The 57671-nt window shown below is 41.7% G+C and carries 46 protein-coding genes and 1 tRNA gene (1 of these 47 cut by a window edge); 12 read left to right on the top strand and 35 right to left on the bottom strand.

Features of this window, described 5'->3' with window-relative positions; all coding sequences use genetic code 11:
- Positions 1-101 precede the first annotated feature (101 nt).
- A complete protein-coding gene (locus J9537_RS18735) occupies positions 102-1598 on the top strand; it encodes a helix-turn-helix domain-containing protein (protein WP_060789629.1) in 1497 nt (498 codons plus the stop codon).
- Between the two features lie 145 nt (positions 1599-1743).
- Here J9537_RS18735 and J9537_RS18730 read toward each other — a convergent pair whose 3' ends face one another.
- Positions 1744-2961, bottom strand: a complete 1218-nt coding sequence (locus J9537_RS18730) for an MFS transporter (RefSeq protein ID WP_060789630.1) — start codon at positions 2959-2961, stop codon at positions 1744-1746.
- Between the two features lie 146 nt (positions 2962-3107).
- Positions 3108-5501: a DUF4982 domain-containing protein gene (locus J9537_RS18725; protein WP_060789631.1), complete on the bottom strand. Its 2394-nt coding sequence runs from the start codon at positions 5499-5501 to the stop codon at positions 3108-3110.
- Positions 5502-5616: 115 nt separating this feature from the next.
- On the opposite strand from J9537_RS18725, the gene J9537_RS18720 reads away from it, so the two are divergent.
- The gene (locus tag J9537_RS18720) at positions 5617-6579 is read left to right on the top strand and encodes an AraC family transcriptional regulator (RefSeq protein WP_060789632.1); all 963 of its coding nucleotides are present in this window, start codon (positions 5617-5619) and stop codon (positions 6577-6579) included.
- A gap of 16 nt (positions 6580-6595) precedes the next feature.
- Here the strand turns inward: J9537_RS18720 and J9537_RS18715 are convergent, their stop codons facing one another.
- Positions 6596-7612 (bottom strand): AraC family transcriptional regulator, encoded by a 1017-nt coding sequence (locus tag J9537_RS18715; RefSeq protein WP_218257439.1) that lies wholly within the window; start codon positions 7610-7612, stop codon positions 6596-6598.
- A 281-nt stretch (positions 7613-7893) separates the two neighbouring features.
- Here J9537_RS18715 and J9537_RS18710 point away from each other — a divergent pair, with 281 nt between their 5' ends.
- Genes J9537_RS18710 through J9537_RS18695 form a run of 4 tightly spaced genes read left to right on the top strand, consistent with a single transcriptional unit; the run spans position 7894 to position 14632 of the window.
- A complete protein-coding gene (locus J9537_RS18710) occupies positions 7894-9579 on the top strand; it encodes a glycoside hydrolase family 3 protein (RefSeq protein WP_218257438.1) in 1686 nt (561 codons plus the stop codon).
- Between the two features lie 18 nt (positions 9580-9597).
- Entirely contained in the window at positions 9598-12423 is a 2826-nt protein-coding gene (locus tag J9537_RS18705; protein WP_218257437.1) for an alpha-L-rhamnosidase, read from the top strand.
- On the top strand, positions 12416-13072 hold the full coding sequence (pgmB, locus tag J9537_RS18700) for a beta-phosphoglucomutase (protein ID WP_060789365.1): 657 nt from the start codon (positions 12416-12418) through the stop codon (positions 13070-13072). Before J9537_RS18705 ends, pgmB begins: the two co-directional genes overlap by 8 nt.
- Positions 13073-13087: 15 nt before the next feature.
- The gene (locus J9537_RS18695) at positions 13088-14632 is read left to right on the top strand and encodes a glycoside hydrolase family 43 protein (protein WP_060789366.1); all 1545 of its coding nucleotides are present in this window, start codon (positions 13088-13090) and stop codon (positions 14630-14632) included.
- Between the two features lie 43 nt (positions 14633-14675).
- Here J9537_RS18695 and J9537_RS18690 read toward each other — a convergent pair whose 3' ends face one another.
- Genes J9537_RS18690 through J9537_RS18665 form a run of 6 tightly spaced genes read right to left on the bottom strand, consistent with a single transcriptional unit; the run spans position 14676 to position 22407 of the window.
- Positions 14676-15539: an ROK family protein gene (locus J9537_RS18690; protein WP_028021020.1), complete on the bottom strand. Its 864-nt coding sequence runs from the start codon at positions 15537-15539 to the stop codon at positions 14676-14678.
- Between the two features lie 10 nt (positions 15540-15549).
- The gene (locus J9537_RS18685; protein WP_218257436.1) at positions 15550-16920 is read right to left on the bottom strand and encodes a glycoside hydrolase family 1 protein; all 1371 of its coding nucleotides are present in this window, start codon (positions 16918-16920) and stop codon (positions 15550-15552) included.
- A gap of 11 nt (positions 16921-16931) precedes the next feature.
- Positions 16932-17723, bottom strand: a complete 792-nt coding sequence (locus tag J9537_RS18680; RefSeq protein WP_010743966.1) for a MurR/RpiR family transcriptional regulator — start codon at positions 17721-17723, stop codon at positions 16932-16934.
- A gap of 11 nt (positions 17724-17734) precedes the next feature.
- Positions 17735-20356, bottom strand: a complete 2622-nt coding sequence (locus J9537_RS18675; RefSeq protein ID WP_218257435.1) for a glycoside hydrolase family 38 N-terminal domain-containing protein — start codon at positions 20354-20356, stop codon at positions 17735-17737.
- Between the two features lie 49 nt (positions 20357-20405).
- Positions 20406-20861: a PTS sugar transporter subunit IIA gene (locus tag J9537_RS18670; RefSeq protein ID WP_028021023.1), complete on the bottom strand. Its 456-nt coding sequence runs from the start codon at positions 20859-20861 to the stop codon at positions 20406-20408.
- 13 nt (positions 20862-20874) lie between these two features.
- Positions 20875-22407, bottom strand: a complete 1533-nt coding sequence (locus J9537_RS18665) for a PTS fructose transporter subunit IIC (protein ID WP_060789369.1) — start codon at positions 22405-22407, stop codon at positions 20875-20877.
- 280 nt (positions 22408-22687) lie between these two features.
- Here J9537_RS18665 and J9537_RS18660 point away from each other — a divergent pair, with 280 nt between their 5' ends.
- Entirely contained in the window at positions 22688-23635 is a 948-nt protein-coding gene (locus J9537_RS18660; RefSeq protein WP_028021025.1) for an alpha/beta hydrolase, read from the top strand.
- 55 nt (positions 23636-23690) lie between these two features.
- Here J9537_RS18660 and J9537_RS18655 read toward each other — a convergent pair whose 3' ends face one another.
- The 4 genes from J9537_RS18655 to chvE form a co-directional block, all read right to left on the bottom strand.
- The gene (locus J9537_RS18655) at positions 23691-24014 is read right to left on the bottom strand and encodes a PTS sugar transporter subunit IIB (protein ID WP_010743971.1); all 324 of its coding nucleotides are present in this window, start codon (positions 24012-24014) and stop codon (positions 23691-23693) included.
- Between the two features lie 11 nt (positions 24015-24025).
- Positions 24026-25231, bottom strand: coding sequence for a multiple monosaccharide ABC transporter permease (gene mmsB, locus J9537_RS18650; RefSeq protein ID WP_060789370.1), 1206 nt, complete (start codon positions 25229-25231; stop codon positions 24026-24028).
- Entirely contained in the window at positions 25231-26763 is a 1533-nt protein-coding gene (mmsA, locus tag J9537_RS18645) for a multiple monosaccharide ABC transporter ATP-binding protein (protein WP_010743973.1), read from the bottom strand. The genes mmsB and mmsA overlap by 1 nt, the downstream gene beginning before the upstream one ends.
- Before the next feature lie 69 nt (positions 26764-26832).
- Complete coding sequence (gene chvE, locus J9537_RS18640; RefSeq protein WP_218257434.1) at positions 26833-27924, bottom strand: multiple monosaccharide ABC transporter substrate-binding protein; 1092 nt, start codon at positions 27922-27924, stop codon at positions 26833-26835.
- A 223-nt stretch (positions 27925-28147) separates the two neighbouring features.
- Here chvE and J9537_RS18635 point away from each other — a divergent pair, with 223 nt between their 5' ends.
- The 3 genes from J9537_RS18635 to J9537_RS18625 are packed head-to-tail and all read left to right on the top strand — an operon-like array spanning position 28148 to position 32093.
- On the top strand, positions 28148-29113 hold the full coding sequence (locus J9537_RS18635) for an ABC transporter substrate-binding protein (RefSeq protein WP_060789372.1): 966 nt from the start codon (positions 28148-28150) through the stop codon (positions 29111-29113).
- Positions 29114-29122: 9 nt separating this feature from the next.
- Positions 29123-30568: a sensor histidine kinase gene (locus tag J9537_RS18630; protein ID WP_218257433.1), complete on the top strand. Its 1446-nt coding sequence runs from the start codon at positions 29123-29125 to the stop codon at positions 30566-30568.
- A complete protein-coding gene (locus J9537_RS18625) occupies positions 30561-32093 on the top strand; it encodes a response regulator (protein ID WP_218257432.1) in 1533 nt (510 codons plus the stop codon). The genes J9537_RS18630 and J9537_RS18625 overlap by 8 nt, the downstream gene beginning before the upstream one ends.
- Before the next feature lie 72 nt (positions 32094-32165).
- Here the strand turns inward: J9537_RS18625 and J9537_RS18620 are convergent, their stop codons facing one another.
- The 9 genes from J9537_RS18620 to J9537_RS18580 form a co-directional block, all read right to left on the bottom strand.
- Entirely contained in the window at positions 32166-34550 is a 2385-nt protein-coding gene (locus tag J9537_RS18620) for a phosphoketolase family protein (RefSeq protein ID WP_060789375.1), read from the bottom strand.
- A 163-nt stretch (positions 34551-34713) separates the two neighbouring features.
- Entirely contained in the window at positions 34714-36138 is a 1425-nt protein-coding gene (araA, locus tag J9537_RS18615; protein ID WP_060789376.1) for an L-arabinose isomerase, read from the bottom strand.
- Positions 36139-36166: 28 nt separating this feature from the next.
- Complete coding sequence (locus J9537_RS18610) at positions 36167-36865, bottom strand: L-ribulose-5-phosphate 4-epimerase (RefSeq protein ID WP_060789377.1); 699 nt, start codon at positions 36863-36865, stop codon at positions 36167-36169.
- Between the two features lie 12 nt (positions 36866-36877).
- A complete protein-coding gene (locus J9537_RS18605) occupies positions 36878-38467 on the bottom strand; it encodes a xylulokinase (protein WP_060789378.1) in 1590 nt (529 codons plus the stop codon).
- 164 nt (positions 38468-38631) lie between these two features.
- The gene (locus J9537_RS18600) at positions 38632-39717 is read right to left on the bottom strand and encodes a GntR family transcriptional regulator (protein ID WP_060789379.1); all 1086 of its coding nucleotides are present in this window, start codon (positions 39715-39717) and stop codon (positions 38632-38634) included.
- Positions 39718-39901: 184 nt separating this feature from the next.
- The gene (locus tag J9537_RS18595) at positions 39902-40186 is read right to left on the bottom strand and encodes a DUF1905 domain-containing protein (protein ID WP_060789380.1); all 285 of its coding nucleotides are present in this window, start codon (positions 40184-40186) and stop codon (positions 39902-39904) included.
- Between the two features lie 98 nt (positions 40187-40284).
- A tRNA-Sec gene (locus J9537_RS18590) sits at positions 40285-40381 on the bottom strand.
- A gap of 146 nt (positions 40382-40527) precedes the next feature.
- Complete coding sequence (locus J9537_RS18585) at positions 40528-40890, bottom strand: DUF1622 domain-containing protein (protein ID WP_010743984.1); 363 nt, start codon at positions 40888-40890, stop codon at positions 40528-40530.
- 486 nt (positions 40891-41376) lie between these two features.
- Positions 41377-43443 (bottom strand): LTA synthase family protein, encoded by a 2067-nt coding sequence (locus J9537_RS18580; protein WP_060789381.1) that lies wholly within the window; start codon positions 43441-43443, stop codon positions 41377-41379.
- Between the two features lie 429 nt (positions 43444-43872).
- Here J9537_RS18580 and J9537_RS18575 point away from each other — a divergent pair, with 429 nt between their 5' ends.
- Complete coding sequence (locus J9537_RS18575; protein ID WP_218257431.1) at positions 43873-44391, top strand: DUF2975 domain-containing protein; 519 nt, start codon at positions 43873-43875, stop codon at positions 44389-44391.
- 27 nt (positions 44392-44418) lie between these two features.
- Positions 44419-44622, top strand: a complete 204-nt coding sequence (locus J9537_RS18570; RefSeq protein WP_010743987.1) for a helix-turn-helix domain-containing protein — start codon at positions 44419-44421, stop codon at positions 44620-44622.
- A gap of 32 nt (positions 44623-44654) precedes the next feature.
- On the opposite strand, the gene J9537_RS18565 is transcribed toward J9537_RS18570, so the two are convergent.
- From J9537_RS18565 to J9537_RS18505, 13 genes are all read right to left on the bottom strand, one after another.
- Positions 44655-46457, bottom strand: coding sequence for an ABC transporter permease (locus tag J9537_RS18565; RefSeq protein WP_218257430.1), 1803 nt, complete (start codon positions 46455-46457; stop codon positions 44655-44657).
- An 11-nt stretch (positions 46458-46468) separates the two neighbouring features.
- The gene (locus J9537_RS18560) at positions 46469-47221 is read right to left on the bottom strand and encodes an ABC transporter ATP-binding protein (protein ID WP_060789383.1); all 753 of its coding nucleotides are present in this window, start codon (positions 47219-47221) and stop codon (positions 46469-46471) included.
- 48 nt (positions 47222-47269) lie between these two features.
- Positions 47270-47629, bottom strand: coding sequence for a YxeA family protein (locus J9537_RS18555; protein ID WP_028021041.1), 360 nt, complete (start codon positions 47627-47629; stop codon positions 47270-47272).
- Between the two features lie 203 nt (positions 47630-47832).
- Positions 47833-48378 carry a CD3073 family putative ECF transporter S component gene (locus J9537_RS18550; RefSeq protein WP_028021042.1) on the bottom strand — a complete coding sequence of 182 codons (546 nt, stop codon included), beginning with the start codon at positions 48376-48378 and terminating at the stop codon, positions 47833-47835.
- Positions 48368-48877, bottom strand: coding sequence for a CD3072 family TudS-related putative desulfidase (locus J9537_RS18545; RefSeq protein WP_169794377.1), 510 nt, complete (start codon positions 48875-48877; stop codon positions 48368-48370). Before J9537_RS18545 ends, J9537_RS18550 begins: the two co-directional genes overlap by 11 nt.
- A 12-nt stretch (positions 48878-48889) precedes the next feature.
- The gene (selA, locus tag J9537_RS18540) at positions 48890-50266 is read right to left on the bottom strand and encodes an L-seryl-tRNA(Sec) selenium transferase (RefSeq protein WP_028021044.1); all 1377 of its coding nucleotides are present in this window, start codon (positions 50264-50266) and stop codon (positions 48890-48892) included.
- Between the two features lie 15 nt (positions 50267-50281).
- Complete coding sequence (locus J9537_RS18535; protein WP_218257429.1) at positions 50282-51406, bottom strand: aminotransferase class V-fold PLP-dependent enzyme; 1125 nt, start codon at positions 51404-51406, stop codon at positions 50282-50284.
- Between the two features lie 53 nt (positions 51407-51459).
- Complete coding sequence (selB, locus tag J9537_RS18530; protein ID WP_028021046.1) at positions 51460-53340, bottom strand: selenocysteine-specific translation elongation factor; 1881 nt, start codon at positions 53338-53340, stop codon at positions 51460-51462.
- A gap of 4 nt (positions 53341-53344) precedes the next feature.
- On the bottom strand, positions 53345-53611 hold the full coding sequence (locus J9537_RS18525; protein ID WP_028021047.1) for a putative Se/S carrier protein: 267 nt from the start codon (positions 53609-53611) through the stop codon (positions 53345-53347).
- Between the two features lie 30 nt (positions 53612-53641).
- On the bottom strand, positions 53642-54232 hold the full coding sequence (gene yedF / locus J9537_RS18520; RefSeq protein ID WP_060789384.1) for a sulfurtransferase-like selenium metabolism protein YedF: 591 nt from the start codon (positions 54230-54232) through the stop codon (positions 53642-53644).
- Between the two features lie 14 nt (positions 54233-54246).
- Positions 54247-55269 carry a selenide, water dikinase SelD gene (gene selD / locus J9537_RS18515; RefSeq protein WP_060789391.1) on the bottom strand — a complete coding sequence of 341 codons (1023 nt, stop codon included), beginning with the start codon at positions 55267-55269 and terminating at the stop codon, positions 54247-54249.
- A 219-nt stretch (positions 55270-55488) separates the two neighbouring features.
- Positions 55489-57063 (bottom strand): hydantoinase/oxoprolinase N-terminal domain-containing protein, encoded by a 1575-nt coding sequence (locus tag J9537_RS18510; protein WP_060789385.1) that lies wholly within the window; start codon positions 57061-57063, stop codon positions 55489-55491.
- Positions 57051-57671 carry the 3' portion of an S-methyl thiohydantoin desulfurase family protein gene (locus J9537_RS18505; protein ID WP_060789386.1) on the bottom strand. The gene runs 477 nt beyond the window's last position, so the window shows 621 of its 1098 coding nt (coding positions 478-1098); its start codon lies off the right edge, out of view; its stop codon occupies positions 57051-57053. The genes J9537_RS18510 and J9537_RS18505 overlap by 13 nt, the downstream gene beginning before the upstream one ends.

The following is a 57671-nucleotide window of genomic DNA, read 5'->3' as shown; positions in this document are numbered from 1 at the left end:
TTTTTCTTTTTTTGGTCTGTTCTTTATGCCATTTAATAATAAAAACAACCAGTTTATCAGTGTTATCCTATAATATGAATAAAATAGAAACGAGGGAAACAATGGATTTTACATCATTATTAGATTATTCATTACAATGCGAGCTCAAAATTTTAGATACACTCTATCAAAATTCCGGCTGGATTACACTTTCCGATTTAGAATTCCAAACTAACTATAATAAGAAAACCATTAATAAGCATTTGAAACTGCTCTCTGAAAAAGAGGAGCTTTTAGAGACTGGAAAGCTTTTAATAAAAAAAGGCGCAGGAGTAAAACTTTGCCTGACAGAATTTGAATATAAATTGCTGCTAAATAGCGTTTTAAAGTCTTGTGTGCCCTTTACTCTCATTAAGTTGCTCACAGAACATGGTTCCGTCTCTCTCAACAAAATCAAAGCAGAAACCTTTTTAAGTGAATCATCGATTCAGCGACAGATGACAAAATTAAAAAAGCACCTTCACAAGTATGGCTTAACGTTGATCTATTCTAAAGGGCAGTATTTATTTTCGGGAGAAGAGCATACTTTACGATACTATCTTTATTCTATTTATTGGAGCGTTTATCGGGGGATTACTTGGCCCTTCTCCTCACAGTTATTCGATAAAATCTCTTCTGATGTTGAGGTCATGACTCAGTCTCTGTCAAAATCCCTCGCAACATCTACCTGCAGCCAGCTTTCACTTATTCTAGCTATTAATTTTTTTAGGTATAAATCAGGGAATTCAGTCGTTTTGAAAACGGAGTGGGCACTCTTAAAAAAAATAAATACGACCTACTTTGCACCGTTTAAGATGGTTCGCGCGTTACTTGTTCGCTCCTATCGTTTATCCGTGACAGAAGCACATTTCTTTGTCTTCTATTTGTTGACGAATGCAGATTTTTACTCCCAGAATATGGGCATACTAATTATGAAGGGACATGAGGAATTAGCGACAGAAATAGCCTCTAGTGTAACAGCCGTTTATCATCATTTAGAGCCGCTTGTTCGTGCTAGCTGCTCAAAAAGAAAAAAAGCACGGATAAAGGAAACCTTGTTCTCAGTCCATTACCACGCAACGCTCTTCCCACAATTTTCTTGCGACATAACGAACTACGACTTAAATTTATACATAAAAGATAACATCCCCTCACTTTATCAAAAAGGCCAAAAAATATATGAACAAGCGAAAAAAGAAGCAGCTTCTCCAATTTTTGACGCGAAAAACTATCTTGTCACTCATTATTCGATCATCTGTGCCTATTTGACTTATGAAACTTATTTTGAAGAACCCTTTGTCCTTTTTTTGGATACCGACTTTCCGGCGCTTGTAAACGAACTCATCAAAGAAAGCTTAAAAAATCATATCAAACGATATTTCAATATTGTATTTGCGGATTCTTTTTCTGATCCCATAGATATTTTACTCACTGTCCCTTTGAAAGATCGATCTACCTACAATGAACTAACCATCCCAAAAGTGTTCATTTCTCCCCAAATTAAACACAGTGAACTAAAACAAATTTATCTAAAAATCAGCGAACTGAATGAGCTGCGAAAACAAGAGTATAAGAGCTAAGCTTTTTTGCTCTTATACTTGATTACTAAGCAACGAATGAACACCGTATTAAAAAGTTTTTTCTGCTACGCATAGAAAAAGGCAAAAAGCAGGCTCATTCACATGGAATAGAGCCTGCTTTTTAGCTTGCGAACAAGCCTCTCCTTTATGCCTCTCGTACTCCTTCGGCTTTAGGAATTGCTGCCTGTTCAGACTTTTTTTCGATCCGACTTCCTAAGCGAGTAATCAACAAGACTACTGCCATAAGACCACTGATTACGATCCCTGCCAGATATGAATTGGTTCCCGCAGAAATTTTTGTTGCAGCAAGGAGCATCGGTGCTGCAAAACCGGCTAAAGAGGAAATCAAGGTGTTCATAGCAATGGCTACTGGAAATTGTTGATGATTCGCCAAAATCGATAGTTCAAACGGAATCGTCGCATTCACCATAACGATCCCCATCCCTGAAAACATATTACCAACGATATGCAAAGCAGGATTGTTGAAAAAGACAATACAGATATAGGACAATGCAAAGGCCACAAAGCCCCAAGCCATCGTGTCTGTTTTTGTAAGCTTACGAATGTACTTCAATCCGAAGGCGGTACAGATTCCCCCAACATTTCCTAAAGCAGTGACCATCGCGGTATAGGCGGTCCCATTTCCCTTTGAAGCCAATAAAATTGATTGATTCGCCATAAAGATCATTAGACAAAGAGAGGTAACAAAGGTAACGATCAGCATCACATATATATAGCCATTTAAACTTTTCACTGTTTTGCCAAAGCTGACTGAGTGTTGCTTGGATACTTCCTCTTCAGATAATTTTCGATCCTTAGGTACCAGGACTAACACCACCAACAAGATAACAATGGCTGCACCGTAGACCCAGAAAAGATTTTGCCAGTTTGTACTTCCTAAGACACCGCCAATAGCAGTAAAGCCCATCATTCCTAGGTTGTTAAAGCCCACTGCCCAACCCATGACAGTCGCTCGTTCTTCTCCTTCAAAATGCTCCTGAAGCAATACCGGACCAACATTACTGATCAAGCCAAGTCCAAAGCCTAAAGCGATCATGCAGGCTAGAATAATATTCAGGCTGCTGTTGTAAAAAATCGGCAATAATCCACTAATGGCGACAATGGCGACAGAGAGAACCCCGATATTCTTACGAGTTATTTTGTAAGTCAGCCAAGTAAATAGCAGCGTCGCTATTAATTGCCCCAACTGGGGAATTGAACTAAGCATTTGGACCTTTGAGATCGGTTCCTGTGGGAAAGATTTCGAAATAGCAGCAATCGCCGCTCCTACGACAGAACCGGACATCAGTAAAAGATTCATACTTAAGATACCTAAAGCTAGAGATAATTTTTTCTTATTCATAATAATTGCACTCCTTCATCTTTTTTGTTTCCGCTTTCAATTGGTACTCAAAGTATAGGCTAGAAAAAAACGCCTCGCCATATGCAAAATTCATGCGCTTTGTGGTCTTTTCATAGGTCGTTCTTTTCTGCCTACTACTTTGCATGTTAATCTTGTAGTATCGCTCTGATCTGACTATCCTTTTCTCCTGAACGAACAATCGCCAGGGCTTTTCCTTGAAATAAACGGATACTTTCCAAACTATACGCCGCTTGATTTATTGGATCTCCATTGGCCAGACCAACAACTTCTCCGTTTTCGACACAGATAGACAGATTGTTATCTGCTGTAGGAACCACTCGCTGTTGCTCATCTATTCCTTCTAACTGATAAAGACTGTATTCTTTTCCCGCAAAAATCCGTTCGCAGCGAACGGCTTGTATCGTACCGCTCGTTTCACGACTCACTTCAGCGATTCTTTCATCCTGTTCGTATGCTATTGCGGTTAATGTTCCTTCCTCATAAGAAACTTCCCAATCCGCGCGGCAATCCTTTACAGGTTTTCTACCATAGCTTTTTCCATTAACAAATATCTCAACCTCACTCACGTTGCTGAAGACACGAATAGCTACTTGCTCATCAGCAGTGCGTTCTAGCCCCTGACGATTCCAATGAGGCATCACATGCAGAACCGGTTCTTTACGCCAAAAGGCTTGATAGTAATAATAGTAATCCTTGGGAAAACCGCATAGATCAGCGATTCCAAATTGTGAAGAAATAGCCGGCCAGCTAAAAGGAGAAGGCTCGCCATAATAATCAAAGGCTGTCCAAAGAAATACGCCGCCCATATATTGATGTTCAGCTAAATATCTCATGACCTTTTCCGGCTTCGCTGTTCCTCCCGCTCCAGGGTCTTCCGGTCGTCGTTTTCCCGGTAAGACCATAGAAAACAGCGAACCAAAATTCGAACACTGACACTTCTCTTCATCGTCTTTATACACACCTCGAGTAGAAAAATAAGACGCACTTTCCGTACTCATCATCGGCAAGTCTGGATGTTTTTCTTTAATTTTAGTCGCTCCCGGCCCCATCACATCGGCTTCTGGATAATTGACGCCCAGGACATCATAATTGGCTAGATACTCTTCATTTACTAGCCCCGCGGGATTAAGCAATTCTGCTGAAACGACTAAGCTTTCATAGTTGTTGCTTTTAATACAATGTACCAGCTTTTTAGCAATCCGGCTGCCCATAGTTGTATTGCCGATAACTTCCTCATTCGCTACGGACCAAAAGGCTAGCGAGGCGTGCATCCGACTTTTCTTCACCATTTTTTCCAAATCGGCTATTCGCCAAGGCGTGCTTTCTAGTAGGCGATTTTCATTCATCAATAAAATTCCGAAACGATCACAGGCAGTTAACAGCTCCTCAGAGGCAAAATGATGGGCGCTGCGCCAAGCATTTACTCCCATTTCTTTCATTGTCTTTATCTTATAATCTACGATATCTTGGTTCAATGCGACCCCTACTCCGGCAAAATCTTGGTGTTCACATACTCCCCGCAGCTCATAGGTTTTTCCATTTAAATAAAAGCCTGCTGTGTCGTAATGAAAGGTACGAATACCAAATGATTTCCGGCATTCGTCTGTCTCCATTTGAAACACCGCTTCGTAAAGATGAGGATTTTCTGGGGTCCAAAGTGACGGTTCCGGCAATTGAAAGGTTTCTTTTAATAGCCGTTTTTCATAGGGCGCTAAGGTCTGGATACCTAGTTGAATCACCTGATCGTTGATTTTTATCACTGGCGAAACGGTCACGGTATCCGCTGACTCGTTCTCTACCAAGAGCTCTGCGCCTAACAATGCTTGCTTCTCTTGAATTTCTTTCGTGTAAATATAAACACTGTCATAGTCAAACGAGACCAACGGCAAGTATTCTACCCACACGTCACGATAAATCCCTGCCCCTTCGTACCACCAGCCTTCTGGGCCGGTCGTCGTGTCTACCCGCACCAGCAATACATTCGTGCCTTCTTCTCCGTATTTAGCCATCTCGGTGACATTAAAAGAAAAGCTCGTGTATCCGCTATCATTCTTTCCTAAATACGCGCCATTCAGCCAAACTTCCGCAGAACGCATCACACCCTCAAAATGAAGGACAACTCTACTAGTATTTAAAAGACTTGATGCTAGCTGGAAGGTCTTACGATAATATCCGATTCCCTCTTCCTTTGAGCCTGACATCAGCAGTTCTGGATCTTGTTTAAACGGCTGCCTCACTTTCCAATCATGAGGCAGTGTTATTGTTTGCCAGTTCTCATCAAGACCAGAAGTAAAATCAGTGCCAGCTAAATTTTTTAATCCTTGAAGGATATCCCCCTGCGCGATCAGCTTGAGAAAGTGCTCGCCTCCTGCGCCATAGGTCACCGCAGCTCCAGTTTCTCCAGCTAATGGCGCGGTTAGTCCGCCTAACGCATGGGCTTTTTTCGCTGTTCTTTTCGGGATTCCTACTTCCCCGTAATGAAATTGCCAATGCTGATTGATTTTTTTCTTTTCTCGCATCTTCGTTCCTCCTCTGATATCCCCCATTCTAGTTCGTCAAGCCCTGTGATATAATGAAAAATACCGACTTGAAGAAAGCGTTTCCTGCATTTTTCCGACCTTATGGAGGTGTCCGATGACAAACGATCCTTTTTCCGAGCTGCATTCCACGAATAGCGAGCTGCCTCAGATCAGTACCCGCTCTCCGATCGCGATTTTCTATAAGCAAAAAATTGGTGAGACGATTCTTTATACTAAGGTGCAGGATGGCGACATCACGGCCTTTGAAGATGAAGAATATCAAGCATTGCACAAAAACCAGAACTTTGAATTGATGTATGTCTTACAAGGCGAGCTGACTAATTTCATCGAGGACAAGGAATATCAATTTCACGCTGGCGAGGGCTGTTTGCTGAATACTCAAATTCTGCATCGAGAGATTCTTTCGGAAGGCTGCAACGTCGTCTTTTTAAATTTATCTCCCACGCTGCTTAGAGAGCTGCTGGCTATTGACTCTGGCGAGGGACCAATCTTTCAATTCCTGCAGCAAAATCTGCAATCCGATTCTCAGTGGAAGCGCAGCTATATTGAATTTTCTCCCTGCTTGCCTTATCAAAGCGAAGGCTTCCACGTTATCATAGATTCCCTGCAGTTAGAAGTTGCGACTTCCAAAATTGGCCGCGCTTATTTTCAACGAGGATTGATTTTACGCTTATTAGACGCTTTAGAGAACGCCAATCAGTTTTCTTTGCAGCAGGTGGATCTGGATTTGTCAAAGGAGGATTACCTCGTTAATCGTGTGATTCATCTAATTGAAAGCCGCTTTGGCAATATTTCCCGAAAAGAACTCGAAACAGCTCTCCATTATAATGCAGAATACTTGAACCGCTTATTAAAGCGCCAAACAAAAATGACCATTGTCGGATATGCGCAGAAGATCCGCACACAAAAGGCGCAGCAATTATTACAAACCACCGATCTGACGATTCAGCTCATCGCTGAGCGCTTGGGCTTTTCCAGTGAAGCTTATTTTTATCACTATTTTAAAAAGCAAACCGGACTTTCTCCCAATCAATACCGCCAAAAATTTACGCTCTAAAAAACCGATTGACGCATCAATCGGTTTTCTTCGTGTTAAAGGAGTATTTCTCTCGATATTCTGTTGGTAGGATTTTTAAATTTTTGCGAAACATCTTATAAAAGTAGGAGGGATTTTCATACCCCACTTTTAAAGCAATCTGTTCAATCGGGGCATTTGTATAAGTTAGATATTCAGCAGCTACATTGACCCGCTGCAGGTGAACCAATTTGATAAATGTAAGGCCTGTGTGTTTTTTTAAGTAAGAGGAGAGGTAATTGGGATTAAAGCCAAAATGCTGGGCCATCTCCTCCAAAGTTATCTGGGCGTAATTCTTTTCAATATACAACAGTAAGGACAATAGATTGACCGATCCATCCTCTTCTCCAGAGATGACCTCCTGTTCATTTGCGGCTGAACGAATCAGTCTAGCAAAGAGGGTCAATAATTCTAAACGAATGAGTTGATTCGATTGTGCGTCTGGATAGTAATATTCTTGAATGATGTCTTCCACCAGTCGATGAATCTTAGTTTCCTGATGCGTTCGAAACAAGCGATAAATATTTTCTCCCTGCGTCTCATTTGAGAGGAGGGAAAAGAGCAAGGAGGAAACTTTTTTCGTCACACGATCCTCATACATAAAATGATAATCATTCAACGTAAAGGCGGTATCCTTTAGGGTCAGATTAATTACAATACTGTCTGCTTTAATTGGCTCAACTCGATGGATCGTGTGGTTGCCAATGATAATCAAATCATTCTGTCGCAGATGCAGCTCATCATTTTTTGTAACGACTGTGCACTCGCCTACAATCGGAACGATGATCTCTACATAGTCATGGATATGATAGGGAATAAAAGATTTTACCGGCTGAACAGAAATAGCGATTGATTGCGGATTCACCTCCAACGAATCATCCAGCGTATGAAAAAATTCATACACCGGCTCGTTTTTCAACACACCTGCCTTTTTAGGCTTCATTTCCGGTCCTAACTCATCCCAGTTACGTGGCTGGTTTTTCTCCTGCAGAATGTTTAATACCGTTTCCTCCATAGTCTCCTCTCCTTTCAAAAAAACCGCTCATTTCCTGCACTAAGTTGAAAAATTACAGATTTGCTCTTCTTAAGTTGTTTTTTTCTATGACGTCGTCTTCTGACTTCGTCTAAACTATCTCATGAATGAATCCTTCAAGCAAGACACATTTTTCGATAAATGAAAGGAGCTGTGAAATGAACACATACCAGATGTTTTTTCGCAATGGTTGCCGTCTTTTTTCCAAGCTAGAATGAAAGCGTGAACACGTATAGATAAAAATAATGGGAGGCTCATCATTCATGGTAGATTTAACGAAAAAACCGTATTACTTAACAGAAGAACAGATTCAACTGCTGCAGCGCAAGCTTCAGGAGATGACTTTAGATGAAAAAATTGGTCAGCTCTTTTTCGTCATTGGTCAGGATGAAGACCAAGTAGACATTAAGGAATTTGTCCAAACCTATCGTCCTGGGGGCATGATGTATCGCCCCGCTTCAGCAGACAAGATCAAACGACAATTAGCCACGGCTCAGGAAGCCAGCGATATTCCATTATTCTTTTCCGCAAATTTGGAATCAGGTGGGAACGGGATTATTTCTGAGGGCACATGGTTCGGTATGCCTTTGCAAATTGCGGCTACTGATGAGCCAATACATGCCTACGAATTGGGAAATGTTGCCGGGAGCGAAGCCGCTCAGGTAGGCTGCAACATGTCATTTTCACCCATTGTTGATATTGATAAAAATTTCCGCAATCCAATCACCAACACTCGGACCTTTGGCAGCGATCAAGAGCGAGTCCTTCAAATGGCTGCGGCTCAAATCAAAGGACTCCAGGAGAATGACATTATCCCTGTCATTAAGCACTTCCCCGGCGACGGTGTCGACGAACGTGACCAGCACCTTTTAAGCACGGTCAATTCCTTGTCTGCCGATGACTGGATGGCTTCCTATGGTAAAATTTACCAAACATTTATTGATCAAGACATCACCAGTATCATGATCGGGCATATTCTGCAGCCAGCCTGGGAAAGAAAACTTTCACCAGAAATCACCGATGCAGAGCTGCGACCAGCCTCAGCCTCAAAACGATTGATTGACGGTCTGCTGCGGGATGTGCTTGGCTTTAACGGCTTAGCAATCACCGATGCTACACCAATGATCGGTTATAATGCCATTCTCCCTCGAGCAGAGCTGTTACCGGCCACAATCAATGCGGGCATAGACATGATTCTATTCAATAAAAATATCGACGAAGACTACGCCTTTATCAAAAAAGCAGTGGAAAACGGAACCTTGAAGCTGGCTCGAATCGAGGAAGCGGTGTTGCGGATCCTGGCTACTAAGCTGACTCATGGCCTATTCGAAGCAAAGCCCACAGAAAAAAGGACGGTGAACCTTATAGAGCATGCCGAAAAAGCAGCAGCGACAGCGAAAAAATCAGTGACTTTAGTCAAGGATCGTGATCAGCTGTTGCCAATGACGGTGGCGCGTTACCCTAGAATCCGACTAGTTGTTTTAGGGGATTCAGATGACGGCGGATTTAAAGAAGGCGGTAAGGTTTCCGATCACTTCCAAACCCAGCTGGAAGGACTTGGTTTCGAAGTGACCCTATATGACCACCAGCAGCTAGATTTTCACGAGATTTTTGAAGAAGGCGTGGCAGAAATGAAGGGAAAATTTGATTTGGCGCTTTATGTCGCGAACATCGAAACCGCCAGCAATCAAACAACGACTCGTTTGGATTGGGTTCATTTGATGGCGGCGGATGCACCCTGGTTTATGAAGTCCATTCCAACTATTTTTATCTCAACGGCCAACCCGTACCATCTATTCGATATTCCAGCCGTTTCTACTTATATCAATACCTATACTGGAAATAAAGCTAGCGTTGACGCAGTGATCAGAAAAATGACAGGGACGGAAGCCTTTGAAGGGATCAGTCCTGTTGACCCCTTCTGCGGAGATTTTTCTACAAAATTATAAGAAAAGAGGCGTGTAATTATGAACATTTCCACCATTTTAATCAATCACATGATCGAACCGATTGGGTTTCAGCTTGATTCGTTGCGAATCGACTTCACTGTGGAAGCAAATCAGTACACAGAAGTAACCAAACAGCTAATCATTTGGACAACCTCGTATGAACAGCCCATCTACAAAAGTGACAAGGAACGTTTTGAAACGAATTTCTTCGATGTATCATTGGACCTCACTCCTCGTACTCGTTACCACGTTGAGGTCTCCCTTTATGATTCAGACACGCTTCTTTGCGCAAAAGAAAGCTTTTTTGAAACTGGGAAAATGTCTGAGCCCTTTGAAGCTGAATGGATCGCACATCCAGATAAGAGCATTCAAAACACGCTTTTCAAAAAGGACGTTCGTGTTCCATCGAAAGTCACTAATGCCCGACTGTATGCTACTGGATTAGGTATTTATGAAACGTATATCAACGATGACAAGGTGGGCGATGAGTACCTATCTCCTGGAGTTACGGCTTATGATCAGTGGGTTCAAGTTCAAACCTATGATGTGACCGAAGCCTTTCAAAAATCAGATCAGATCAAACTAAGCTTTTCTACTGGAGATGGCTGGTATAAGGGAACTTTAGGCTTTGATGGCGGGAAAAAGAATATCTATGGGGATCAGCAGCAGGTTATCGCAGAATATCACCTTCGCTACGAGGACGGCAGCACAGAAATCATCTCTACCGATGCCACTTGGCTGACAACTAGCGGCAAGGTTACAAAATCGGAAATTTACTATGGCGAAGATCTAGACGATACAATTATCCCTGCTAATTGGCAGCCTGTGATCGTCTCAGAAAAAGACAAGGCACTTCTACAAGATCGGTTAAGCTTACCGGTAAAAATCATGGAACGCCTCCCTGTTCAAGAAATTCTTGAGACCCCTGCAGATGAGCAAGTCCTTGATTTTGGTCAAAATCACACCGGCTGGCTCGAGTTTTATAATCGCGAACCGAAGGGAACAAAGCTTGTTTTCCAAATGGGAGAAATTTTACAGGAAGATAATTTTTATCGAGAAAATTTACGACAAGCGCGAGCCGCCTTTGTCTATACTTCTGACGGAGAAGAGAAATGGGTGCGCCCTCACTTTACCTTTTACGGCTACCGCTATGTAAAGGTCGAAGGCAACACGCAACCACTGGAAAAAGCGGATTACCAAGCAGCGGTATTATACTCCGACATGACAACGACAGGTGCTATCAAAACAGCGAACAAAAAAGTCAACCGACTCTTCCAAAATATTTTGTGGGGACAAAAAAGTAATTTCCTAGACATTCCAACGGACTGCCCCCAAAGAGATGAACGCTTAGGTTGGACAGGCGATGCGGCAATGTTCTCTAAAACAGCGGCATTGAACATGAATGTCTTCTCTTTCTTCAAAAAATACGCGAAGGATATCGCCGTCGAACAAAAAAAATATGACGGCATGGTTCCTATGTATGCTCCCGCAATGGGAAATACGGATGGCGGTGCAGCGGTTTGGGGAGATGCCGCGACGATTATCCCTTGGACTATGTACCAAAGCTATGGCGTTCCAGCCATCCTGCAGCAAAATTTTTCCGCAATGAAGGATTGGGTAGAATGGATTGGCCGTAACAGCAAGAGCAACAATTTGTGGACAGGCACCTTCCAATTTGGTGATTGGCTTGCCTTAGATGGTGAAAATCCTGCCTTGCCTACGGGAAAAACCGAAGAAGATTTTATTGCCTCGGTTTATTATTTCTATTCCAGCAGTATCGTAGCCAAAACCGCAGAAATTTTACAGCGTTCTGAAGACGCCGTTTATTATCAAGAACAGACACAACGAATCTTGGAGACCATCAGAAAAGAATACATCACAGCGAACGGTCGATTGGCGATTGATACACAAACAGCCTATGCGCTTGCACTACAATTTGGACTAATCCCCGAATCACAGTGCTCACGTGTAGTGGCAGATTTAGTTGCTCGTTTGAAGAAGGACAATGATCATCTGAAAACAGGGTTTGTCGGTACCCCCTTCATTTGCCAGGTCTTATCTCAATATGGCTACCATAAGCTTGCCGCAAAGATTTTCCTTTTAGAGGATTTCCCAAGCTGGCTTTATGCGGTAAATCTCGGCGCTACTACGGTCTGGGAACGCTGGAACTCTGTCCTGCCTGACGGTTCCATGAATCCTGAGGGAATGAATTCTTTAAATCATTACAGTTTCGGCGCGATTATGGAATGGGCCTACAAGTATTTGTTAGGCATTCAAGCTGCGGCCCCAGGTTATCGTGAAATTACCTTCGCTCCGCAGTTTGATTATCGTTTAAAACAAGTGAGTGGACATTTTGACTCCCCTTATGGAAGAATCGCTGTCGATTATCAAATTGAAGCGGACAAAGAGCACACTATCAAAATCAACTTGACTGTTCCCTTTGGTGCTTCTGTAAAGGTCACGTTGCCTAGAGCTGAGACTACTTCGATCACGGTAAATGATCAATTAAAAGAAAACGACGGCTTCGTGTTAACCTGCGGTACCTATGCCATCAGCTATATTCCCACTGAAAGTTATGTGGAGCACTACAGCAGTGAAACACCTGCCGCGGAAATCATGGCGGATGATCTTTTGGTTAAAAAAATTGATGCGGTGGATCCTGTGCTACATTTCTTTAAAGCAGATCCTGAAGCGATCAAAGGTGGACTAGGTACGATGTCATTGACTAAATTAAATACACTGTTGCCTTTTATTCAAATCTCACCAGAAAATCTTGCAAAGATTAATGACATTTTGACCACTACCCCTATTCTCAGCGAACGGGAGGAAGTCTCTTTTGTTTAAAGGTGTTTTATTTGATTTAGATGGTGTCATTGCTGATACCTCCACGCTGCATTTTGACGCTTGGAAAAAACTCGTGAATAAATACTTTTCGGTGGCTCTTCCAGATTACATAGAGGAGAAAACAAAAGGAGTCAGTCGTACTGACTCCTTAAAGGTGATCTTAGAATCTCTCGATGTAGTTGTTTCCGACAGTATGTTTCAACAGCTGCTCCATGAGAAAAATGAACTGTATGGCGACTCACTGAATACCTTGTCTCCCAACAATATTTTACCTGGAATAGCACCGTTCATTTCCGAATTAAAGGAGCAGAAAATGAAGCTTGCCTTGGCCTCTGCTAGTCTGAATGGCCCTTTGATTTTAGAAAAATTGGCCTTAAGTACTACCTTTGACGCTGTCGCTGATCCGAGTAAAGTGGCCTGCGGAAAACCAGCTCCAGATATTTTTATTGCCGCGGCAAAAGCCCTAGGTTTAACTCCGGCAGTGTGTGTCGGTATTGAGGATTCTATTGCTGGTATCACCGCTATTAACAGCAGCGGCGCCTTTTCGGTTGCAGTCGGGAAAAATCCTCAATTGCAATCCGCTAATCTCATCCTTCCATCAACCGCGGAGTTATGCTTAGACACTCTTCGTATCGCTTATTCGAACTAAAAAGGAGTTTTTCATATGATCGAAAACTATCAAAATCCGATTCTAAGAGGAATGTACCCTGATCCAAGTATTGTTCTAGTCGAAGATACGTACTACATGGTTAACAGTACCTTTGAATATTATCCAGGCATTTCTCTCAGTAAAAGCACCGATTTATTAAACTGGACAAAGGTTCCAGGTATCGTTACAAAAAAAGAACAAGCAGATTTATCGAAAGCAAAATCAAATGAAGGCATCTTCGCTGTCTGTATTCGTTTTATCAATAATCATTTTTATGTCATTACAACAAATTTCGCGGAGTTCAAAAATTTTATCATCAAAGGCAGCCTTAATGATCGGGGCGAAATCATTTGGGAGGATCAGCGGATTGAGATCGACATTATGGGGATCGATCCTGACCTATACCACGAAGAAGACCGAACGTATGTCACCTTTACTGGCTTTATTGATGATAAGGGTACTAAGGCGATCCAACAAGTAGAAATCGATCTTTCTACTGGAAAAATTCTGCGAGGACCAGAAGTAATCAGCATGGGCACTGGCGGACGAGATGTGGAAGGTCCCCACATCCTCAAACGAAACGAGGCTTATTATCTTTTAGCAGCTGAAGGCGGAACGGGTGTTGGGCACATGATCACAATGTTCAAGTCTCCGAATCTTTGGGGACCCTTTGAAGATACGCCTGGCATCAATCCTCTTTTTACCAATCGTGATCGCGCAAACGAACCTTTGCAAAATATTGGTCATGCGGACTTGTTCCAAGACACTGAAGAAAATTGGTGGTTGACCTGTTTAGGCACGCGTCCATCAACCATTGGGTTTAAGCAAATAACGAATATGGGGCGTGAAACACTGCTCTACCCTGTCATCTGGGATAAGGAATGGCCGGAAATCAATCATGGACTGCCTAGCGAAATTGTGGATATGACCTCTTTTCCAAGCCATCAACGCGTTTTAGTAAACCAACAAAAGCTAACGTCCTTTTACGATAACTTTGAACAGGAAACGTTGCACCCCGAATGGCTCAGTCTGCGAGATACACTTGGCGAAGACGTATTATTAAAGAACAACACCTTAACGATAAAAGGGCGTCCCACAACCATCGAACAAGAAGCTACACCCGCATTTCTGGGCATTCGACAAACCGAAAGCGCGGAATCATTCACTGTCAATGTTGCTGAAGCAACAGCCATCAATGATGGGCAAATCGGCCTACTCAGTTTGATTAATGACACGCATTTTGCTGCTATTTTAGTGAAGCAGCAGGCGGATGGGTTCATCGTCTCTCGTTACCAAAAAGTGGAAGATTTAACCATTGAAGAAATACTTGGTACGCTTGATTCAACACCCACACAGTTCAAATTAATCAATCGTCCCGCAACTAAAACCTTCCTTGTAACGGATGGACAAAAAGAACAACGCTTTGAAACAAGCGCACTTCATTTTTCAAACGAAGCCATCGCCGCTTTGAACACCGGCGACATCCAAGGAATGTATGCCTTAGATAACGCTGAATTTGTCATTGAAAGTGTCCAACGACAGACAGTTGATAAAGAATAAAGCAAAAACCAAGGCATTGTCTTTGTCGACAGTGCCTTGGTTATTATTTATTCCTCTGCAGCTCAAAATTCAATGCGGCACCGATTAGATTCGCATTGTTTTGAAATCTGCAGCACTTGATCGTCGGCATGATTTCTTCGACGCCTTCTTTTTTCAACAGCTCAAACAGTCGATTGGATAGCTCCTCTGCCAATTCAGGACGCTTGGAGATACCGCCGCCTAAGAGAATTAGTTCAGGATCAAACATGACTTGTATATTGTAAAGATTATTGGTCATGATTTGATATATCTCGTCTAAAAGGGATGTAGCCAGCAGATCCTTCTTTTCTCTCAATACATAAAGTTCTTTTCCATCAACACAGGTATGTGTCTGTTCCGAATAAGCCTTAGCCGCTTTCACCAGTGTCCCATTTTGACTGAAGGTCTGTGTCTGTTGACTCTTCAGCAAGCCTATCTCACCGCCGAATAGGTGGCTTCCTTTATATAATTTCCGTTGAACAAAAAGCGCCCCGCCAACTCCTGTCCCTAAGACAACAAAGGCAATATTTTGCGCGTTCTTCCCCTCACCGAGTTCTACTTCAGCAATTCCAGCGCAATTTGCATCGTTTTCTATAGTTACCGGCAGATTAAAATACTGTTCCAGCTCATCAAAAATTGGCCGTTGGTGAATATAATCCACTGCGCTAATCCCCAGAATCTTTCTCTGCTCCTGATCAACTGCACCTGGGGCACTAATCGCGATACCTTCAAAGGTTTGATCGTATTTTTCAATTGCCAGCTGAAGATTTTCTAAAAACGCCTCAAAGGTATCTGGGGTGGAAAATGCGGAAACTTCACTTAACTTGTGCTTTTCCCAAACGCCATGCTTCACAGTAGTTCCACCAATATCAACTACAACTATACTCATCTGCACTCACCTAGAATCCATTATTTTCACTTACTTGTTGAATCCATCGACCACTTTTCTTTATAGAACGTTCATGTGTCGTTAAATCTAATCGATAGAATCCATACCGATTTCGATAGCCATTTAGCCACGACCAGCAATCTATGAATGTCCATGCATGGTATCCAAAGCAATGACTTCCTTCACTAATCCCCTTATGCAAGTAAGACAAATGTTCTTTCATAAAAGCGATACGATAGTCATCTTCAATTTCTCCAGCGTCATTCATAAAGCGTTCTTCGTTCGCTACGCCCATACCATTTTCACTAACATACCAAGGAATATTGTTGTACTTATCTTTCATCATCATAGCCACATCATAAAGCGCTTCAGGATAAATTTCCCATCCACGATAAGGATTCATTTTTTTATCTGGCCAATCATACGCCGCATAAAAATCTGAAGGCATTTTTGCGGGAACAGTTGGAAATTCAGGAGCTTGTACTCGTCTTGGCTGATAATAATTTAATCCGATAAAATCCACTAAATTTTCTCTAATTCGCTGGTCATCTTCCTCCTTCACCTCTGGCAACAGACCATTTTCTGATAATAACGTGACTAATTCCTCAGGGATTGTTCCTAATACTGACGGATCTAAAAAACTTCGAATATTCAATAAATCGGAACGAAAAGCCGCCAATTGATCTTCATCAGAGACACTTCTAGGATAGGTTGGAGAAATATTTAAAATAATGCCGATTTCTCCAGTTTCTATGACCTCTCTAAACACCTTTACCGCCGCTTTATGGGCGAGCAAGGTGTGATACCCCACTTGAATCGCACGCTTGAAATCAACAATTGCGGGATAATGATATTGATACAAATATCCGCACTCTATATGAACAAGCGGCTCATTGAAGGTCGTCCATTTCCCAACAAGATCACCAAACAACTCAAAACAAGTTTTTGCATAAAAGGCAAAGGCTTGAACAGATACTCGGTTTTCCCATCCCCCCTGTTTCATTAGCCACATGGGTAGATCAAAATGAAAGAGGTTAATAATTGGTTCGACACCATTTTCCAGCATCGTTGAAAAATAATTTCGATAAAATTGAACAGCTTTTTGATTAATCGCCTTTCCATCAGGGAGCAGACGCGCCCATGAAATGGATGTTCGAATGGAGTTCAAGCCAATCTCCTTCATTCGCTGACAGTCTTCTAGATACTGGTTATAGATATCAGAGGTGACCCCGGGTCCTTGATTCTCATAGAAGTTTTCAGGGGACACTCGAAACCAATAGTCCCACGTTGTCTCAGTTTTTCCAAAGCTCAAACTTTCCCCTTCTGTTTGAGGGGCTGACATCGCCGCACCCCACAAAAAATTCTTCGGAAATTTTTTCATGTTTACTCCTTTTATTTGTGCAATATTTGTTCAGACTCTAACCACTGGGAGATCGCATCTGAATATAAGTGAATATATCTTTCATAAACCATGTCCAGTTGGATAAGAATTGGGATTTGCGGAGAAATATTTCCCAACGCTTCTTCTCGCGTAAAGCTTGCGGCGATTAAAACAACATCCGCATGAGGAACTAGCTGAGAATAACGATTGGACGTGATCAATAAAATCGGGACCTTTCGATCTTTGGCAATCTTCATAGCCTCTAGTAGTTCTTCGTCATCACCTCGTAAACTCGAAACCACGATTAACTCATCCTTATTTGCAAAATGTGCGGACATCAAAATCGAATTTTCATCAGCAATCACTCGTACATATTTGCCAACCCTAGAGAATTTGAATTGAAAGTCAGCACCAGCATAAGAATTGAACCCTTTCCCAAAGAAATGAATAATTTTATGCTGATGGAGCACCTCACAGAAAGCGTCGACTACTTCTTGTGAATAATTACTATCGCTGCGAGTTGCCAGCGAATGATACGCTGCGGTTATTTTTGAAGAAACAGAGACGCCGGAAGCTTCATTATCTAACGACAGCTTGTAGAGAAAAATCAATTCTTTGTAATTATTCAATCCAATTTTTTTACAAAATCTTGTAATAGACGCTTTCGATACAGCTAAATGCTCGGATAACTTGTCGATCGTCATGGACGGCTGTTTACTTAGTAAATAATCAGCGATCACTTGCTCAACAGAAGTAAAATTCAAGCGACAGGATTCGATTAAAATAAAAATGTCTTCTTGCATAGAGATTCTCCTCAATCAACGATATGGATCGTTTTTATTTGGCCTGGTTTAAAGGTGCCTAGAGGAATAGTATCATTTTTTTCTGTTGAAGAAATAGCCTTTCCTTTAAGATCGACAAATGTGTAACTCATCTCATGCGTTCCTTTAATCGTTCCACCCTCAACTTCCAGACGAACATCCGGATTGTATACACGAACATCAAATCCCGCACCTTCTGTCGTCTTCGTCAAGGCACTAAACACAAGTGTGTCACTATCAATGGTGATCCCTTCCTTTGAAGTTACTTTGTTTTTTAACGGATTCGACACAAAATATTTCAGCGTCGTTGTAAAACGATTCAGTTCCTGCAGCTGATAATAAGGGCAGCTTATCGCATAATCTAAATACTCTTTAGCAAGCTTTGCCGGCTGATATTCCTTATTCAGCTGAAGAGAGAATTTGAAGGTCATTTTTTTCTGCAATTGGCTGTCAGGCGTCGGAATATATTTGAATTCATTTCCCGAAGCCACACCAGGACGTCTCAAGAGATCCGGTCGACCAAGATAACCGACAGAGCGGAATAAAGTCAGTGCTATGGTTTCAAATCGTTTTCCCACAAACTGGTATTCTTTAATCCCCTTGCTGAAAACTGTCCAGCTAGAGTTGGAATTATGACTGTTTACATACGTCAGCATAGGAAATATTGCTGTTGGTTCTTCTCGCCAGCCTAATTCTTTCCAATCATGAATATGCGGATCTTCAACCTGTCGCCTCACTGTGCCGAAGGGCGTATCCGTGTAAGAAAAATCATTCTCGTGTGGGGTATTGATCAGCACTCTCATACGGTGATCACACGCCTGATTGTCTAGCTCTAGATGGAATTGAATCTGAGAACTTTCTTTCATCAACTGAATCGTCAGCTTATACGGGATCGCCTGTGTTCTCTTTTTCTCCTGACGTTCCTGTAAATCCTTCGCGATTTTCCACTCCCCAGATATGGTTAATTTTTCCATTAAGGTATTTTGTACTAAGTCACAATTGGCTTCCTTTAAATCTAGTAAATAGCTATGATCCGCGTATGGAGGAGAAAAATCATAGGTATCCCCTTCATCGCCACTGTCTTCAAAAGTCAAAAAGTGACTATAGGCTTTTCCATTTCTCTTATCTACTAGGACTAAAGCACCTGCTTCATAAATAATTTGATAATGTTCATTTTCGATCGAATCAACTGGCGATGCTTCGCTAGAGCACTCAGTAGATTCTTCTAAGCCCTCTACTACTTGATACGTAAGGAAGCTAAGTGCTGGAACTTCTGCTTCTAGCAATACTTCATGCACGAAGTAGTAGTCATCTGTATCCGCCAGCTTTTTCTCCCGACGAATAGAGCCGGAAAATTCTTGTCTTGTATTCAACACCTCAAATGGGACTTCGTTGCCATCTTTTTTCAGTGAGATAGAGGAAAGCGGTGTGGATACTTCACACTTCATCACTTTTTTGTTTTTCCATGGCAAGGTATTAAAAACAACTAGCTCTCCTTCTGAAATAATCGGACGGGATTCCGCAATTTTTCTCGTCAAATAATCCACTAAAGAATAGGACAACTGATCGGCTTCGACAAAACGCTCCAGAATGATTTGATTGGTTGGGTCACTATTGCATCCGCCAGCCGAATCATGTGCCTGATTTTTATTCAACAGCTTCCAAATCCGATCTAGCAACCCTTTTTTATAGGGAATACTATAGGTTTCAGCCATCACCATTAAAGGTTCCGCTTGATAAAGCATACGTCTTTCAACCTTATCATTTAAATATTTATGGTCGTATCGTGAAGAATAGATCGATCGATGTATTTTTGAGACAGAGCTGGAGATAAATTCTCCTTCGACCGTTGGAAGCTCTTTCTCCTTAACAGCCTCAAAAAACAATTCATAAGTGCTCTCCATCAATTCCACATCGGTCAATTTATCATTGTATCGCTCTATTCGATCACGTAAATTGAAATCGACATAGCGTTGATCACCTCCTACTGGTAAAACTAACGACTCACTAACCGCTCCCTTGGAAATTGTCTCAATCAACGATTGTGCATCATCTGAATAAATCAATCCAACTCCGACAAAATAGCCGTCCTTTATATTTGAGGTTAATACATTTGAACCATCTTCCGCTTTCCAATGAAATTCTCTCTTAGTAGTAATCTCATTAGGCACACCACGCCAAAAAACTGAATGCTGAATGCCGAATCCATTATATATTTTAGGCATGTCCTTGCTTTGTCCAAACGAGTCTGGAAGGTAGCCAATATTCATATAACCTCCTAGGGATTCTGCTAACTCCATCCCCAGATTCAAGTTTCTAACCATCGATTCTCCCCGAACAATTAATTCATCCGTTTGCGTGTACCAGGGACCAATGGCTAATTTTCCGTTTTTGACCAATTGTGCCAAGCGTTCCTTTTTCTCTGGAAAGCTTGCTAAATAGTCATCTAAAATGCTCATCTGACCATCTAATAAATAATAATCGATTTGATTTTCTTCTAAAGCCTGCATTACTTCATCTAAATGATAGACCAACTGTACAAATGACTCGTTGGTAGTGAAATACCATTCAAAATCCCAATGGGTGTGATGTATTACATGAACTTTTCTTTGCATAAGTGCCATCCTACTTCATAAGTTATTCTTCTCGGTATTATCTAACGCATTAAGAGAAATCAATTTGATCAATGATTTCTGCTAGTAATTCTGGGTTATCCTGCTTCAGAACTCCGTCTCTAAATTCTTGATCAATTAATTTTCTAGCAATTAAGCTTAACAATTTCAAATGCTCTGTTGCCCCCTCTTCTGGGATGGTTAAACCAAATGCTACTTTTACAGGCTTCTTATCCAAAGAATTCCATGGAATATCATGAGCAAACTTCAGGAGAAATAAACCGGGCTTCTTATTTACACTGCTTTTGCAGTGAGGGATAGCGATATGATCTTTGAATCCTGTCGTCGCCTCCTGCTCTCTTTCCTTTAATCCATTAAAATAGCTCTCTTCATCAGATACGAATCCAGCGTCATAAGCAAATTTCGCAAGACTCTTGAATGCCTCTTCCTGAGTGGTGGATGTTTCATCAAATAATATATGCTCTTGATTAAATACTGCTTTATTCATTTTTTCTACCTGCCTATTCGTTTACTGTTTCCATCATTTGATCGTGTTCTTCTTGCTCTTCTTGTTCAATGATACTATCCTCAACAATCTGCTTTCTGGTAAATCCAATAAGCAGCGCCGTGGTCAAAATTCCAGCACTAACGCATAAAATCCACGTGATAAAAGGAATCGGCTGTTCTATATAGCCAATAAATGTTCCTAATGGCGAACCAATTCCGCCATAGAACTTACATCCTGTCGCGGCCGCTAATCCGCCAGCAACGGCTGAACCTACTACGTTAGAAAAAATCATTCTAATTGGATCTGCAGCGACGAAAGGAATCGCTCCTTCTGTGACCCCCACGATCCCCATACCAAAAGCGGCACTTGCGGCAATTTTTTCATTTTTAGAGAATTTCTTTTTGAACAAGATGGTTGCTAACCAAACCCCAAGAGGCGCTACTGAAATCGCTGCTTGCGTAGCTGTACCGGGTACAAAATTTGCGCCATCAATTCCATACTTTGTCAACGTATCCGTAAAAATAGCCGTTCCAAATACCAGTGCTGTTTTATTAATTGGACCGCCTAAGTCAAAACCAATCATTGCGCCGCAAATGGCACCGATCAAAATAGGCGCTCCAGCATAATTATTATTTAAGTTCGTCAACCCTTGATACATCGCATCCATACCAATAGCAATTGGATTCCCAATGATATAAAGGACGATCAATGTAATAATAGCCGTAGCGATAAATGGAATGATCATAATCGGTACAATTGGTACTAATAGCTTTGGCCATTTGATTTTCTTTAACCCTTTTACAAGATAGCCAACAATAAAGGCAACCACAATCGCACCAATGAACCCTCCTCCAGCTTCCGTATTCAGAAACTCTGGATCATTTACGAGGTACGCACCAATCATAGCTGGAGCGATTGCTGGTTTGTCGGCAATCGAATTCGCCACAAATCCGGCAAACAGCGGAATCATCAATTTAAAACCAATTTGCCCAACATAAAACAGCTTCGACATCAAGAAACCCATTTGTGTTTTATTGTCAAAGCCCCAGTTAACTATCCGACCCAAATCATCTTTTTGAAACGCATACAAATTAGCGATAGTCAAAATCAACCCAGCCGCAATGACCATCGGTACCATGTAAGAAATACCACTCATAATATGGGTGAAGAAATTCACCTTTTCCTTATCATTTCCTATTTGGATCTTTCCGACCTTTGATCCTTTTTTCCCAAAGACCTGCGCCTCTTCAAATGCTTGCTTGATCAATGCCTCAGAATCCTCTATTGCAGGAATCGACTTCGTAACAAATAACGGCTTTCCTGTGAAACGAAGCGGATCGATTTTAATATCCGAAGCGACGATGACTACGTCAGCCTGTTCAATGTCTTCAGCAGTCAGAACATTTTCTGCCCCGATCGCTCCATTCGTTTCCACCTTTATTCCATAGCCCATTTTCTTAGCCGCCTGTTCAAGTGATTCTGCGGCCATATAGGTATGAGCAATACCAGCCGCACAAGCAGTCACAGCAACAATTTTTCTCTCCATCTTGTTGTCCCCCATCAATTTATTTTCCATATGAAGAGTAACTTACTATTGTCTATAATTAAAGCGGTTTCTGTTGTTTGGGTACTAGTATCAGCTTTTACTATTTAATTTGAGATTTCTTTCAATTCATCATTGATAGAAAAAATGGGCGGTTTAAGCTTTAGAAAGCCATACATGGCGTTGTTTTCATTATTCGTCCATTCCTGAACAAGCTGATGTTTTGATAATGAGAGCGGTTCATACTATGATGTTAGGACAACACAGGAAAGAAGGAATTGATATGACGGAAAGAATTTCTTTAGAAAAATCTGCTTTAGATTTTAGTATTGCCAATGAAAAAGAACCTTATATTTATCAATTACCCGTAAATGACGCACGCGCACTGTTAGAGCAAGTTCAAGATTCTCCTGTAAATAAATTAGAGGCCGATACAACGGACGAAAAATGGGACCTAGGTAATCACGGAATCATTAATGTACGAACGGTAAAACCAAAACATACGACGGAAAAATTACCGGTTATTCTTTATATTCACGGCGCTGGCTGGGTGCTAGGGAGTGCCCACACACATGATAAATTAGTGCGAGAATTGGCGGTTCGGACAAATTCTATTGTGTTTGTTCCTGAATATGATCGTTCCCCAGAGGCCAAATATCCTGTCGCGATCGAGCAAAGCTATGCGGTTCTTCTAAAGCTTGTGGAGGAGGCAGAGGGACGATACGATACAGATCGGCTCACCATAGCTGGCGACAGTGTTGGCGGAAATATGGCGACAGTTCTTACGATGTTGGCGAAAGATCGCAAGGGGCCGAAAATTAAGCAGCAGCTGCTTTACTACCCTGTAACAAATCACGGATTTGATACGGAATCCTATCATCAATTCGCCACCGACTACTTTTTGGCAAAAGAGGGCATGAAATGGTTCTGGGATAATTACCTTCCTGAGGGACAGGACGCATCCATCAAAACAATTTCTCCTTTACAAGCGACCAAAGAAGACTTAACAGATCTTCCAGCCGCGATGATCCTGAACGGTGAAGCGGATGTATTAAGAGATGAAGGTGAAGAATACGCTCGTCACCTGCGAGAAGCCGGCGTGGATGTCACGCAAATTCGATTCCAAGGCATGATTCACGACTTTGTAATGGTCAATTCAATGGATCAGAGCAATGCGACTAGAGCAGCGATGGATGTCTCTACGGATTGGTTGAATAAACGAAATAAATAGCTTGTATACATGAAAAGGATCGAGAAAAATTTTTCTCGACCCTTTTTACTGTATTCTATTCTAAAAAATTTGTGACAATATCTTGCAGCACTGCCTCGCCATCTAACGTTTCGTAATCTTCTTTTTTGATCATTTTATAAGCTACCGCTTTATAATTCAAAAAGTCTTTCAATCGATTCACTTCGTATTCTGACTGTGGGCCTATCATCAGACCATCAATGTGTTGATTTTGAATGGCTTGTTCCGCAATAATGGCTGGAGCGGAATACACTCGAATAGGAATGTTTTGCTCATCTGCGGCTGTCTGAATGTTTTTTACCAGCAGACCTGAAGTAATCCCTGCTGTACATATGAGTAAAATACGTTTTTCATCAGTCATAAAATAGCTCCTTAAGAGATTTTGCGTTTCTTATTATAAATATCTAGTACTACGGCAAGAAGTAAAATCAACCCTTTGATCGCTTGCTGCCAGTCCACACCAATCCCTAAAATCGACATCCCGTTATTCAGAACACCCATCACCAAACCACCGACAATTGCTCCAGTAATTGTACCGATCCCGCCTGAGGTAGACGCACCACCGAAGTAAACAGAGGCCATGGCATCTAATTCAAGAGAAGTCCCTGCTTGAGGTGTCGCCGCGTTCAATCGCGCCGCTAAAATCAATCCAGCTAAAGCAGCCATCATCCCCATATTTACGAAGACCCAAAACGTGATTTTTTTCGTCTTGATCCCAGATAATTGCGCCGCTTTTAAATTTCCGCCGGTCGCATAAATTTGACGCCCAGCAACCGTGCTATTGGTTAAGAAACCATAGACACCAACGATAACGCCTAAGATGATTAGGATAACTGGGAATCCTTGATACGCGGCGAAAATGTAGCTTAATCCTAAGACAATCGCGACCGTCAATACTGATTTAAAAATGAAGGCATTCATTGAAGGAACTTCAAATAAATTCTGTTTCCGTTTTTCCCGCGCCTTCCATTGGAAGAATACTAAACCTAGGGCCAACACCGCTCCTAAAATCAGGGTCAAAAAGTGCATACCTGAAGAAGAAACAAAAACTTCTGGCAGATACCCTGTAGAAATCTTTTGGAAGGCTCTTGGGAAGGGCGCCAACGATTGTCCGCCTAAAACGACTTGCGTCAACCCACGGAACATTAGTAATCCAGCCAGTGTAACAATAAATGCTGGGATCCCAACATACGCGACCCAGAATCCCTGCCAAGCACCAATCAATGCCCCGATTGCTAAACAGATAGGAACGGCGAGCCATGGACTCATATGATTGTTCACCATCATCATCCCAGCGATCGCGCCAACGAATGCCATGACTGAACCAACAGATAAGTCAACAAATCCCAACAATACAACAAGCAGCATACCGGCTGCTAAAACTAAGATATGGCTGTTTTGCAATACGATATTGGTGATATTTAACGGTCGTAGAAAAATGCCGCCGGTCATTAATTGGAAGGCGATCAATAACGCGATCAAAATAATGACCATACTATATTTACTGAAGATATCTAGTACTTTTTCTTTGATATTTAAGGTACTTCTTTCTTTGCTTTCCTTCGTTGCATTCTCCATTAGGATACTGCCTCCTCTTCCATCGTCATCAAGTTCATTAAGGTTTCTTGATTTGCGTCTGCTCGTAAGACTTCCCCAGTCATAGTTCCTTCATTCATCGTATAAATACGGTCACACATCCCGATAATTTCCGGCAGCTCCGAAGAAATAATGCATACGCACTTGCCTTGTGCCGCCATTTCTTCGATGATCGTGTAGATCTCATATTTGGCTCCCACATCGATCCCACGAGTCGGCTCATCTAAAAACAACACATCGGGTTCAGTCATCAACCATTTTGCTAAGACGACTTTTTGCTGATTCCCACCACTTAAGCTGCCAACATTTTGAAACACGTTATTGGCTTTTGTCCGCATTTTTTTTCGATAGCTTTCCGCTTCCGTGACTTCTTTTTCTTTATCTAGAACACCGCTTTTGCTTATTTTTCCTAAACTGGCAATCGTTGTATTTTCACGAATGTCCATTAATAGATTCAATCCCAGTGCCTTACGGTCCTCAGATACATAGGCCAATCCATTATGTATGGCTTGAGAGACATCTTTGATTTTTATTTCTTTTCCGTCCTTATAGATTTTTCCGCTGATATTGCTGCCATAGGAATTGCCAAAGACGCTCATCGCAAATTCTGTTCGTCCTGCCCCCATCAAGCCCGCGATTCCAACGATCTCTCCTCGACGAATAGTGAAATTGATGTGATTATTCATCACTCTGGCAGTATCAATTGGATGATGCACTGTCCAATCCTTCACTTCAAAAAATACTTCGCCAATGTTTGGGTGACGATCTGGGTAGCGGTTCGTGAGGTCTCTTCCCACCATTCCTTTGATAATCCGTTCCTCAGTAATGTCTTCATTTTCTAAGGTTTCAATTGTTTGACCGTCACGTAAAATGGTGATTCGATCCGCGACATCAACGATTTCATTTAACTTATGAGAAATAATGATCGAGGTGATCCCCTGATTCCGAAATTCTTTGATCAATTCCAGTAGATTGGCGCTTTCCTCTTCATTCAAAGCAGCCGTTGGTTCGTCTAAAATCAATAAGCGTACATTTTTCGAAAAGGCTTTTGCGATTTCCACAAGCTGCTGATGTCCTACCCCTATTTGTGAAACAAGCGTATTCGGATTAATTTTTAAGCCGACTGTTTTAAGTAAGTTTTCTGTCTTCCGTTCTGTTAAGTTCCAATCAATAATGCCATGCTTCGTCTGCTCATTGCCTAAAAAAATATTTTCCTTAATCGATAGGTACGGACTTAATGCCAACTCCTGATGAATGATGACGATGCCCTTCTCCTCACTGTCTCGCAACCCTTTGAACTGACAGGTTTCGCCGTCATAAATAATATCGCCTGAATAATTGCCATATGAGTACAAACCACTTAACACATTCATTAATGTCGACTTCCCAGCGCCATTCTCTCCACAAAGTGCATGGATCTCTCCTCGTTTGATACTTAGGTTGACATCATCCAAGGCCCGAACACCAGAGAACTCCTTCACGATGTTTTTCATTTCTAAAATGTAATCGGCCATTTCTCCACTTCCTTATTAAGAGGATCGAGAAAAGTACGAAGACTGCTCATACTTTTCTCGTTCCCTTTTTTATTCGCTTAAGTCTTTTTCTGTATAGTATTTCGTATCGATCAATTCCTGCTTGTAGTTTTCCTTATCTACAGACACTGGCTTCGCTAAATAAGTAGGAACGACTTTTTCTCCGTTATCATAGGTTTCTTCATCGTTCACTGGCACCTTCTTGTCGTCGTGAATCGCTTCGATCATTTCCACAGTGTTGTCTGCTAATACACGTGTATCCTTAAAAATCGTTTCGGTTTGATCACCAGCGATAATTGATTTCACTCCTGCGATCGTTGCATCTTGTCCAGTAATTACGGGAAGCGGCTTGTCTGCTGAACCGTAGCCAACACCTTTCAATGAAGAGATAATTCCTAGACTGATTGGATCATAAGGTGACAACACAGCATCCAATTTTTTATCAGTATAATTAGCACTCAATAAGTTATCCATCCGTGACTGAGCGGTTGAGCCATCCCAACGCAAGGTCGCGATTTGATTGAATTTCGTTTGACCAGATGGGACTGTTAGCTGTTTACTGTCAAAATAAGGTTTGAAGACGGACATGACTCCGTTGTAATTAATCAGTGCATTATTATCATCTGGCGATCCGCCAAACAGTTCAATATTGTAAGGGCCTTTTCCATCCTTCAATCCTAATTTTTCTTCAATATAAGATGCTTGCAGAACACCTACGCCGAAATTATCAAAGGTAGCGTAATAATCAACATACTTAGAATTCATTAGTAAGCGGTCATAAGCAATTACTTTGATATCCGACTGATGTGCTTTTTCTAAAACATCGGTAAGTGCGGAGCCATCAATGGATGCGATGACTAAAGTATCGACACCCTTCGTAATCATGTTCTCGATTTGCGCTACTTGATTTTCGACCTTATCTTCTCCATATTGTAGATCTGTTTTATACCCTTTCTTTTTCAATTGCTTCACGATATTGTTGCCATCAGCGATCCAGCGTTCTGCCGATTTGGTCGGCATAGATACTCCGACATAGCCTTTGTCGCCTCCTGAAGCATTTCCTTTACCGCCGCAGGCAGCTAGCGTTGGCAGCACCACTAGTAAGGCAGCTGCGACTAACATTCTCTTGAACCCTCGTTTCATATTTTTCCCTCCAAAACATATTTGATAGACTTAGTTTACGATTAACAGCAAACGCTTTCATTGATATTCTTTTTTGATTTCTTGAAATATTCTGGGAGTTTTTTTCGAAATTCTATATTTCTTGGATTTTTTTTGGTGATTCTTGACATTCTTTTGAAATGCCTAAACATGTTAGAATTAGAAATGATAGCGCTATATAATAGAAAGAAAAAGGAGCAAACAAGTGAAAAAAATCCAAGTTATTCTGTTGGTACTTTTGGCTCTCCTGCTTACAGGCTGTCAAAACAACGAACCCGCAGAAGATCAGAATGAACGCACAATTGGTTTTGCTCAAGCTGGTACGGAAAGCAATTGGCGCAAAGCACAAAATAAATCCATCACCGAAGAGCTTAAAAAGCAAAATTATCAAGTGATGGCACGAAACAGCTTTTCAGATCCCAAACAGCAGTTTCAAGACGTGATGACCTTTATCGCTTATCAAGTCGATTTGATCGTTCTCTCGCCGATTCAGGAAAATGGATGGGAAACCGTTTTAGAAGAGGCAAAAAAAGCGGGGATCCCTGTAATTATTGTTGATCGCAACATTGCCACGGAAAGAACCGATCTGTTTCTGACTCATATCGGCTCAAGCTTTAAAGCTCAGGGGGGACGAGCAGGCTTATATGTCTCGAATTATTATCAAAAAAAAGAGAAGGAGTCCGTAAACGTTTTTGAAATCAAAGGGTCGGACCATACTTCTCCAACACGTCTGCGCCATGATGGTTTCGCTGAGACGGTCGGACGTGATCCTAGAATAAAGATCACCCAAACTATCACTGGTGATTATATCCGATTAAAGGCAAAGGAGGCTTTTTCGGAGGCGATCAAAGCAGGAAAACTTCAAAATATTGATGTCATCTATTCTCATAATGATGAAATGACGTTAGGTGCCTTAGATGCTCTTGAAGCAGCGAAAATGGAGAACAACTTTGTGATCGTAAGTATTGATGCCCAAAAGGAAATGATTGATTTGCTGAAGCAGCACAAAGTCAATTGTGTAGTGGAATGCAATCCTTTTATGGGCGAGCTGGTGGCAAATACCGTTAAACGCTACTTCGCTAAAGAAACAATTTCTGAGGATATTTATGTTTCTGATACTGTTTTTTCTGATCAAAATCCTCTTTCTACCATCCCACCAAGAAATTATTAGGAGGCGGCCATGAAAAAACAGTTAAGTATAAAGGCACTTCTTCAACGAATCAGCTGGCTGATGTTGATTTTATCCATCGTTCCACTAATTATCAGCGTCTTGATTTATACGCGTTACCTCTTCACCTATGAACGCAGCATCAGCAATATCTCTGAAGCAAATCGAATTGCAAACGATGTGGAAGAAAATATTATGGAGGAAGCTTGGAGCCTCACCTATGGCCAAACGAAGCCAAGTGAGTTTACCGAAAGCAATAGTGTTCGCCGAGTAAAGAAAGAAATCCGACAAATAAAAGAGAACACACAAAGTGCTCAGGAACGTGCGACATTGAATATTGTGATTCGTTCGTTAGACAATGTGAACAGCTTCTTAGAAAAAATCGTTGGAAATGTCCAGCAGGATGCACCATTTAATGAAAATCAAGAATTAATGAATCAAGTCGAAGCCGCTACCAAACTCGTTCATGATATTCTTCAAGATTTTGTTACCGTCGAGATTCAGCTAGCTGCCAATCATAGTGAACAGGTCCGGCGTTCCATCATTGTTTTGTCTATCATTGAAGGCGTGATCATCTGTTTGATCATTCTATTTACAAGAAAAACCAATCAACGACTAGTCAAACAAATTCAACAGCCGATGGATGAAATGATCAAAATGGCAGACGCCTTATCCGATGGGAAGCTCAACTATCGAATTAAAACATTGCCGGGCAACGAACTGTTAAAGCTAAGCAACAGCATGAACGAGATGGCAGATAACCTCGTAGTGCTTTTAGAAGAAAATGCCTTGAAGCAATACAACCTCGCGCAAAGTGAGGTACGTGTCCTTCAAGCGCAGATCACCCCTCACTTTATTTATAACAGTTTAGATGCCATCCTTGTCTTGGCGGAAATGAATGACGTGGATAAAGTCAAAGAGATGACCTATGCCCTCTCCGATTTCTTTCGAATTTCTCTGAGTCAGGGGCAGGATTGGATTCCCGTGGAAAAGGAAATCAAGCACATTACCGATTATTTAGTCATCTTACAAATTCGCTATGGAGATTCCTTGACCTATTCGATTGAAATTGAAGATAAAATCAAGAACTACTCCATGCTAAAAATGATCTTACAGCCCCTTATTGAAAACGCGATTTATCACGGAACAAAGCTGGTACGAAGGACTGGAAAAATCATTGTACAGGCCTTTTTAGATGACCAAAGGCATATCCACTTTTATGTTATTGATAATGGAAAAGGCATTCCGTCAGAAAAGCTGCAGGAAATCAATTTAGAGCTGAAAAATGGCTTGGATACTGATTTTAATGCTGGCTATGGCCTATTTAACGTAAATAAACGCCTGCTGCTTTATTATAGCAAACAAGCAAAAATTGAAATTACAAGCATAGTAGATACTGGGACGACGGTCCACGTAATTATTCCTATTATGGAAGAAGGAGCCCTCAAAGATGTTTAAGGTATTTATAGTCGAAGATGAACACTTGATTCGTGAATCGTTAAAGCGAAACTTAAATCAGCTGGCAGAGACACTTCCCCTCGAAGTTGTTGGGGAAGCAAGTGACGGAGAGGTAGCCCTTTCTCTGATCTTAGAGGAGCAGCCAGATATTCTATTAACAGATATTCGCATGCCCTTTATGAACGGTATCGAACTGTCTCAGGAAGTCAAAAAAAGCTTTCCTGCTACAGAAATTATCTTTATCAGCGGGTTCGATGAGTTTACCTATGCCAAAGCCGCGATTCACTTACAGGTCGCGGAATATTTACTAAAGCCCATCAAGCACGACGAATTAAAAAGCAGTCTCGAAAAAGTAATCGCACGATTGGAGCAAAAAAAGCAGCCCATTCCTGTTGACACTTATTCCTTCGATGTCCAAAAAAATCTTTTTCTAAATGCGATTTTTGGCAATCAGTGGTCTACCTCTGAAGCAATCGAAGAGGCGCGTCGTTTAAACAGACAAATCGCAGGTAAAAAATACATCGTGCTTCTTGTCACCAACTATCTCAACAAGAACTTTGCGGATTATGAACGCTTTCGAGAAAAACTATCCCGACTATTTCATTCGGAGGAGGAGCTGCTCTTCTCCTGTCTCTCCTCCCGCTTCATTAAGATCATGATCTTTCATCCAAACCAAGCGACACTCTTAAAAAAGGCGGAGGATACAGCGATCAAACTATACTCTGAACTAAACACAGGCGAATCCAATCTCGTCGTGGCGATCGGTCACCCGGTAGAACGAATCAGCGAAATTGAAAATAGCTATGAAACAGCGAAGCAGCTGTTGGAATATTCCGTGATCAAAACTAAGCAAAACGTTCTTCATTATCAAGATTTTAATGAGCAATTCCAAAAATACCAACAGACGCTTCCGCTAAAAGAGAAGCTCGAACAAATCAGTAACAAGGAACTTCGGCACCTCGTCGAAGAAATTATTCAAAAAACAGAGGGAGACAAAAATCCGTTATTATTTAGGCTATTTTTACTAAATCAACTGAATCCGCTGATCAGCGAACGAAATAAACAATCAAAAGAGCCTTTCCCGCTTCCTTCGCAAGGAAAGCTATCAACGATCGTTTCCGACACGCTTTTATTCCGTACCTATATCGAGCAATCGCTGGCCTTTTTAAAAAGAACAATTATTAGTGACAGTATGGGACAATATCGCGAGCTTTTAGAACACTCTATCACTTACATTAAGCAGCATTTCTCAGATTCAGACCTGACCTTAGGCAGTGTGGCGACACACATTAATTTAAGCAGCTCCCATTTCAGTACAGTATTCTCACAGGCACTCGGGAAAACGTTTATTGAATACTTAACCGAACAACGACTTACCGAGGCAAAACGCTTATTAAAGGAAACGGACTGGAAATTAGCAACGATCGCCTCAGAGATCGGCTACAATGATCCCAATTACTTTAGCTATATTTTTAAGCGGAAAGAAGGCCTTTCACCAAAGGAGTATCGAAAAAAAAATCAATAATAAAGCAAGAAAAGAACCGCAATCCGTCCAATAAACTGGCGATGATTGCGGTTCTTAGTCATTCAGCTATTCTTAGCTAAAATGATATTCTTTACGTTTCAAGGCTTCCCATTTCCAGTCTTCAACTTCTGGAATGTCTCGGCCTTCTGTTCGAATGAAGTCATGGTGCTTCGTTAATGTTTCATCCATTTCGTTAGAGAACGCTTGTGCTTCTTCTCCGTAGACAGCGTTAGCCGCATCCTGTGCTAAGTGGAAGCGATCCAATTCACTGAAGACACGCATATCAAACGGTGTCGTGATGTCCCCATTTTCACGGTAGCCATGGATACGCAAGTTATGATTGTGACGATTAAAGAAGATATCACGAACCATACCTTCGTAGCCGTGGAAAGCAAAGACGATTGGTTTGTCCGCAGTAAAGATAGCATCGAATTCTTCATCTGTTAATCCACGAGGATCAATATCTGGATGACGTAATTTCAAAATGTCCACAACATTGACAAAACGGATCTTCAAATCAGGGAACTGTTTGTTTAAGATCGATACAGCGGCTAGAGCCTCTAAGTTTGGTTCGGTCCCTGCAGCTGCGATCACAAGATCTGGTTCTTGCCCTTCGTCGGTACTTGCCCAGTCGATGACTTTCAAGCCTTTTTCAACTAGTTCTTCTGCTTCATCGGCAGAGTAAAATTGTGGACGCGGATGTTTGCTTGAAACAATAAGATTGATAACTTGTTTGTCTTGCATCGCTTTATCCATTACCGCCATCAAGCTGTTAGCATCGGCTGGTAAGTATTCACGGATAAATTCAGGTTTCTTTTCCGCTAAGTGAGTCAAGACGCCTGGATCTTGGTGCGTATAACCGTTATGGTCTTGTTGGAATACGGTAGATGTCGCGATCAAGTTCAATGCTGGATATTCCTTATGCCATGCATGGGCACTAGCCTTACGCATCCATTTGAAGTGTTGTGTCAGCATAGAATCTACCACGCGCAAGAACGATTCGTAACTGGCAAAGAAGCCATGACGTCCTGTCAAGACATATCCTTCTAAAAAGCCTTCTGCTTGGTGTTCAGACAATTGACCGTCAATTACTCGACCGGCAGATGATTGCCATTCGTCGGTACTGTTTTTTGGTTCCATCCATTGACGATCGGTTACATCAAATACTTTGTTTAAGCGATTTGATTTTGTTTCATCAGGTCCAAAAATTCGGAAGTTCGTTGGGTTTTCAGTAATCATATCGCGAGCCTGTTGACCAAAGACGATCATATCTTGTGCCATTACCGCACCCGGGGTCGTTGTATCAATTGCATATTGCTTCCAGTTTGGCATTTTCATCGGTTTTGGATCGATCCCGCCGTTTGTAATTGGATTGGTTGACATGCGACGATCGCCCTTTGGTGAGATCTCTTTTAATTCATCAATGATCTTTCCATTTTCATCGAATAATTCTTCTGGACGGTATGATTTCAACCAATCGACTAATTTATCGGCATGTTCCATGTCTTCTGAACCAACTGGAATTGGCACTTGGTGCGCACGGAACGTTCCTTCTAATTGTTCGCCGTCCCATGTTTGCGGACCTGTCCAGCCTTTAGGGGTACGGAACAAGATTACTGGCCAGTTCGGCATTGCCGCATCTTCCGCTTTGCCTTTGCGAGCTTCTGCTTGAATTGTTTTGATTTCAGTAATTACGTTGTCTAATGTTTCAGCCATAATTGGGTGAACTTTTTCTGGATCTGTTCCTTCGATAAAGTAAGGTTTCCAGCCAAGCCCTTCGAAATATTTCTTCAAATCTTCATCGCTTTTGCGAGAAAGAATCGTTGGGTTAGAAATTTTTCCGCCATTTAGGTAAACAATTGGCAATACCGCCCCATCATTGACCGGATTGATAAACACATTTGAGAACCAGCCGCCTGCTAATGGACCTGTTTCTGCTTCACCATCACCGACAACTGTCGCAGCAATAACATCTGGGTTGTCTAAAATTGCTCCGGTCGCATGAGACAAGGCATAGCCCAGCTCGCCGCCTTCATGAATAGATCCAGGAGTTTCTGGCGCCGCATGAGAAGCGATCCCGCCTGGGAATGAGAACATTTTGCATAATTTCTTCAAGCCGGCTTCATCTTCAGTGATTTCAGGATAGATCTCTGTATAGCTGCCGTCGATGTAGGAGTTGGACACCATTACTTGTCCGCCGTGACCAGGGCCTTCAATGTAGAACATGTTTAAATCGTATTTATTGATTGCACGGTTTAAATGCGCATATAAAAAGTTTTGACCTGCGATCGTTCCCCAGTGACCGATAGGATGCGTCTTCACATCTTCTTTTTCTAGTGGTTTTCTTAACAGTGGGTTATCCTTTAAATACATTTGCGCGACTGAGATATAGTTCGCTGCACGCCACCAAGCATCGACTTTTCCTAAGTATTCCTTTGAATCAAAATTAGTTGCCATGAGTAAGACTCCTTTTTAGTCATTTTTACTTTTATTATTTTAGTACAATATACCTTTAATTACCAGAGATGTAAATACCTTTTCGAAAATTAATAGTGATTTTTACTTTTATTAGTCGAATAAAATATTGGCTCAGAAAAATCCAAGCCAATATTTTTATTTTCTACTTGATAGTAACGTATTCTAAATCAACCAATTTCGCCCAAGTAATGATCTGTTCTGTCGTCAAATTCAACGAAACAACTGTATGATGTCCCCCGCCTATTTGAATCCATTGGCCGACACCGTCATGGAAGTTTGGTTTTACTTTCCATAATACGCGGGCAACTGGCAGATTCGGCGCAGCTTCTGTCGGTTCAAAAGCTTCAACCTCATTAATCAATAATTTATAGTGGGTACCAAAGTCCGCCATTGAAACAACTACACCGTCCCCTGCTTTTCCATCAAATACTAAGCGCGCAGGATCTTCGCGGTCACCCATTGATAATGGGGAAACAACAATTTTTGGTTTGTTCACGGCTAAGGTCGGATCGACCTCCATCATATGTGATTGCAGAATCGCTTCTTTGCCTGCAGCCAATTCGTATGTGTAATCTTCCATGAAGCCAGTGTTTTCGTTGTGGGCCATCACTTTCATTAAGCGATCTAAAGCCGCTGTTTTCCAGTCACCTTCCCCCGCAAAGCCGTAGCCTTCAGCCATTAAGCGTTGAACAGCTAATCCAGGCAATTGCTGCATGCCGTACAAATCTTCAAAGTTAGAGGTGAAGGCGTTGTAATCACCCGCCTCTAGGAAACGGCGAATCCCAATTTCTTGCTTTGCCTGTACTTTGACATGGGCTTCCCATTTGTCATGATCATAATCACCATAATCAAAATCATATATTTTTTTGTATTCAGCAAATAGCTCGTCAACTTCTTCCTCTTTGACAGCCTCTACATACTGCACTAAATCACCGATACCAAAGTAGTCAACGACCCAACCGAATTGAATTTGCGCTTCGACTTTATCCCCTTCAGTGACGGCAACATTACGCATATTGTCCCCAAAGCGCGCTACCTTAATATTGAAGCTTTCATTGTATGCGACAGCGACATCCATCCAGTCAGCGATTTGTTGTTGCACACTATCCGTTTGCCAGTAGCCGACAACGATTTGATTTTGCTTTTTCAAGCGGGCATTGATGAAGCCGTACTCACGGTCTCCATGAGCCGACTGGTTCAAATTCATGAAATCCATATCGATCGTATCCCAAGGAATGCTTTCATTAAATTGTGTCGCTAAATGCAGCAAAGGTTTTTGCAATAATTTTGTGCCGCGAATCCACATTTTTGCTGGTGAGAAGGTATGCATCCAAGTAATGACACCTGCTACATCATCACGATAATTGACTTCCTTCATGATTTTTGTAATCGTATCGGATGTTACCGCTAATTCCTTCAAGACGATTGAGTACTTCATTTTCCCGCTGTCATTCAGACCCTTAACGATTGCTTCTGCGTCTGCCTTCACGCTCTTTAATGCTTCTTCTCCATATAGATGTTGTGATCCTACGACAAACCAAAATTCTTTTTTGCTTACTTCTAACATTCCTGTTCGCTCCTTTATAATAGTGAGTTTAATTTCCTTGCCCGTAATAGGCATTTTTTCCGTGTTTTCTTAAATAGTGCTTATCTAAAACTCGTTGCGGCAGCTCCTCTGCAAAGCTGTTTAACTGACGCGCAAAGAGATTCATCTTCGCTACTTCGTCCAAAACGACCGCATTCATAACGGCACTTTTAGCATCTTTCCCCCAAGTAAACGGCCCATGTCCGTGAAGTAAAACACCAGGGATTTCCATCACATCTATGTCTCGTTTCTTGAAGGTTTCGATAATGACCTTGCCTGTTTCATGTTCGTATCCATCATCTATTTCTTTTTGGGTTAAAAATCTGGCACATGGCACCGTTCCGTAAAAAGTATCTGCATGCGTGGTTCCCATCGCTGGTAAATCCAATCCTGCCTGCGCCCAAATCGTTGCCCAAGTAGAATGCGTGTGACAGATACCGCCGATTTCAGGAAAAGCTTGATATAAGACCGCATGGGTTGGTGTATCCGAGGAAGGATTTAATTCTCCTTCAATGACAGTATTCTCTAAATCAACGACCACCATATCCGAAGCCTTCATTTCGTCATAGCTTACGCCGCTAGGCTTGATGACAAAATAGCCGGTCTCCTTATCAAAAGCACTAACATTTCCCCAGGTATACTTGATTAATCCTTGCTTTGGTAGTTCTAAATTCGCTTGAAAAACTTCTTCTTTTAGTTGTTCTAACATGGGACTCTCTCCTTATTTCAACGCTTGGATGGCTTCTGCTTCAATCTTCAGACCTTTTTCATACCGTTCAATAAATTCGCTATAGCCCTGCAAATCCTCTTCCTTCGGCTCAAGTGTTACTCCTTCACTGCCTGCGAACACCTTCTGCTCCAAGAATTCTGCTAGCGTGAGCACTTCCTCCGACTGATAAGCCGCTAGCAAAGCAATGCCCCAAGCACCGCCTTCGCCAGCTGTTTCCATCACGGTCACAGGCGCTTCCATCGCTGAGGCTAAAATTCGTTGACCGACTTCAGGGGTCTTGAAGATTCCGCCATGTCCGACTAATTTATCAATTCGAATTGTTTCCTTTTTCAAAATTTCCATCCCGATTCGCATCGCTCCAAAGGCACTGGATAGATGCAGACGCATGAAGTTCGCTAAATCAAACTTGCTCTCAGGTGTCCGGACGAATAATGGACGTCCCTCATTCATACCAGTGATATTCTCACCAGAGTGATACCCATAAGAAAGCAGCCCTCCACAGTCAGGATCCCCCTCCAAAGCCTTTTCAAACAGTGTGGTATACAGCTTTTCTGTGTTAATATCCAAACCTAATGCTTCAGAAAACTCTTTAAATAAATGGACCCAAGCATTAATTTCAGAGGAACAATTATTGGTGTGCACCATCGCCACGAGATCACCCATCGGCGTCGTCACCAAATCTATTTCTGGGTGAACTTCTTTTAACTTCTCCTCCAGGACGATCATGGCAAAGGCCGAGGTTCCAGCCGAGACATTTCCCGTTCTTTGACGCACACTGTTCGTCGCAACCATCCCAGTTCCCGCATCTCCTTCAGGGGGACAAAGCGGAATCCCTGGCTGCAATGTTCCTGTAGGATCAAGCAGATATGCGCCTTCTTGCGTCAACGTTCCAGCGGCTTCTCCTGCAAGCAGCACCTTCGGTAATACTTGACTTAATTCTTGAGTAAAGGCCGTTCCTTCAGTCAACTGGCTAAAAATTTCCACCATTTGTTGATCATAATTCTTTGTCTCCGTATCAATTGGAAACATACCGGAAGCATCGCCAACACCCAAGACTTTTTGTCCGGTCATCTGCCAATGAATGTAGCCTGCTAAAGTGGTCAAAAAGTGAATCTCGCTTACATGCTCTTCCTGATTTAGGATCGCTTGATAAAGGTGCGCGATACTCCAGCGTTGTGGAATGTTGTATTGAAAAGCCTCCGTCAGCTTTTCTTCCGCTTCGGCTGTGATAGCATTGCGCCAAGTTCTAAAAGGAACCAGCAATTCATCGTTTTTATCAAAGGCCATATAACCATGCATCATGGCACTAAAGCCGATCGAGCCGATCGTCGACAAAGTTTCACCATACTCCTCGAAGACTTCCGTTGCCATTTTGCGATAGCTTACTCGTAAGCCCTTCCAAATATCCTCTAATGAATACGTCCAAATTCCATTTTCTAAGGCATTTTCCCATTCAAAGCTTCCTGCAGCAATCGGTACCAAATCTGATCCAATCAAGACTGACTTGATTCGTGTAGAACCAAACTCGATTCCTAAAGCTGTCCGGCCATCCATGATATCCAGTTTGATTTTTGCGATCATTTCCTTCGTTTTGATAGGAATCTCCTCCCTTGTTCTCTATTTGTTACCGTTATCATACAATTTGTGTACGTACATGTCAACCGATTATTTATTTTTGTTCGTACAAATATTCTGCTGAACACGCAAAAAAAGCAGCTCCTACTACGAGCTGCTTTTTTGATGATTTATAATAATGGTGTGACTGAATCTCTTTCAATTAACGTTGGTTCATAGAGGATATTCTCTGGATCGCGGCCTTCTTCGATCGCTTCGATGATCCAATTAGCCGAATCCTGCCCCATCTGTTCCTTCGGATGATTCAAGGTCGTAAGCTTCACATTCCCTATTTTACTCAAGGCAGAATTATCATTTCCAATTACCGAAAGCTCTTGAGGAATCTGTAAGCCATTCGCACTTAGACGATCGATTAAGCTGCTAGCCACCTGATCGTTGTAGCAAACGAGCCCTGTAATCTGAGGCTCTTCTTTCAATCGCGCCTGGACCTGATCGAAAATGGTTTTTCTTGTTTCTGTTTCATAGGTAATGATGTCCTCTGGAGAAAATTGGATACCAGATTTCTCACAGGCCTTAATGAATCCCTTCATCCGATATTTCCCTTGGAGGTCATCTATTTTTGTGACTAACAGCAGCTTTTTATGATTGTTTTTGATCAAATAGTCTGTCGCTAAAAAGCCGCTCTCAACATCATCTACACAAATAAAAGGCGCACTGATTTCTTCGTAAACAGCATTGATCATAACCATCGGAATCCCCTGCTCTCTTAAGCGAACATACAGTGCTAGATTCGGATTGTACTGATTACTTTTGGTCGGTTCAACGATCAACCCCTCAACCCCTTGAGTGATCATTTTTTCGATACATTGCTTTTCTTGTTGAAAATCATTATTCGTGCTAGCTAATAAAAGCGAATAGCCTTTTTCCCTTAACGTCTTTTCAATGCCGCGAATAATCGAAGGGAAAATGTAATCAGATAAGTAGGTGGTAACAACACCAATGGTTTTATGATTATTGCTTGGCGCTTTACTTTCTTGTTTATACTTTATATCTACGTAAGTTCCCGAACCCTTTTCTTTTCTAAGAAAGCCTTCATTCACAAGCAAGGCAATCGCTTGGCGGATCGTGTGTCGGCTTACCTGATAATCTTTTTGTAGCTGTAATTCTGGCGGAATCGCCATATTTTCTTTGTATTCACCGGAAAGAATCCTTGATTTCAATTCATCGGCGATCGTCTGATATTTTGATTGGTTCATAGCCTGCCCTTTCCTTCACTAAGTATTTGTATACAGAGTAACAGAAAATTCAAAATATCGCCATATATGTCCGAACAAATTTTCATCATTCTGTTCATTTCCGTACATATCTATGAGTATTTGTTTCCTTGTTCTTACGAAAACTTACTCTAACTATCAAAATAGCCTTTTGAACAATTAGCTTTTATTCCATGGAAAAAACACGGACAGAGACAGTATCACCGATATCTTTTTCGATCTTCTTTCGAATATCCTTCCGAATTCCCAAAATATAGCAAATACTGCCATCTTCGTTCTTAACACCCATGTTTACGATACTCCCTTGATAGTCCACACCGTCAAAGGTGGCGCGGACTTTGACACGCCCTTTACCAAATTCTTCTCGAATGTCGTAAGGAAAAATAATATAAGCGCCACCTTTACCGACTTCAGAAGCATATATCTGGGATTCAAATTTGTATTCCTTCATTACTTTAATCTCTCCAATCCTTTAAAAAATAAAAAAACCGATGCTCCTCTACTTAGAAAGAATTCTAAATCTAGCAACATCGGTGATTAAGGTCATATTGGCGGGAATGTGTGGGAATCGAACCCACCCAAGAAGCTCCTAACTCCTCATACTGGTTTTGAAGACCAGAGGGAACACCAGAACCCATCCACTCCCGAAACAAAATAATCATACCACTCCTTCAAGCGGGAATCAATAACAAATCGCAAAGAAAAAAAGAAAGAAATAGTCGGCTGTACGTTTACTTCTTTCTTTTAAAAAATTACTAACTTATTGGGTTGTATTTCCACGTCATTTTCTTTCTATCTCTTCGCTTCTTCATCAGAAAATTCACTGATTTCCTTATTTAAAAAATAAGAAATCATCGTTCGGATGACGACAATCAATCCCAATTTGATAATGTCTTGAAAGGTTGGATTAATGATCGTTTCAATAATATCCGCCACGATTAGAAACTCTAAGCTTAACAAAATATAGCTGCCTAAATAAGCCTTGATGTATTTATTTTTTTGTAAAACAGAAGAAAACTCATTGTTGCTTCCGTGATGAAGCAGCTTCACAAACGCAAGCACTGCTCCCACGATAATAATAGCAATTGATAGGACATCCAGTAATAGAACGATCGGATGAAAAAATGTTTGTATAATATGCTCAATAGCTGCCATACTCACCCCGCCCTTTTTCCACTATAGTTCTATCTTAAGCCGAAACAGTCTCTGAATCAAATGGATCGATTGTTTTACGTTTTCTTAGAACCTTTTAAGCAAGCGATAAGCTTCACTATCTAGAGTAGGTTTTATCTTAATTTTGAAGGGATGATTATTATGCTGAAAACTTTAAAGGAACGTACCCCCGCTTTTTTAAAAGATGCCTTTTATGACCTACTGATTTTATCGCTTTCCCATTTGTTTTATCAAATAATCAGCCAATTGCTGAATCGCTAGATTGGCGGGAATGTGTGGGAATCCAGCCCTTTTTAAAGGTTCTATCAACGAGAAATAGACGTAGAAGAAAACGCGCGTTTCTATTTTCGCTTTACAGGTGCTTCAACGAAACCTGTCATAAATTTCTATACTCTAAGACTTTTTATATTTTCCGAAATGTTGAATCAAAAAAGAAGCATCCATTTTATTGGATACTTCTTCTTGAACTTACTGTATTGGCGGATAAAGGTTTGCGGTCGTTTTATTGCCATTCTTCGAGTAAAGACTGGTTGATTGACTACCCTTTTCTTTTTCGATCTCCGTGTTTTTCTTATCTAAATCATGATAATCGTATTTTTTCGGATCGACGGGCGTGAAACCTTCTGGTGTGTAGAAACGCAAGAGATTTTCTTGGTTCAACTTATCGGATAAGCTTAAGGCTTGTTTGACCTGCTTCTGCTGCTTATCGATCTCCGGTTCAATATTCAAGGCTTTTGGATCAACCTTCTCACCGGTTTTATTGTCATAGGTCTCTCCGCCTAATTCCGTGTAATTTGGTGAGACAAAGTCCCCATTTCGAAAAGCAACGGTTTGATCATGCTGAGGTGAAAATAAATCCGTCCCAAATTGAATATATTTTTTCGTATCAATGCCCATTAAATGCAGCAGCGTTGGTAAGACGTCAATTTCGCCGCCATATTGATGCTGGATACCGCCCTTTGTATAGCCGGGAATATGGAACATCAATGGTACTCGCTGCATCTGCGCATCATCAAATTTATCCCAAGTCGTTGGGTCTTTTCCTAGTGCTTTAGCCAGATCCTTATTATTGCTGTCGGAAATTCCAAAGTGATCCCCGTAAATCATAAAGATCGAGTTTTGATAGATCCCTGAAGCTTTCAGATAGTCAAAGAATTGACGCAAGGATTCGTCTAAATAATGAGCCGTGCGCACATAGTCATCCACTGTACTGTTGCCTGTTTTTAACGCTGGGAAGTTGAAATTCTTATCATCCGTTAAATACGGTGTATGATTTGTTACGGTTAAAAATTTCGTATAGAAGGGCTGTTGCAGGTGCTCTAAGTGCCCCACCGTTTCCTTCAGCATGTCCTTATCTAAAATGCCATAGCCTAGATTTTCATCTGACTGATTAAAGTAGGAGCGATCAAAAAAGTTTTGATAGCCGAGATTTTTATAGACATGGTCGCGATTCCAGAAGCTGCCAACATTCCCATGGAAAACTGCACTGGTATAGCCGGCTTGCTGATTCAAGATTGCTGGCGCTGCTTGGAAGGTATTGTCTGAACCTAATTGCGTAAACAATGACCCCTGTGGCAACCCAAAGGTCCCTGTTTCCAGCATGTTTTCTGCATCGCTGGTCTTGCCTTGTCCAACTTCATGGAAGAAATTATCAAAGGCCAGCGTTTGCTTGTTGTCATTTTCCAAACTGTTCAAAAATGGTGTAACTTCTTGTCCATCCACCTTCATATTGATCAGGAATTGTTGGAAGCTTTCCAAGTGGATCACAATAATATTCTTTCCCTTGGCGATGCCGTATTTGCTTGGATCAGGAGCTGCGTAATGACTTTTCGTATATTTTAAAATATCTGTTAGTCCATTGCTTGATGCATGGGCACGTACACTGTTTGTCTGCTCCGTTTTGATCCCATCGTAAACAGTAAAGGCGTCTAATCCTAAATACTTTACGATATAAGACCGGTCAAAGGTCCGTTGCAGTAATTGTGGGCGATTCGCCTCACTTAATGATAAATTGATTGAGAAGGTCAAGGCTGCTAAACAGCTGACTGCTACTGCGAAAGTTTTTTTGACAGGTTTGCTGACGATTTCCTTTCGTTTCGCAAAAATATAAATCAATATTCCTAAGAAAGCGAGTATATCTACCCAATAAAAAATATCATGAGGTTTCATCAAAGCAAACGAACTGCCGGAGATCCCTTGTGATACCTTTGAAAATCCTAAAATCGATTTGATCGTCACAAAATCAGTAAATTCACGATAAAAAATCACGTTCAAATATAGGATCAAGGTATTTAGCAGATCCATCAAAAATAAGACGAGCAAGGCTGGTTTCATTTTTTTGACGTAAAGAAACACCCCAAAAAGCAGCAATGTCGTAGCAATTGGATTGATCCATAAAATGAAGTATTGAATGGACCCTTCCACACCTAATGAAAAATCTACATAATAGGCTAAGATCGTCTTTGCCCAAAAAAGCACGCTGACCATCAATAAGATAAGCCAACGATTGGTAAAAGCTTTTTTTACCCGGTTCATCCGGAACACTTCTTTCTTTATTAAATTGTCCGCTACTACTATAGAGCAGAATTAAAAAATATGCATTTTTATATGGGATTCAGTAGAGAATTTTATATTTTTTGAACGAAAAGTGATCTTTCCTTCAAATTTTAAGGAATGAACCGCTAGTTAATTGACTTTTCGTCGTCAAATGAAAATTTCCTAAGACACAAAAAATTCATAATCTTAATAATTATCCATAAAATAACAAAATAGTTCAGCCTTTATCACTCTTTTTTCTAGGGTAAGACAACATTCCTTGGGAAATCACTAGAACACTTCTCAATGATCTGAATCTCTTATTCGATATATTTTTATCGTTTTTCGATAAATTTTTATTGACTTTGTTTAAATCGATGGGTATAGTTAACTCAACAAATAAATCAAAGAAATAAGGAGTGTATGAAAATGAATTCAGAAAAAAGTGTATTTAAAGGGTTGAAATGGGTATTTAGTTTTTTTGTTGGTATTATGGGGATCGCGGCTGTAGGATTGCTGGTGATGGCCGTTCTCTTTAATCTTCCTACTGTCTCACAGGAATTATCTGTTGTCAGTGTAGACAGCCTGCCTTTTGGGCGCTATACCTTTGATATCTTGTCTTCACCGATTTTTCTCTTGCTGCTGATAGCAAACATTATCTTGTATGGTATCCTGTTCTTGTTTGTCCGCAGCTTCTTCAAGAACCTAGAAATGGACTATATTTTTGTAAGAGATAACGTCGATATGGCTAAAAAAATCGCCGTCATCATGTTGCTATTATCCATAACTTCAGGTCTTCCTGATTTATATGCCTCTTTCCAAGGCTTTACTACAGACAGTGCTCTCATGGATTTGACCTATATTGTCGGCGCAGCGATCGTCTGGGCACTCGCAAAAATTTTAGAGAAAGCGAATTTAATCGCAGAAGAAAATGAATTAACGATTTAAGCACGACTTACAAAAGGAGGCAAAATAATGATTCAAGTAAACTTAGATGTCATGCTGGCAAAAAGAAAAATGTCTTCCGGGGAGCTGGCAAAGAGAGTCGGTATGACCAATGCCAATATCTCTGTGCTCAAAACCGGCAAAGCAAAAGCCGTCCGTTTTTCTACCCTTAATGAGATTTGCAAGGTGCTGGAATGCCAGCCAGGAGATATCTTAGCCTATATTGAAGAATAGAAAAGCTTCCAGCTGCTCGCTGGAAGCTTTTTTTAGTCCTCGTGTTTCATCACGATTCCTGTGTAGATCCATACTGTTAATAGATAGTAGATAAAGTACAGGATAAAGAAAATCAAGAACGGCAGCCAAATGTTGCTGTAAGGATCACTCATCAATGTTTTAAATAGCTGCAGACCAAATAATACATGTGTAACGCCCAACAATCCCGGAACTAAAAATAGAATACCGATTTCTTTGCGAATCGATTGTTTTAAAAGTTTGCGACGCGTTCCAATTTTTTCCAGCATACTGTAGCGTTGAATATCGCTTTTTGCACCAGATAAAATTTTGAACATCAGACAGCTGGCCAACATTGTTAAAAAGGCAATACCTAGGAAAAAGCCCATAAATTCAAAGCCTGAGAATAACGCATTATACAATTCATACACCAGCGCTTTTTGATTCATACTGCCCATATCTTTATTAATGGTCGGGTTTTTAACAAAATTCTCTTCCGCTAACTGTTTTAAAGCGGCTTTATCCTTCGAAAAATCTGACACATGAATCAGACGGAGCTCTGTGGCTTTCATTGGTAACGCCGCAAATTCTTCACTGGACAAAAATTGATGCTTCTTCGTACTTTGATCGGGTAGCTCTAACGAACGCAGTTGATCCGAAGCAGTCAGATCCTTCGCCAGTGTTTCTCCATCATAGCTCTTCTTTTTCGTTTCCCGGCTAGTAGTAAATTCCTTCGCCATGAACGGCGTTTGATTGAATTGCCCACGATCATAATAGATGGTATCCTTATCCTCTTTTTGTTGATAAGCAACATCCGAGGTCGCGTCAATCTTCTGCAACTCTGATGTGTTGAACGCTTGACCATTATTCAAAACTAGATCATAAGCTGAAGTTGCATCTGTCATTTTCATAATCTCATTGTGGAATCCGAGTCCCACAGTGATCGCTCCTAATGCTAGCGCAAAAAGCATCGCTACCATGGATAATATCCGCGTATAATCTTGGATACGGAAGCTTAGCTGTGACAGGGTAAAATTGTTCAATTTCTTCAAGGCGATACTGTCGCTGCGCTTCAAAAGATCCAACACAAAAATCAGGATCGAATGAAAAACAAAGTATGTTCCTAAAACAATCGTAACCAACGCAATAATCAAAGCTAAGAAGGCTAAGGTCATTACCTGGGTCATCATGTAATAGCCAATCCCTAAAAAGGCAATACCCGCAATAACTTCAAGAATCAAAGTAATTACTTTACGATTTGCAGGGAGCGGTGTTTCACTTGCCCGCAGCAGATTCAGGATCGGTTTTCTCACGATCGTCATGGCATTGACAAAGGCCGCTATTAAGAAAATAACGGTGAAAAAGATCAATGTAAAGAGAGCTGCAGAGGAATTGATTGCCGTAAAATGAGTGATCTTAATCTCTAATTGCTTGACCAATAACTGCTGTACAACACCACTCAAGCCGATACCGAGAATCACTCCGACTAAAGTAGCGCCAACGCCCACGACAAAGGTTTCAATAAAGATCAATTGAGCAATCTTTCGTCCTTTTGCACCAAGCATCATAAACATCGCATAATCCTTTTGCCGCATCGACATCAAAAACGAGTTCGCATATAGAATATATACGAAGGTAATAATCGAGAGCAGTACCGTCCCTAGATGGAAAATCATAACCACTGAATTAATCATAGAATTGTTTTTCAAAAAGGCCTCATTCGTTGCTAAGCCTTCGAACATATAAAAGATTCCTGAAGCGACAACCAAGCCTGAAAACAGCACCACGTAATCTCTTAGGCGTCCCTTAATCCCAGTAAGTGATAATTTTAAAAGCATCGAAAGTCCCCCTACTGTTCCAAGTTACCGAGAATGCTTAAAATCTGACGATAGAAAGCTTCTCGTGTTTGATTTTCACGTTTAACCTCTTGATAGATCACTCCGTCTTTGATAAATAAAATCCGTTGACAGTAGCTAGCAGAGAAAGGATCGTGAGTGACTAATAAAATTGATACCTGATCTTTTTGATTCAATTCCTCCATCGTATCCAATAGATCGCGAGCACTATTGGAATCTAGTGCTCCCGTCGGTTCATCTCCTAATAGGATCGTTGGTTGCGTGATCAAAGCCCGAGCGGCAGCGACACGTTGCTTTTGCCCTCCGGAAATTTGAGCAGGATAACTATTCAAAATACTGTCGATTGACAATCGTTTGGCTACATCTGAGACTCTGCGATGTATCTCTTTAGCCTTCACTCCTTGTAAAGATAAAGGAACCGCGATATTTTCCGCTGCAGTTAAATTTTCAAGCAGGTTAAAATCTTGAAAAATGAATCCAATTTCGCGACTACGAAAATCAGCTAGCTTGTTGCCTGATAATTTTGTTACATCCGCTTGGTTGATTCGAATCTTCCCATCTGTAGGCTTATCCAAAGTAGCCAATAGATTCAATAACGTTGATTTACCTGAACCGGATGCTCCCATAATTCCGACAAATTCGCCTTTTTCAACTTCAAAAGAAATTCCCTTTAAGGCTTGCGTCTTTTTCTGATTGCCTTTTCCATAGGTTTTCTTTACTTCATTCACTGATACAATTTTTTCCATACTTTCACTCCTAATTGCTTCTTTTTCTCTGTACAGTCCGCGAAATGATCAAACACCTAATTTTTCCGCGGCCTTTTTCGGAACCTCTTTTTGTTGCACCTCTTCGTAAGAAGTTACGCCCTTCTTTTCGTTCCAGGTAACTTTAAGAAACGCTTCGCGACGTAAAGGACGAGATTTTGAGGCATTGAAATCCAGCATTTTTTTATTGCCAGCTTTGTCATAGCCCGGCAACGAATAGCTATAGTCTACATATGTATTTCCACTCGTATCCTTCTCTTCAATTCGTTGACCGTCTGTCGTGATTTGGACATAATAATCATCGCCGCCCTTCACGACTTTATCTGCTATTTGTAAGCCTACATAGGCGATGACAATTAAACTAACTAAACCAATCAAAATTTTTTTCATCACTGATTGCTCCTTTTTATTTCTAGGGCTACTATAAAATATTCCTAGACTATCAACCATTGAAACAACCTAAATTCGTCTAACATTTTTGTCATTTGGCAAAAATAGGCAAAAAAAATAAGCTAGTCTCAACTGTTCTGGTTGATCCTAGCTCACCTTAAAATTTCCAGACTAAGCACCTTAGTCGTAGAAGCTATTCATACTCATTTTACTGCAAAGCGTTTCATTTGCGGTAATTTAACAAACCACGCGACTAGCAGACACGAAACAATCTTATCGACGACATTCCCCATAACTGCACCCCAGTAAGTCGCACTGATCATTTCCTTCCCAGAAGCCCTGAGCGCCATGATCACGATATCTGTCCCCGATCCAGTAAATCCTCCGAATAGTGCTAGACGAATCGGGGCACCGATCATTGGACAAATAAAGGCCAATAAGATTCCTGCAATCAACGCTTGTTTATAGCCAAAGCCATTTTTCGCCAATAATGCTACTACAATGGCTACCGCTACATTTACCAACGCGAAAGGAATGGAAAGCGGCCCGCTAATTAATCCCATTAGTAAATTGGTTGTTACACCCGTGATGATTCCATACCCTATACCAAAATTGGCGGCAATAAAAATCGTGCCCATTGTATCTAAAAACAATAATGGAATCTTCAACATAGATACCGCTTCACCCAGTACTACATTTAATACGACTGCAATGGCACACATTGCAATCACTCTTGCTTTACTGTTCATTCTTTATCCCTCTTTCTAAAAAAACGTGTAACTGTTCTTCAAATTCTCCCTGATCGTCCTCGCTGTACCAAGTGGGTACCTCTAAATATTGGGTCGCGATTTGCCGCTGCTCGCATTCCGTAAAAAATTCTTCCATCAGAACACCCCGCTGTCCACTAATAGAGCAATTGGGACTTTCATTGATCCCGATAATTCCCAGATACTGGTAGCCCTCCGCTTGATAGGCTTGAATTTGCTGGATAATGGGCGTTAGCAGCTCTCGACATTTTTGACGGTAGTTTGGCAAATCACGGTACTCCTCATAGGTCATCGGTGGACGATCGCCTCCCAGCACGATAAACTCTGGACAGGGCAGCTGAAGCAAGGCAATCCCGCGACTCAGCAGATCAATCGCAAAAGGAAATGCTCCACGTGCCCGTTCCCAACCGTGAATCACGGCGTTTTGGTTCAAAACACAATGAGACACGACAACCAATTGTTTCTGTGGTTGAATCGTCATCCCTCCTTCCATTTATTTAAAAATTTCTTGCAGGCTTTCTTGAATCAGCGGAAATTCATCCAATGCAATCGTCCGCATATCTAAGAAATTGCAATCATTTTTTACCCTTGTAATAATTGGTGTTGCTGCAAATCGTAGTTTCTCCTGCAGAACATCCGCTGCAAATCGTTCACTGCTTAAAACAACCGCATAGGTCGGCAAGAGATGTTCTGGATACGAACCGCCGCCAATTTTACTGCTGTCTTTTTCGATTTTTACACTTAACTCTGTAATGAATTGCAGCATCGCAGCCAATTCCGCTGCTTTTCCTAAGCAATCTTCTTCACTCAGTCCGATCATTTGTAATGTCGGCACAGATTTGAGGGCTTCCTTTTCATCAAGGTACAAGGATAAAGTCGCTTCCAGCGCACTTAACGTCATTTTATCGATACGCAATGCCCGTAAAAGCTGGTTCTTCTTCATCTTCTCGATGTATTCTCGTTTTCCAACAATGATTCCTGCCTGTGGTCCTCCTAATAATTTGTCTCCGCTGAAGGTTACAATGTCGCAGCCTTGATCCAATACTTCCTTCACAGTCGGCTCATAAGGCAACCCAAAAGGACGCATATCAAGTAGCAGACCGCTGCCTAAATCATTGATCAGCGGTAAATTATTCTCGTGAGCCAGTTCTGCCAACTTCTCCAATTTCGGACATTCGGTAAAACCAACAATACGATAATTACTGGTATGCACCTTTAGAATCGCTCCAGTTTCTTCATTCAACGCCTTTTCATAATCTGCTAAATGTGTTTTATTCGTTGTTCCCACTTCTACGATTGTTCCACCGCTGGAGGTAATGACATCTGGAATTCGGAAGGCGCCGCCGATTTCTACTAGCTCGCCCCGTGAAACGAGCACTTCTTTTTCCTGTACCAGTGTACTTAAGACTAGCAATACGGCTGCCGCATTATTATTTACAACCAAGACGTCTTCTGCTCCCGTGAGCTTTTTCACGATCGATACTAAGTGACTATAGCGAGACCCTCGTTTGCCGCTTTCCAGGTCCAACTCCAAATTTGAATAATGAAAACTAGTCGCTAGCAGCTGCTCCTGTGCTTTTTCGCTTAAGGAGGAGCGACCTAAATTCGTATGAATGACTGTTCCAGTCCCATTTATCACACGACGTAATGAGAACTGCTTTTCTTCCAACTGCTTATGAATCATTGCGATAACTTCTTTTTGATCGATCACAGTTTTGCGTGTCCCATCGACCACTGATTCCCGAAGACGTGCGACTACTTGCTGTGTTGCTTCTTTGGCTTTTCCGTGGGGATAGATCGGATCAATCTGCTTCAATAGAACATCCACGGAGGGCAAGCTTGCTAAAATATTTTGAATCTCTTTTGACATAAGCCACCTGCTTTCTTAGCGTAACGCCAGATTTTTTATTGCCGCCAAGGTCTTATCTACTTCAGCCTTGGTTGTAAAACTTGAGAAGGACAAACGGACTGTTCCGCGATCCGCGGTTCCTAACGCTTCGTGCATCAAAGGCGCGCAATGATAGCCTGGACGTGTAGCAATCTGATACTCTTCCCACAATAAATCACTAACGATTGCCGACTCTGCATCCTTGATGTTCAATGAAAAGACATCCACTCGAGGACCTGTGAAATCTCCATAAATCGTTAACCCCTCAATTGTTTGCAGCTCCTGATAAAAATAAGCACCGAGTTTTTCCGAAGGTTCGCGGTCTTTCAACCACTGGATACTCGCTGTTAAGCCCGCAATTCCGGGAATATTCATTGTTCCTGCTTCCAATAGCGTCGGCAGCTCCTTAGGCTGTACCTTCGAAAAGGACTGCATGCCGTCCCCGCCGGTCAATACCGGTTCCAACGGTAAGTCTTTTCGCAAACACACGCCGCCGGTCCCCTGTGGTCCATACAGCGACTTGTGACCAGTAAAACACAACGCCGAGATTTTCCCGTCGCTGAGATCAATTGGTACGACACCAGCAGTTTGAGAGGCATCAATAATTTGATAAAGTCCCCGCTCTGTACAGAAATCCTTTACCCATTCAAGGTCCAATAAATTCCCTGTAACGTTGCTCGCGTGATTACAAACTACTGCCTTTGTTTCTGAACGAACTTTTTCTGCGAACTCCTGATAGTTCAGTCGACCTGTCACCGCTTCACTGGAAATAACGTCGACGCTGGCCCCCTGTGCTTCTAATTGATACAACGGACGCAACACAGAGTTGTGCTCCCAAGAGGTCGTCACCACATGATCTCCCGGCTGAATCAATCCCTTTAAAACTTCATTTAAAGAAACGGTCGCGTTGTTAGTAAACGCCACCTCATAATGTTGGTCTGCGTTAAATAGAGCCTTCACCTGATTGCGCGCCTTCTCCGCTACTCGAAACCCTGCCAGCGAATAGCCGTGGGCTCCGCGAGAGGGATTCCCGTACTCGCCGGTTAGAATTTCCGCCATCGTCTCTGCCACCACCTTAGGCTTTTGAGCCGTCGTGGCGGCATTATCCAAATAGATGCCCATTATTATCCCTTCTTCCTTTAATGGATTTTTTCCTACAGAAGTCTACTAGTCAATTACTTGCCTAGTATTCGATAATTTTCCACACGCTTCGTGATCTCTTGCTTGTCCATATACTCGAGGATCAGCATTGACGACTTGCGGCTCGAGTTGGTTAAATCACGGAAATCACCTAGTGTCATTTGCTGGTGCTCGTCAATATACTGCTGAATCAATGCCACCGCTTGATCAAAAACTTCCCCTAAAATGACATACTCGTGGGTCAAAAAGACGACGGTTTCGCCATTCAACGCTTCTAAAACTTCCTCTGCGTTTTTGTCTAAATCAAACAATTCTTCCTTCTTGACTGGTGTATAGCCATTTTTTGCTAAAGTCTTTTCGATCTTTTCTTTCGCAGCCTGCTGGTACTTGTTAAAGGTCACTTCAAAATCAATCAGCGCCAATTTATCATTCGCTTCTTTGACTAGCTCTCCTTTCATTAAGCCGATCAAAGCAGATATTTCTTTTTCAGCTAAGACGCCTCGCATCCGCGAACGAAATTCCTCTAATGGCATCCCGAAACGCAAACGATACTGCTTATGATAGGCGGATAGAATTTCTGTTGCCTGATCTGCTAATTTTTGGTAGCTGGCTTGCGCCAAATAGCCGACTTTGGTTTCAATTACTCGTTTCTCTGTCACCATTTCACTTAAGATCGGCTGCAGCTCCTCAAGTCCTACCCCTAAGTACTCCTGTAATTCCTTTTCCTTCGTAAACGGCTGCTTCTTATTCACCATAAAATCAGCAATTAACTCATCCAGACTGCCCTCTTCTTTTGCCTTCAGGCTCTCTAAGATTTCCACCTTGAACCGGCGATGCTTATGTGGGGCAGCATCTAAAACTTCGCCGCCAGCGATGGTAAACATTGGGGAATAAGAGCGTAAAATAAAACGATCCCGTTCTTTGACTGCGACCTGCTCTTCTAAACGCAACTGTAAAAAGCCATCCTCTCCCGGGCCGATCCAATCCACTCCCAGCGGAACAGTCCGTGCCATGACTTCACGAGTGCCGATCAATAAACGAACTCGATCCCATAAACCAATACCACCTTCTACTTCAGGCAGGCAGGTAACTTTTACATCTAGCATCCAAGTATCTTCTAATTTTTCCGACACCGACAAAACATCGCCCCGTTGAATCTCATCTGTCGCGATATTTGCTAAGTTCAACGCCGTTCGTTGGCCGGAACTCGCACTTTTCACATCTGTTTCATGTACTTGAATATTACGTACTCGTGTTTTTTTCTGACTCGGATACAGATATAAGTCGTCTCCCGCATTAATCGAGCCATCTAAGAGCGTTCCCGTAACAACCGTCCCAAAACCCTTTACACTAAAGACACGGTCAACATTCAAGCGGGCAGAGCCGCTGCCTGAACGTTCAGGAACTTCCTCTGAATGCTCCTGGATTTTTGCCAGCAGCTCTTTGATTCCAGTACCGGTTACAGCGTCGGTTTCAATCAAATCAGCTTCAGCCAGAGGCGTGTCCGCCAATTGCTCACGAATATCTTCAATGACTAGCTCTTTTAGATCAGGATCAACGGTATCTACCTTCGTTAAGACGATCAAAAAGTCCCGGATGCCCAATAACGTTAATATGTCGATATGTTCTTTGGTTTGCGGCATGATGCCTTCAGCAGCGTCAATCACCAGCAACACCAAATTAATCCCAGGCAAACCAGCCACCATGTTTTTAATAAATTTTTCATGTCCCGGTACATCCACGATACCAACCCGTTTTTTATTCGGCAGGTCTAGATAGGCGAAGCCTAAATTAATCGACATCCCCCGCTTTTTTTCTTCACTCGTCGTGTCTGTCTCGATTCCGGTCAAGGCTTTGATCAAGGTCGTTTTCCCATGATCGATGTGCCCGGCCGTTCCAATTACAATATTTGCCATTTCGTTATCCTTTCTGAGTCAACGTATAGTCGGTTTTCAACCCCTCTTGGACGGCATGATAAAAGCCTTCTGAAGCAATCATCGCCTCAGTGAGCAAAGACCTTAACATGTCTTCTTCAGCCAAAGGATATTTCAAAGAAAAGCCGCAACTAGCATGAATCTTTTCCGGTGTGGGAATGATTCGAACGGCAAGTTGGGCTTCCTTCGCAATTTCCTCAGCTTTCATGGCCTCCCGGGTTGAATAAAATAGCGCAACACCGTATGTCTGCATAAAAACTGCTCCTTTTTCATCCTCTTGTTCTTATGGTTTAACGATCTTCGGAGCCTGACGCATCATTTCTACGATACGATACATATTCGTAACTTCACCGACAGCTGCTGTCAATTCATAGAAATTCAAGCACGCGCCGCAAGCGTAGATTTCTACCCCTCGATCAGCCAAACCTTGAATATCCTCCAATGAGTCTGAACCTTCTACGACGGATTGCACACCGCCATTGTAGAAAATAACCTTTTCTGGCAGTATATCCTGTTCAGTCAGAGAGTAAATGAATCCCTTCAACAGGTTCTTTCCTAGTTCATCTGAACCGCGTCCCATCACATTCGTATCAACCACAACAATATAATCCTCTACCGTTGCGATTGGTTCCGCTGCTTCAGGTACTTCCTCGGTCAAATCCACATTTTCTTTAGAAATAACCACCGTGTAATGATTCGGCGCATCTTGATCCATCTGATAAATATAGCCTAATTGTTCCGCCATTTTTTTCAAATTCTGTGTGGCAATCTCGTTATCAACTAGTGTTTGTACAACTTCATGCTCCCGTAAGGCCTTCTTCGTTTCAATAACTGGTAACGGACAAGCTTTGTCTAAAGCATCGATTTTAAACATATTTATCCACCTCTCTAATAAACAATCAATTCTTTGTCTTGTTGCTCAATAACAGACCCAAAATCCTGCGCAGGAATCCCCGCCGCTTGTAACTCTTTTAGCAGAGCGTCTACTTCTTCAGCCGGCACACTAACTAACAGCCCGCCAGAGGTTTGCGGATCGAATAATAATTCCTCAATCCCAAAATCATCAATCTGAAAATCAATTTTATCCTCCATGTAGTTCCGGTTGCGTTGACCACCAGCAGTTAGGATAAATTCTTTGGCTCCTTGATAAGCCTCCTCAAAATAAGGCAGGTCTTTCGATTGGATTTCCGCACTAAAGCGATCATTCAACATCTCATGCAAGTGTCCCGCTAAACCAAAACCCGTCACATCCGTACAGCTGTGAATGGAATACTTGCGGATGATATCCATCGCGTATTTGTTCAGTGTCTCCATGCTCGTGGTGGCTTTCACAAATGCTTCTTCGCTAATTTCTTCAGCACTATAGCCTACCGTTATAATACTGACACCCAACGGCTTCGTCAAAATCAAATGGTCTCCCAATTGACACGTATTGTTTTGATAAATTTTATTTGGATCGATCGTACCGGTAACAGACAAGCCATATTTTACTGACTGGTCATGAATCGAGTGCCCGCCAGCTAAAATCGCGCCAGCCTCTTGGACCTTCTCTGCACCGCCTCGTAAGATTTCTTTTAAAATGGTCAACTCTTTTTCTTCTGGAAACGCGACGATATTCAGCGCTGACAATACTTCGCCTCCCATCGCATAGACATCGCTCAATGCATTTGCGGCCGCGATCTTACCGAAAAGATACGGATCAGTAACCATCGTCGGGAAAAAATCTAATGTCTGAATAATCGCTAAATCATCACGCAGTTTAATAACAGCAGCATCATCTGTGGAATCAAATCCTACCAATAAATTTTCATTGGTTGCTTTAGGTAGATCTGCTAACAGCTCCCCTAAATTTCCTGGACCGATCTTTGCGTTGCAGCCACCACAGACGATTAATTGTTGGACTGTCTCCATGTTTTCCACCATCCTTCACGCTCTCTATTATAACAGTTTACTTTTTGTTTCTCTACGTCTATTTACGCCCAATTTATAACGATTGTCACATATCATAAAAACGTTTTAAATAATGCCGCTTACTTTATTAGAGAAGCATAAAAAGTGCGTCCCCTAGATATTAGGAAACGCACATTTTTCACTTATTATCTGAAAAAACTGCTAGATTAGCTAAGTGGTTTAGCTCCTAACTTTTTCCATTGCTGTTGCTTTAGAAAAGCTTAATTTCCCCGCCACCTTTACCTTGATGTTCACGGCTTGCTTAGGCAAATAAGCTAGTGGAATAACCTCTACAAAAACGGTCTTCAGAGTATCCTGAGAAGCACCTGATGTTACCGCCGCTTGTCTTGCAGCTTCAATCGCGATGTCTACAACTTCCTCTTGAGTATGATGCTCCAAAGAATAAACAGAATTTACTTCACCCGCTACCTCACCTAAAGCGGCCCCAATAGCGTTCGCGGCATCATAATTGTCTGGAATAATGACTTCAGATACACCCGCCATTGTTTCTGGCAAGATGATACTTCCGCCGCCAACTAAAATGGCCGGGATCTCTTGACTATCCGTTTTCATCTGATCAATCGCATCTTCAATCAGTTCTTTTATTTTTTCCTTAGCTTGAAAAACCAGCGCTTCATCTAAATTCTGTGAAATAGCTCCATCAACAGGGTGATCTGTTTTGTTCGCAATGGCGATATCTGTTGTGCACAGAACCTTTCCGCCAAAGGATAGACTCTCCTCCAAGATCCGGTAACCCAAGCTATCTGGTCCGACTCTAAAAGGCTCCTCCTGATGAATAAGCGTCCCGCCGCCTAAACCAATAGAAAGTACATCGGGCATTCGGAAGTTTGTTCTGATTCCTCCAATTGTCGTCGCTAATGACGATTCTCGAGGAAAACTATTTTTTAGCACCCCAATATCTGTGGTTGTTCCACCGACATCAACAACTAGAGCATCCGTCAAAGAGCTTAAATGTGCGGCCCCACGAATGGAATTCGTTGGTCCACATCCAATGGTCAATACTGGATAATTCAAGGCTTTTTCTAAATCCATCAAAGTACCATCATTTTGACAAATATATACAGCTGCTTCTAGATCGTTATTCTTCAACGCCTCTTTTAATCCAGAGATCATTTGAGCAATTGTTTCTGTAAGAGCTGCATTCAAAATACTCGCATTTTCTCTTTCCAGCAATCCTACTGAGCCGATTTCACTAGACAAAGTAACTGGCACGCCGATTTCTTCTTGAACGATCGCAGCCACTTGATTTTCTTGCGCATTACTTACAGGGGAAAAGACGCCAATAACTGCAACTGCTTCGACTTTTCCTTTCATCTGTTGACAAATTTCTCGAATTTCATTTTCATCCACTTCTGCGATCTGATCGCCATTGTATTCATAACCGCCAGAAGCAATAAAAGACTGCGTACTCATCTGGCTAGAAAGATCTTCCGGCCATCCAACCATTGGCGCAACCGCCGTTGTTGCTGGCTTGGCTAGACGAATAATGCCGATCTTACTCAATTCTTTTCTTTGGACAATGGCATTTGTACAATGAGTCGTCCCTAACATCACTACACTGATTTTTTCTGTCGGAATGTTCGTTTCTTTTAGAATCTTTCTTATCGCTACATTGATCCCCTGACTGACATCCTCCATCGTAGGGCTTTTAATTTTTCCTATACAATTTAATGATTCATCTAAAATCGCACAATCTGTATTGGTCCCGCCAACATCAATTCCTAATCGATACATATGCTTTCTTCTCCCATCAATTCTTCCACCGGTGTGTACTCTATTTCGTAGCCAAAATATTTAGGACCCGCTACTTCAATGCCTTTTTCTGTTCGCCACTTAGGATCACAGGCTAGAGCAATCACATGAACTCGGGAACCATACCGTAAAGTCTCTGTTGTAATCGGTTTTCCTGTCTCATAATCCAACGCACAAATCAAATCTGGTGTAGATGCGAGAACTTTCCCATTTTTACTAGCCAACAATAGTTCATTTTGAAAAAGTAACTCTAGCTTCTCTCCTTTGTTACAGCCAATTCCTGCTAACGTGGCTTTTCCTTTTGTAAAGCCACCTTCGACATTACGTTCGATATGATCTATTTTCCCTTCAAACAAAGAGAAGCCCTTTAAAAGAGATAATAATCTTTTGACTGGAGAATCGATTTCATTCAGTCTTGATAATTCTTCTCCAATTTTTTTAGCTAGTGATAACGTACCGCCGATACCGCATTCTTTAACAATTTTTCCGGGAAAAATATTATCAGCCATGTTCGCACTCCCACCCATGACATCCGTAACAGCACGAGCAATCTTCTCTGACCATGCTCCATCTTTCGGATAATAAATAAT

This window comes from Enterococcus raffinosus, from assembly GCF_019175485.1.
GTDB lineage: Bacteria > Bacillota > Bacilli > Lactobacillales > Enterococcaceae > Enterococcus_A > Enterococcus_A raffinosus.
This window is presented reverse-complemented; position numbering and strand designations above follow the sequence as displayed.

Bases quoted from the DNA above. Each gene is read 5' to 3' on its own strand.
- J9537_RS18735 (WP_060789629.1), top strand. From the start codon at position 102: ATGGATTTTACATCATTATTAGATTATTCATTACAATGCGAGCTCAAA.
- J9537_RS18730 (WP_060789630.1), bottom strand. From the start codon at position 2,961: ATGAATAAGAAAAAATTATCTCTAGCTTTAGGTATCTTAAGTATGAAT.
- J9537_RS18725 (WP_060789631.1), bottom strand. From the start codon at position 5,501: ATGCGAGAAAAGAAAAAAATCAATCAGCATTGGCAATTTCATTACGGG.
- J9537_RS18720 (WP_060789632.1), top strand. From the start codon at position 5,617: ATGACAAACGATCCTTTTTCCGAGCTGCATTCCACGAATAGCGAGCTG.
- J9537_RS18715 (WP_218257439.1), bottom strand. From the start codon at position 7,612: ATGGAGGAAACGGTATTAAACATTCTGCAGGAGAAAAACCAGCCACGT.
- J9537_RS18710 (WP_218257438.1), top strand. From the start codon at position 7,894: ATGGTAGATTTAACGAAAAAACCGTATTACTTAACAGAAGAACAGATT.
- J9537_RS18705 (WP_218257437.1), top strand. From the start codon at position 9,598: ATGAACATTTCCACCATTTTAATCAATCACATGATCGAACCGATTGGG.
- J9537_RS18695 (WP_060789366.1), top strand. From the start codon at position 13,088: ATGATCGAAAACTATCAAAATCCGATTCTAAGAGGAATGTACCCTGAT.
- J9537_RS18690 (WP_028021020.1), bottom strand. From the start codon at position 15,539: ATGAGTATAGTTGTAGTTGATATTGGTGGAACTACTGTGAAGCATGGC.
- J9537_RS18685 (WP_218257436.1), bottom strand. From the start codon at position 16,920: ATGAAAAAATTTCCGAAGAATTTTTTGTGGGGTGCGGCGATGTCAGCC.
- J9537_RS18680 (WP_010743966.1), bottom strand. From the start codon at position 17,723: ATGCAAGAAGACATTTTTATTTTAATCGAATCCTGTCGCTTGAATTTT.
- J9537_RS18675 (WP_218257435.1), bottom strand. From the start codon at position 20,356: ATGCAAAGAAAAGTTCATGTAATACATCACACCCATTGGGATTTTGAA.
- J9537_RS18670 (WP_028021023.1), bottom strand. From the start codon at position 20,861: ATGAATAAAGCAGTATTTAATCAAGAGCATATATTATTTGATGAAACA.
- J9537_RS18665 (WP_060789369.1), bottom strand. From the start codon at position 22,407: ATGGAGAGAAAAATTGTTGCTGTGACTGCTTGTGCGGCTGGTATTGCT.
- J9537_RS18660 (WP_028021025.1), top strand. From the start codon at position 22,688: ATGACGGAAAGAATTTCTTTAGAAAAATCTGCTTTAGATTTTAGTATT.
- J9537_RS18655 (WP_010743971.1), bottom strand. From the start codon at position 24,014: ATGACTGATGAAAAACGTATTTTACTCATATGTACAGCAGGGATTACT.
- mmsB (WP_060789370.1), bottom strand. From the start codon at position 25,231: ATGGAGAATGCAACGAAGGAAAGCAAAGAAAGAAGTACCTTAAATATC.
- mmsA (WP_010743973.1), bottom strand. From the start codon at position 26,763: ATGGCCGATTACATTTTAGAAATGAAAAACATCGTGAAGGAGTTCTCT.
- chvE (WP_218257434.1), bottom strand. From the start codon at position 27,924: ATGAAACGAGGGTTCAAGAGAATGTTAGTCGCAGCTGCCTTACTAGTG.
- J9537_RS18630 (WP_218257433.1), top strand. From the start codon at position 29,123: ATGAAAAAACAGTTAAGTATAAAGGCACTTCTTCAACGAATCAGCTGG.
- J9537_RS18625 (WP_218257432.1), top strand. From the start codon at position 30,561: ATGTTTAAGGTATTTATAGTCGAAGATGAACACTTGATTCGTGAATCG.
- J9537_RS18620 (WP_060789375.1), bottom strand. From the start codon at position 34,550: ATGGCAACTAATTTTGATTCAAAGGAATACTTAGGAAAAGTCGATGCT.
- araA (WP_060789376.1), bottom strand. From the start codon at position 36,138: ATGTTAGAAGTAAGCAAAAAAGAATTTTGGTTTGTCGTAGGATCACAA.
- J9537_RS18610 (WP_060789377.1), bottom strand. From the start codon at position 36,865: ATGTTAGAACAACTAAAAGAAGAAGTTTTTCAAGCGAATTTAGAACTA.
- J9537_RS18605 (WP_060789378.1), bottom strand. From the start codon at position 38,467: ATGATCGCAAAAATCAAACTGGATATCATGGATGGCCGGACAGCTTTA.
- J9537_RS18600 (WP_060789379.1), bottom strand. From the start codon at position 39,717: ATGAACCAATCAAAATATCAGACGATCGCCGATGAATTGAAATCAAGG.
- J9537_RS18595 (WP_060789380.1), bottom strand. From the start codon at position 40,186: ATGAAGGAATACAAATTTGAATCCCAGATATATGCTTCTGAAGTCGGT.
- J9537_RS18585 (WP_010743984.1), bottom strand. From the start codon at position 40,890: ATGGCAGCTATTGAGCATATTATACAAACATTTTTTCATCCGATCGTT.
- J9537_RS18580 (WP_060789381.1), bottom strand. From the start codon at position 43,443: ATGAACCGGGTAAAAAAAGCTTTTACCAATCGTTGGCTTATCTTATTG.
- J9537_RS18575 (WP_218257431.1), top strand. From the start codon at position 43,873: ATGAATTCAGAAAAAAGTGTATTTAAAGGGTTGAAATGGGTATTTAGT.
- J9537_RS18570 (WP_010743987.1), top strand. From the start codon at position 44,419: ATGATTCAAGTAAACTTAGATGTCATGCTGGCAAAAAGAAAAATGTCT.
- J9537_RS18565 (WP_218257430.1), bottom strand. From the start codon at position 46,457: ATGCTTTTAAAATTATCACTTACTGGGATTAAGGGACGCCTAAGAGAT.
- J9537_RS18560 (WP_060789383.1), bottom strand. From the start codon at position 47,221: ATGGAAAAAATTGTATCAGTGAATGAAGTAAAGAAAACCTATGGAAAA.
- J9537_RS18555 (WP_028021041.1), bottom strand. From the start codon at position 47,629: ATGAAAAAAATTTTGATTGGTTTAGTTAGTTTAATTGTCATCGCCTAT.
- J9537_RS18550 (WP_028021042.1), bottom strand. From the start codon at position 48,378: ATGAACAGTAAAGCAAGAGTGATTGCAATGTGTGCCATTGCAGTCGTA.
- J9537_RS18545 (WP_169794377.1), bottom strand. From the start codon at position 48,877: ATGACGATTCAACCACAGAAACAATTGGTTGTCGTGTCTCATTGTGTT.
- selA (WP_028021044.1), bottom strand. From the start codon at position 50,266: ATGTCAAAAGAGATTCAAAATATTTTAGCAAGCTTGCCCTCCGTGGAT.
- J9537_RS18535 (WP_218257429.1), bottom strand. From the start codon at position 51,406: ATGGGCATCTATTTGGATAATGCCGCCACGACGGCTCAAAAGCCTAAG.
- selB (WP_028021046.1), bottom strand. From the start codon at position 53,340: ATGGCAAATATTGTAATTGGAACGGCCGGGCACATCGATCATGGGAAA.
- J9537_RS18525 (WP_028021047.1), bottom strand. From the start codon at position 53,611: ATGCAGACATACGGTGTTGCGCTATTTTATTCAACCCGGGAGGCCATG.
- yedF (WP_060789384.1), bottom strand. From the start codon at position 54,232: ATGTTTAAAATCGATGCTTTAGACAAAGCTTGTCCGTTACCAGTTATT.
- selD (WP_060789391.1), bottom strand. From the start codon at position 55,269: ATGGAGACAGTCCAACAATTAATCGTCTGTGGTGGCTGCAACGCAAAG.
- J9537_RS18510 (WP_060789385.1), bottom strand. From the start codon at position 57,063: ATGTATCGATTAGGAATTGATGTTGGCGGGACCAATACAGATTGTGCG.